This window comes from Agrobacterium sp. GW821-FHT02D03 (genome assembly GCF_059421725.1).
Window position 1 is genome coordinate 2,270,130 of the sequence record NZ_JBWKVN010000001.1, and the last position, 55,387, is coordinate 2,325,516.

Below are 55,387 nucleotides of genomic sequence, written 5' to 3' on the forward strand. Positions count from 1 at the left end.
AGACCTGCGACCGCAATACCGCCTGCCAGCTTTCCCCAGATGGATGCCATCCGCCTCTCCGCTATCGATAAAATATCATTGAAGGAAATAGCCCGCCGCTGAACCGGCGGGCTCTTCTTGGGTCGCTTACTTCTTCACACGATAGGCCTGATGGCAGGAACTGCAATCGGCGCCGAGAGTCTTGAGGGCAGCGCCCGTGCTCGCCTGATCGGTGGGCAGTTGTGCAAGAACGGCATCGGCATCTGCGCCGAGCTTTTCCGACTTCGCCTTGAAGTCCGCAAAGTTCTGCCAGATGGCAGGCGACGCAGCGCCACCCTCGGAGCCTGCCGGGAACTGGTCCGGGAATGCCTTGGCGTTGGTGCTGATCGTGGTGACAGCTGTCTTCACGGTCTCGGCGTCATAGGGCTTCTCGCCCTTGGCGATCGCGCCGAGTGCGCCCATGGCGCCACCGATCTGTTTCATCAAGCCTTCACGCTTTTCAACCTCGCCGGCCGCGGAAACCGCTCCGGCGCAAAGACAGCCTATGAGAATGGATGCGGCAATCGTCTTGAATTTCATGCTCTCTCTCCTTGTTCCGGTGGCACCGGAGGTGGTTATTCGCCGTTCCGCATCGACTTCACGACGCGCGGATGCGTGCCGGGCGGCACACCGAGTCGAACAGAAATGAAGATGCAGGCTTCACATGGCAAAAAGAAGTCACATTCAGGTGATTTTCCAGAGGAAAATCAGATACCTAAACTTGGCTTTTTCAGTTTCCTTTGCGCCCATGGCAAGCGGCGAGAAAGGCCGCCTTACTGCGCCGACAGATCTTCGACAATGACGGGAGCGGCCACGCGGTCCTGACGTCAAAACATCAGAACGCGGTTTGTCTCCCGGCCATAGCCACGCAGGACGATGCGGTCCGGATAAACATCGGCGATGGCAAAGGCGTTCTGGTCCGGCGTGTCCACCATGCCTTTGACGTTGACGAAGTGAGTATTGCCGATCACGCCGTAATTGCCATCGTGATTGTGCCCGCAGAACCACGCTCTGACGCTGTGATGAGCGGCCAGCAGTTTCAGCACCTCTGGCGCGTCCCACATATTATGCGCGTTCGCCGGATAGAGAGGATAGTGGCAGAAGAGGACGACCTGCTCCTGCATGGCATCGGCCTTGGCAAGCGTTGCCCCTAGCCAGGACAGTTGCTCATTGCTGAAAGAACCGTTCCAGTCCTGTGCGTTCAGGTCTCCGGCCTCGCGTAGCGCCTCTAGACGGGTCGTGGCAAGCTCGCGGCGCGGATCGCCAAACGGAGGCGCGAAGGTGCTGACATCATTGCCGTCCAGCACGATGAAACGGAATTCGCCGAGACTGAAGTCATACCACCTTGCCGGCATGCCGAGCCGGTCGTGGACCTTCGGCAAGTGCTCCGGCTCGACAGCGAAGTCGTGGTTTCCGGGTAGCAGAATGGAGCGATGCCTGAGGTGATCGTAACAGCCAAGGATACCGTCGAAGCTCTCCCAGCCGCGGTCGATCAGGTCGCCGAGGGTGACGACGAACGCCAGATTCTCCTGGTTGAAGGCGTCGATCGCAGCCGTCAACTTTTTCGTGCTCTCCGCGTAAAAGCGATTCATCTCCGGTCGGGCTGGGATGTCGGCATATTGCGGGTCAGCGACGATGCCGAAGGAAAAGAGCGGTGCGATGGATGTGGCTGTCATGATCGCTACCGCTTAGAAGCGCCGCATGACAGAGGTGTGACAACGCCTGCCAGGATCGGAAGAGGTAGCAAAGCAAAACACCCGGCGCAAAGGCCGGGTGCTGCTTATCCGATCGGTCGGAAAATTACTTGGAAGCGGCTTCGTAGCGCTCCAGAACGTAATCCCAGTTGATGAGATTATCGACGAATGCTTCGAGGTACTTCGGACGCAGGTTGCGATAGTCGATGTAGTAGGAGTGTTCCCATACGTCGACGCCGAGGATCGGCTCTGCGCCGTGGACCAGCGGGTTTTCACCGTTCGGGGTCTTGGAGATTTCAAGCTTGCCGTTCTTGACCGAAAGCCAGGCCCAACCCGAACCGAACTGCGTGGTGCCGGCTGCGATGAAGTCAGCCTTGAACTTGTCGTAACCGCCAAGATCGGAGGCAATCGCCTGCTCGAGCTTGCCGGGCAGCTTGTTGCCGCCGCCGTCCTTCTTCATCCACTTCCAGAAATGGACGTGGTTGTAGTGCTGGGCAGCGTTGTTGAAGAGGCCAGCATTGGTGCCGAAAGACTTCTTCACGACTTCTTCGAGCGACAGGTCGGAAAGACCGGCTTCTGCAGCCAGCTTGTTGCCGTTGTCCACATAGGCCTTGTGGTGCTTGTCGTGGTGAAACTCCAGCGTTTCGCGCGACATGTAAGGCGCAAGCGCGTCGTAGTCGTATGGGAGTTCGGGAAGTTCAAAGGCCATGGTTTTACTCCTTGTTGCAGCGGCTGGGCCGCTCCTCGAAACCTTGTGCGCGGACCATAGGATCAGCCGTCAATTCAGGCAACCTGTGAATTGTCAAAATGTTCCAGCAAAAGAGAAAATTCCTCTCACGCCTCTTCAAAAACATGATTGCGACCCAGTTTGCCGTACCGATTCCGAGCGATCCGTTCGGCTGATCCGATGAGAGACTATCGAAAGGACATGGCAGTGAAACGACAGGCTTTGGTTTTGATCATGGCATCCCTTATGGCGCTCCCCGCAGCCGCATCGTCCGATAGTGCCTGGGAAGCGTTCGTCGCCGACGTGCAGGCAAAATGCCTCGATGCGGGCGCAAGGTTGATGGATGACGCGAAGGCCGTCGTCGATCCGACAGGAAGCGAAAACTACGGCTTGGCGATCCTGACCGGAAAGGCGAAAGGAGCAGATGCAACCGTTAGTCACATCTGCGTTTACGACAAGAAGACCAAGGCCGTGGAGCTCGGCAGCGAATTGTCGGCCGGTTCCGTCAAGGTCGAGCTTCCTGGCTCCACCAAGCCCTGACCGTCTGTTCAAGACTTTTCGCTCGTCTAACAAACATGGTCATTCAAGAACCGCCGCGTACTTAAACTACGTGAGCAGTTGTGATTATTGGATAGATCGTCAGATTTAAACTCTGGGCGTTCTGTCCGCCTCGCCCAGCGGCCGCTGCATGAGAACGATGTCCAGCCAGCGGCCGTGCTTCCAGCCGACGGATTTCAGGGTCCCCACCATCTCAAACCCCGTGGCGCGGTGAACGCCGACAGAAGCGGCGTTGTCGGAATCGCCGACAACCGCCACCATCTGGCGAAAACCCCTTGCCGCCGCCTCTTCGATCAGTGCAAGCAGCAGGGTCTTGCCGATCCCCAAGCCCTTTCTGTTCGGATCGACATAGATGGAGTCTTCCACCGTTGCGCCATAGGCCGGGCGGGCACGGTGGGGTCCGGCGTACGCGTAGCCGACAACCGCGCCTTCGATTTCCGCGACGATATAGGGGAAGCCGCCGGCAAGGAGTGTTCTCCGGCGCTCCCGCATAGCATCAGCCGTCGGCGGCTCGATTTCGAAGCTGGCGCTGCCATAAAGGACGGCGTCACGGTAGATTTCAACGATCGCAGGGATATCCTCCTCTTCGCAGGGGCGGATGATCATGGCGGTTTTTGTGGCGGAGGTCATTGCGGAAAGTCCTGAAGGGGTATGCGGTCGCTGCAATCTGCACCAGAGACATATCAAAATAAAGATTATAGATCTTATGCAGAGCATAAGGGTTTCTTTGATATGGATTTCGACCTTCGACAGTTGAAGAGCTTCATCGATGTCGCGGATCTCGGTAGTTTCTCCGCGGCGGCGGAGAAGGTTGGGCTGACACAGCCCGCCATCAGCCTCCACATTCGGTTGCTTGAAAAGCAGCTTGGCGTTCGGCTCATCGAGCGCGTCGGGCGACGGGCGCAACCGACGTCGGCAGGACGCGATCTTCTGGTGCATGCACGGCGTATTGCCGACGAGGTGTCTCAGGCCATCGAGACAGTCGCGCCGCATCGGAGTGGCCAGAGCGGGCGTTTGCGCATCGGTACCGGTGCGACAGCCCTCATTTACTTTCTGCCGACGATATTGCGCGAAATCCGTCGGTTGATGCCCGGTATCGAAATTCGTGTGGAGACCGGCAACACGCCGGATATCGTCCGCCTCCTGGAAAACAACGAGATCGATGCCGCGATCGTCACGCTCCCCGTCACCGGGCGCAGCCTCGATCTGCGCGAACTTCACCGCGAAGAACTGGTCGCGGTCTTCGCACCGGACGTGTCTGCCATCCCAGAAAACATTGACGCCGATTATCTCTGCGGCCAGCCCTTGCTCCTCTACCAGGGTGGCAATACCCGGAAACTCGTTGACGGGTGGCTGAAAGACAGCAGCAGACGGGTCCAGCCCGTCATGGAACTTGGCAGCGTGGAGGCGCTGAAGACATTGGTGGGGTCAGGCCTCGGCGTCGCCATCGTACCTGCCATGGCCGTTCATGACGCGGCTTCGAAAGGACTGCAAACGCGCTCGCTCATGCCGAAACTGGAACGTGATCTCGTGCTGGCAATGAGGCGCGACAAGCACATGACGGCGCCGCTGCGCGCACTTGTCGCTGCCCTTAACCGCCAGTGAGAAGTGTGAGTGCGATTAGCCACATGACAAGCGCAATGACGCCTTCCAGGATGCGCCACGCCGCCGGATTGGCGAAGACGGGGCGCAACCAGCGCGCACCATAGCCGAGCGAGAAAAAGAAGACACATGACGCCGTGGTCGCACCTGCACCGAAGACCGCTTCCTTGCCCGGAAACTGCGTCGAGATCGTGCCGATCAAAACGACGGTGTCGAGATAGACATGCGGGTTCAGCCATGTCAGCGCCAGACAGGTAAGAAGTGTGGGAGCAAAGGGCGTGACCGTGCCGGATGCAGCGGCCAAGGCCTCTGAGGACCGAAGTGCCGACTGCAGGCTCTTTGCGCCATACCACACCAAAAACGCGGCACCCGCACAGCGCATGGCGGGTTCGATCGCCGGCATGACCATGGCGATCTGCCGGAAGGCAGTCACGCCGATGGTGATCAGGATCGCATCCGAAAGCGCGCAGGCCAGGCAGACAGCGAAGACATGATCGCCGCGAAGGCCCTGGCGCAACACGAACGCATTCTGCGCGCCGATGGCCATGATAAGCGTCAGCCCCATGGTGAAGCCTGTGAGATATACCGAAAAGTCCATACGATGCCCTTTAAGTCCTGGCACCGAATAAGTGGCGGCAATGGTTTAATCTAGTTAAAGATACTTACCTCGATTAAGTAGGGCTAACTCTATGGATTATGCTGGGCTTCGCGCAGTGGCAATGGTGGTTCAGACCGGCAGTTTTGAAAAGGCGGCACTGGCGCTGCACGTCACGCCATCGGCCATCTCCCAACGGGTCAAACAACTCGAGGAACGGCTGGGTGCCGTTCTCATCCTGCGTGGCAATCCCTGTACGGCGACGGAAAAAGGCGAATGGGTCTGCCGCCACATGGAACATGTGGGCATGTTGGAGTCAGAACTTTTCAGCCAGCTTCCCGCTCTCCTGTCTTCCGACGAGGTCAGCAGCCGCGTGACGCTGCACATCGCCACCAATGCCGACAGTCTCGGCACATGGTTCCTAAAGGCAGTTTCCACTTTCACACATCAGTCGGGCTTTCTCCTGAATGTGGCGGTGGACGATCAGGATCATACGGCGGAGTGGCTGCAGCGCGGACGTGTCCTTGCAGCGGTAACCAGCCTGGAGAAGCCGGTCCAGGGCTGCCGTGTCACGCCGCTCGGCTTTCTGCGCTACCACGCAACAGCAAGCCCGGCTTTTATCGACCGATACTTTCCCAAGGGCGTGACTGAAACCGAACTTGCACAAGCTCCTGCCCTTACCTTCAACCAGAAAGACCGGCTTCAGCAGCAATGGATCAGCCAGGTTTTCGGCGCGTCCATCGTCCACCCGACCCACTGGCTACCATCTACCCAAAGCTTTGTGGATGCCGCGCTGCTTGGCATGGGTTGGGGCATGAACCCGGCGCTTCTGGTGCGCAGTCATCTGGCGGAGGGGCGATTGGTGGAGCTTGTGGCGAGAACGCCGTTCGACGTCCCGCTGTTCTGGCAGGTCAACCGGCTGGCTGCGGATCGGCTGAGGTCGCTGACGGATGCGGTGGTAGAGGTTGCGCGTCGAGAGTTGGTGCAAATCAAGAGCGAATAGAACTCCCTGGGACACCGTAATCACCCGACATCCGCAAGGAGTTCCAGTGTCGTCTTTTTACTCAGCCGACGTCGCCGATTTTGCCCAGTCCATGTAAAGGTCTAGCGCCTTGCGCGCCACAGGGCCGGCCTGAAGTTCGCGGTCGTCGAGCTTAATGACTGGGGAAACTTTGGAGTAATTGCCGGAGCAGAAGATTTCGTCGGCGTTGCGGAAGTCTTCGACGGAGAGCGTTGCCTCACGCACATCGAAACCAGCCTGGCGCAGCAGCATCATGACGCGAGAGCGGGTGATGCCTGCCAGAAAGGTGCGGTTCGGCATCGGCGTATAGACGATGCCGTCCTTGACCATGAAGACGTTGGAGGATGCGGACTCGGCCACATTGCCGTTCATGTCGCGCATGAGCGCATTGTCGAAGCCGCGCGAGCGGGCTTCAATGATGGCACGACCGCTATTGGGATAAAGGCTACCAGCCTTGGCATCGGTCATGGCCGTCTCCGGCGATGGACGGCGCAGCGGCGAGACGGTCAGCGTCAGCGGGACGCCGGCATCCATCGGCGCCTCGAACAGGCAGAGCGCAAAACGGGTGGACTCGGCGTCAGGAGCGACGACGGAACCCCGCATGCCATGCTCGGCCCAGTACATCGGCTTGATGTAGATCGCCATATTGCCATCGAACTTCTTCACGCCTTCCAACGCCAGTTGCTCGATCTCCTCCGGCGTCATGGTCGGCTTCATGCCCATGTTGACGGCGGAACGGTTGACGCGCTGGCAATGCAAATCGAGATCGGGTGCCAGGCCATCGAACCAGCGGGCGCCATCGAAGACGGTCGAAGCGAGCCACATGGCGTGGGAGGTGGGGCCGATCAAGGGAGGATTGCCGGGAAGCCATTGACCATCGACATAGGTCCAGGTTGTAGAACGGGGTGCGGTATCGACGGACATGGCATTCTCCTTCTTGAATGCGTCGGAATGAATGCCCGCTCGGCCATGAGGTCAAGATGAAATTCCCCGCGACGATCAAAAGGAAGGAATATTGCCCGAGGATTGCCGTGAAAAGCGCATTTATTGCGTGCAGCCAAGAATATGGTCCCCGCGTTGATACGCCAATCGAGGTGATCTGGCAGTCGTGACGACGCTGTGGCATCTTCAATAAGACATAAGCGCGGGGAGGCCTGAAATGGCATGGTCGGCACAGCAATATCTGAAATTCGAGGACGAGCGGACGCGGCCGGCGCGTGACCTTCTGGCACAGGTTCCGCTGGAGCGGGTCATGAAGGGATTTGACCTTGGCTGCGGTCCCGGCAATTCCACCGAGCTTCTGACGGAGCGCTATGGCGTCAACGTCATTACCGGCGTCGATAGCGACGAGAATATGCTGGAAGAGGCAGCACTCAGGTTGCCGACCACCGAATTCGTGCAGGCCGATCTGTCATCCTGGCTACCGGATGCGCCAGCCGATCTGTTTTATGCCAACGCGGTGTTCCAATGGTTGCCGAACCACATCGACCTTCTCGACAGGCTGATGGACCATCTGACCCCCGGTGGCGTCCTTGCTATCCAGATGCCGGACAACCTCAATGAGCCGGGTCACCTGTTGATGGAGGAAACGAGCCGCTCCGGTCCATGGCGCCAGAACTTCGAAGGGCGACAACTGCGTCGCAAGCCGCTGCCCTCCCCCGCTGACTACATCGATCGCCTGTCGCCGAAAGCGCTCCGCGTCGATGTGTGGCACAGCATTTATAATCATCCCATGGCGGATGCCGGGGCGATTGTGGAGTGGGTGAAGGGCACCGGTCTTCGTCCTTATCTGGCAGTTGCTGGCGCTGAACACCAAGAGGCTTTTCTGGAGGATTACCGACAGCGTATCGACGCCGCCTATCCGCGACTTGCGGACGGACGGCGTCTTTTGCGATTCCCACGACTGTTCATCGTCGCAGTGCGCGGCTGATCGTGAACGGACAGGCATGGCTCGATGCCTGTCCGTTCAACACAGTGAGACGTCAGCCGTGAAAGGCGTAGACGCGCAGCCGGTAACCATCCGGATCTGCCGCAAGGAATGTGCGGCCGAAGTCCATGACGGTTGGCTCCTGCAAGATCGGTAGGCCCTTGTCGGTCCACGCGCGATGGCAGGCATCGACCTCACTGTCTGTCTCTTTGATGAAGGCGATCTCAGCGGCGTTGCCGTCGGAAGACAGTGGCGGCTGAACGGAGTGGCGGGACCAGAGACCAAGGCGCATGCCGCTTTGCAAATTGAACAGAGCGAAGGTGTCGGAGAGTTCGACAGGCTCTGCGCCGAGCAAATCGCTATAGAATGCAGCGCTATGGCGCGGGTCGTTGACAAAGAGAATGACGAAGTTCGGGTGGTTCATGTTGGTCTCCTTTTGTTGATGGGGAGACCTTAGCCAGGCGTAGTGTCAGTTTCTGTCAGCAGTCTCCTGGCGTGCCTTCATCATCTGCCGCCAACCTTTCAGCAGGACTTCGCGGCGTTTGGGATAGCGCGTGTCCAAAAGCGTGAAGCAAGAAATGCGATCGGCGCGAAAGCTGCGATAATCCTGTCTTAACTCACACCATGCCAGCAGCACACGAACCTGATCGAAAAACGCCAGCGCAAAGGGCCAGACAATCCGGCGAGTGTCGCGCCCGCGCTCGTCGGCATAGTCGATCTCGATTTTCGCCTGACTTCTGATGGCACTGCGAATATTGCTAAGATCGATATGCGGCATATCGATCACCTTTCCGGGTCCCACAAGAAGTGTGGAATTGTCCAGTTCCTCCGCCAGCGTCTTTGGCAGAACTGCGGCGATCTTCGCAAGCCCGGCGCGCGCGGCATCCGCCAACGCGCCATCCGCCCTGCCCGCCACCCAGCGGGAGCCCAGAACCAAAGCCTCGATTTCCGCTTCGGAAAACATCAGAGGCGGCAGAAGATAACCCGGTCGCAGCACGTAGCCGACCCCGGCTTCGCCTTCGATATTGGCGCCTTGCGCTTGGAGGGTCCCGATGTCGCGGTAGAGCGTACGCAGACTGACACCTGTCGCGGCAGCCAATTCTGCGCCACCGACCGGATTGCGATAGCTTCGTAACAATTGAAGCAAATCAAGCAGGCGTTGCGCGCGTGACATGCATTTCCCCAGGCAATAGGCCCGCCCTATGAGTTTTAATCATCTATTTATACGCGTTGTGTAAAACCTTAGCGATTAAAGCCACCTGTTATTATTCATTTTAAGCCATCTATTCTCGATATCAGGTCGCGACAAAGCTTCATAAGATTTTTCAGAGGCACCAATGCTTAATTTTTGGCGAGACAAAGGCGGCAATTTTGCCATTCTGACTGCACTGCTGGCCGTACCGCTGTTTGGAGCGGCAGGCCTGGCCTTAGACTTCAGCCAGGCGCTCGCCGTCAAGGAAGATCTGCAGCAGACGGCGGACGCCACCGCACTCGGCGCCGTCTCCAAAGATTCGCCCTATGTGGCGGAGGCGCGCAAGATGAGCGGAGATGGCCCCATCACCGTTCCTGGTCATTCCGGCGTGGATTTCGGCAAGAAGGGGGACGGCAAGAAGAACGACTTCGAGATCGAAAACGCCACCCTGCTTGTCAAGAAGACCGGGAATATCGTTGAGTCGTCCTTGGAATTGAAGGCCACGGTCAATACCACGCTCTCAGCGATTTTGGGTAAGGACTTCTTTTCCGTGAGCGTCAAATCCACGGGTCGATATCAAACAGAGAAATACATGAACTTCTATCTGTTGCTGGATAACACGCCCTCCATGGGCGTGGGTGCAACGCCTCAGGATGTCGCCACGATGGTGGCAAACACAGGCGATCAGTGTGCCTTCGCGTGTCACGATATTCAGAGTGGCAAAAATAGTTACTACGAGCTTGCGAAAAAACTGAAAGTGACCACGCGCATCAATGTGGTAGGGAAAGCGACGGCCTCCCTCATGGACACCGCAGCGGGCACCCAGACCGTCTCAGACCAATTTAGAATGGCAGTCTATACCTTTGGTGAAAAAGCCGAGGACACAAAACTTCTCGAAGTCGTGCCACTCACGTCCAATCTCTCCGACGTAAAAAATAGGTCGAGCAAGATCGACCTCATGTCCATTCCGTATCAAGGCTACAATAACGACCAGCAGACGGATATCGACCGCGCCTTGACGCAGATCGCCTTGAAAATGGGCCCGCAGGGGAACGGCAACAGCTCGGCCACGCCGGAAAAGGTCCTCTATTTCGTATCCGATGGTGTTGGCGACAGCTACAAGCCGACAAGCTGCACCAAAAAAACCACGAATGGCCGCTGTCAGGAGCCGATCGACACCCGGCTGTGTACCGCCTTGAAGAGCCAGGGCTACCGTATCGCCGTTCTTTACACGACTTATCTGCCACTTCCGACGAACGGTTGGTATAATGACTGGATCCGCCCCTTCCAGTCCGAAATCTCCGCCCGTATGCAAGACTGCGCTTCTCAAGGTCTGTTCTTCGAGGTGAGCCCGACGCAGGGCATCAGCGATGCCATGTCGGCACTGTTCAAGCGGGTGGTCTCCTCTCCTCGCCTGTCGAGCTGATCAACTCGGTTCGATTCTTTCGACGAGGAAATCGATAAAGGCGCGGATGCGAGCAGCCAGATGCTCGTGTCCGGCGTAAACGGCATGGACGAGTTCTGTGTCGCCGCCGTTATAATCCTCCAGGATTGGGACAAGCTGTCCGGCCTCGATATCAGGGCGGACATGAAATTCCCCAATCCGACCGATGCCGACGCCCAACAGGCAGAGTTGCCGTTTGATCGAGCCGCTCGATACCTGAATGTTGCCGGTGATGGCCTTGATATAGGCGCTATCGGAACCGGGATCGCGAAACGGCCATTCGTCGAGGCTTCGCCGGAAGTTGAAGCCGATGCAGTTGTGCTGATCGAGGTCTTCCGGAGTCTTCGGCGTCCCATGCTTCTTCAGGTAGTCAGGCGAGGCGACGATGACGCGCCGGCTGGAAAACAGGCGCCTCGCCATCAGTGAGGAATCCCGCATCGGTCCGACGCGGATTGCGATATCGGTACGCTCGCCAATGAGGTCGATCACGCCATCGGTCAGTGTCAGATCGAGCCGCACCTTTGGATGACGTTCGGCGAATTCCCCCAGCAGAGGCAGGATGCACCGCTCGCCAAAGCCGACCGAGGAGTTGACCCGAAGCAACCCCCTCGCCTCCTCCCGACCGCCGGCGACCAGTTCTTCCGTCTCATCGATCTCTTTGAGAATACGGCGCGCGCGACGGAGATAGATGTCGCCCTCGGGCGTGAGTTCCAGTCTTCGCGTCGAGCGCACCAACAGCCGCGTACCAAGCCTCTCCTCCACTCTCGAGACAAGCTTGCTAACAGCGGAGGGCGACAGCTTCAAGCGCCGTCCTGCGGCGGAAAAGCTTTTCAACTCGGCGGCCAGAACGAAGACTTCCATTTCGCCGGCTCGATTGTCCATGACCTTACCTATGACTTCAATTCAAAGATGATTATCGATTAATCGGCATTATCAAACAAGTGCCCGGTGCCGATATTCAGGCTCGAAACATCAACACCTTCGGGACGGCCACCAGAGTGGCCGGAAAGGCACGACCATGCCCCTTGCTCTCTTTGCCTTGACGATTGCGGCCTATGCAATCGGCACCACGGAATTCGTCATCGTGGGTCTTCTGCCCACCGTCGCGAACGATCTTCACATCACGCTGCCGCTTGCCGGCCTCATCGTGTCCGTCTACGCACTCGGCGTTACCTTCGGTGCGCCAATCCTTACCGCACTGACTGGCCGCATCGAGCGCAAGCCGCTTCTGCTCGGCCTTATGGGTCTCTTCATCCTCGGCAATGGCGCCGCAGCGCTCAGCCCCAGTTACGAGATGCTCCTGGTCGCGCGGGTTATTTCTGCCTTTGCCCACGGCGTGTTCTTCTCGGTCGGCGCAACCATTGCCGCGGGTCTGGTGGCAGAGGATCGCAGAGCTTCGGCCATTGCCATGATGTTCATGGGACTGACGGTTGCCATCGTCACCGGCGTTCCGCTCGGCACGCTCATCGGTCAGATTTTCGGCTGGCGCGCCACCTTCTTTGCCGTCGCCGCACTCGGCGTCGTCGCCTTCATCGGCATTGCAACACTGCTGCCAGCGACGCTTCAAAAGGCGCCAGCCGCCGGTCTCATGGAGCAGGTTCGTGTTCTCGGTTCCGGCCGCCTTCTGCTTGCCTTTGGCATGACCGCACTCGGTTATGGTGGCACCTTCGTGACCTTCACCTTTCTCGCCTCGATCCTGCAAGATCTGACCGGCTTTGCTGAAAGCACCGTCAGCCTTGTTCTGGTCCTCTATGGTCTGGCGATCGCCGCCGGCAACCTCGCCGGAGGACGGATTGCCGACCGTAATCCAGCAAAGGCTCTCGGTTGGCTTTTCGGGCTTCAGGCGCTCGTTCTGGTGATCTTCACCTTCACCGCTCCGTCCGCCCCGGCTGCTCTGGTAACGCTCGTTGCACTCGGCTTTCTATCCTTCGCCAATGTACCGGGCCTCCAGCTTTATGTGGTGCAGCTTGCAAAGCGCTTCAGGCCAAACGCGATCGATGTTGCCTCGGCGCTCAACATCGCCGCCTTCAATCTTGGCATCGCCGTCGGCGCCTGGATTGGCGGTCTGGTCGTCGCCTCGCCGCTTGGTCTTGGTGCAACGCCATGGGTCGGGGCGCTGCTGGTTTCGGGAGCACTGGTTCTGACGCTGGTCAGCAGCAGTCTCGACCGCCGTCAGGCAGATCTTGCCCAGACCGTGTGAACCAAATCACATCCTCAGCACTTAGGGTGAGGACCCTTCTGCCCCGCGGACTTGCGGGGCTATCATCCGCAATGGAGACAAACACGATGCAAACAGTCAACGCCAATGGCGCAAACATTCCTGCTCTCGGCTTCGGTACATTCCGCATGCCGGAAGAGGACGTCCACCGCATCCTGCCGCAGGCGCTGAAGCTGGGGTTCCGCCATGTGGACACGGCGCAGGTCTATAAGAACGAGGCGGCAGTCGGCGATGCTATCGCAAAGTCCGGCGTCTCGCGCGGCGACATCTTTCTCACCACCAAGGTGTGGGTCGATCAGTACAAGCATGATGACTTCATCCGCTCCGTGGATGAGAGCCTGACGAAGCTGAAGACGGACTATGTCGATCTGCTTCTTCTGCACTGGCCGAAAAGCGATGTGCCGCTGGCGGAGCGGATTGGCGCGCTGAACGAACTGCACAAGGCGGGCAAGGTGCGCAACATCGGCATCTCCAACTTCAACGTGGCGCTGATGGATGAATCGGTCCGCCTGTCCGACGCGCCGATCGCCAACAACCAAATCGAGTACCATCCCTATCTAGACCAGACGAAGGTGATCGAGGCTGCCCGCAAGCACGGCATTTCGATCACGGCCTACTATCTGATGGCAGATGGCAAAGTGCCGAAGGATGAGGTGCTTCGTGATATCGGCGCCAAGCACGGCAAGACCGCTGCCCAGGTAGCGCTTCGCTGGGCCGTGCAGCAGCCGGACGTGATCGCCTTGTCCAAAACGGCAACGGAGAGCCGTCTTCCCGAGAACTTCGATATCTTCGACTTCGACCTGTCCGACGAGGAGATGAAGGCGATCTTCGCCTTGGCAAAGACGGATGGGCGCATTGTCAATCCCGGCCATCTGGCGCCGGACTGGGACGATTAAAGCGCCGTGCGTCCTGTTGGGCGCACAAAGGACGCTTCACCTTTTTTGAATCGACGCATCAGCCCGAAAATCGAGTCCGATTTTCGGGCTGATGCTACAAGTCACTCAGCGCTGCACGAAGGCCAGTTTCAGGCCAAGTGCAACAAAGGCTGCGGCAAAACTTCGCCGCAGCCAGACAAGCACCGAAGGCCGCGAAACGATCTGGCGCCTGACAGACGCGGCAAAGCAGCCATAGACCGCGAAAATCACAAATGTCATCGCCATGAAAACGAGACCGAGGGCGGTCATCTCGCGGGTCGATGATGAGGAGTCTGCCGCAACGAACTGCGGCAGGAAGGCAAAGAAGAAGATCGACAGCTTCGGATTTAACAGGTTGATGAGGACAGCCTCGATCACGATGCGGCCAGGCGTTCTTGCTGGCTGCGTCTCGTCGACGCGCAGAGCGCCATGTTCTTTCAGTGTGTTCCAAGCCATGTACAGCAGATAGATCACGCCGGCATATTTGATGAGGGTGAATGCCGTCGCACTCGCATGCAGGATTGCAGCAAGCCCGGTGATCGCTGCCAGCAGATGCGGGACGATGCCAAGTGTGCAGCCGAAGGCGGCGACCAAGCTTGCGCGCGCGCCCTGCGTGAGACCAGCTGCCAGCGTGTAGACCACGCCTGTGCCAGGAGATGCCACCACGATGGCCGATGTGAGGAGAAATTCGAGTGTCATGAGGGCCTTCCTTGAAAGAAGGCGTCACTCTGCTGCGATTGGACGGATCGGTCTTGGACGAAATTGCACGTTTCGATCAGGAGAGCGCGTACCTATAGACGGCGGGCGTCGTGCCGAAGTGCCGTACAAACACGCGGTTTAAGTGGCTTTGATCGCAAAAGCCGGACGCGAAGGCCGCTTCGGCGGGGGAAACGCCCTTTGCCAATGCTTGCCGCGCCAGATGCAGGCGGCGCTGCATCAGATAGCTGTGCGGTGTCAGCCCTGTAACCGAGGAGAAAGCACGCAGAAAGCGGAAGCGGCTCATTCCCGCTTCTGCCGAAAGTTCGGCGAGACCGAAGGGCGTCTGTGGTGCCTCGTCCATCATCTGCCTGACGCGATACAGACCAGCGGTAGATGCCGCCTGATGACGCACAGCGCGGGGGCGCTCCAGCGTTTGCGACAACAGCAGAGGAAGGGCTTCCTCGCCGGGTAGAGCAGCCTGTTGCGATGTGATGGCTTGCAAGAGTGTACGAAAGCGATCGGCCAAGGGTCTCGGATCGACGGGATAGACGAACTCGAAATCGCGGCTATCGCGTTCGCGAATATCCGACAATGCGGCATACACGACTTCGGGATCGAGATAGAGCATCGTCCAGGCCCGCCCGCTTTCGCCAAGCGCTACGCCGTCATGCACCTCACCCGGATTGACGGTGATGACGCGCCCTGCCTCCGCTTCCACGATGCCACGTCCACTCGCCGATTTCTGCGCACCACGTTCGATAACACCAATGCCGAATTGATCATGCATGTGACGGGGAAAGCTGCGGTCGCTGTCAGCAATCACCGCAGCCACGCCCGGCATCGTCGTTTTCGGCATCGTGAACTGGTGTTTGCCCATGGACCCTGCGCCCCTATCAGGAGCGCAAGCCTATCACGGTCGATCCGGTTCAGGAATGCAGGCTGTTCACCATGCCGAAGACCTGATCGAAATTGCCGTTCTCGGCGGCAAATCGCAATGGCTTGCAGCGCTCCACGATCACTTCCGTTGCATCGGGTCTGTTGGTCAGGATATCCATGACTTCCGTGATGAAGGCATCCAGTGGCATGGCGCGCTCGTCCTTCGCCTGCTTTTCACCCTGAAGCGTTGTCTGCACATAGGGCGGCGCAATCTCGATCACCTCGACAGAGGTGTCCTTCAACTGCTCGCGCAGCGCCATCGAATAGGCGTGAATGGCGGACTTGGTAGCGCTGTAGGTCGGCGTTGCTACCATGGGCACGAAAGCAAGGCCGGATGACACGGTGAGGACGGCAGCATTTTCTTTTTTGAGAAAATGCGGAAGCAGGGCCGCGGTCAATCGGATCGGGGCAAGCAGATTGGTGGCAATCGTTTCCTCCGCGATCTCCAGATAATCTGGGGCTGCGGTGATGTCCTCGTTCTTCATGATGCCGGCGTTGTTGATGACGACATTGAGATCCGGATAATCGCGCGTCAGCGTTTCGGCAAAGGTCCGAATGTTCTCCGCCTTTGTCGCATCGAGCACGGCCGATACCATGCCGGGGTTGGCGCTGGTCACTTCGTCCAGCGCGGACTGGCGTCTACCGGAAATGATGACCTTGTTGCCAAGTGCATGGAAGGCTTCGGCAAGCGCGCGGCCGATACCGGAACCACCACCGGTGATGAGTACTGTGTTTCCTGTCATCTTCATCTGGTTATCCTCTCTTGTTGGATGAAACCAAGTTAGCTACGATACTCTCCAATCGAAAGTAGGCACCCGAAAGATTTATACTTACCCAAAGGAGAGTGTCGGAATGAAAAGGCATCTGGCAGATGCCGTCATCGAAGAGAAGCGCGTTCACCCGCCGCCGGAAGAGACCGATCCCGTCATTGAGGCGCTGGTTCAGGACATCATCGCCAAGGTGGCGGACAAGTGGACGATGTTGATCCTTGAGGCTCTGGAGGAGCACGGGACGATGCGCTTTACGCAAATCGGCAAGGTCGTCGGCGATATCAGTCAGAAGATGTTGACCAAGACGCTGAGGCAGATGGAGTGCGATGGGCTGGTGAAACGCACCGTGCACCCGGTCATCCCGCCACATGTGGATTACGGCCTGACGCATCTTGGCAAGACGCTGGGCAGCGCCTTTTGCGGCGTGTGGATATGGGCCGAGACGCATCACGCGGAAATAGAAAAGGCGCGGAAAGCCTTTGAAGAGCAATCCCCACGCCTCAAATAATGGGCCTGAAATAATGGAAGCGCTTCCCATGGGAGCGCTTCAAATTGTCTGGCCGATCAGGCGAACTGGCTGAGGCCCGGTACGGACGCGATCACCTTGTCCACAACCTCGTCGCCGGCATGCTGGCGCGCAATCGAAATGGTGGTCTTGGCAAGTGCCGAGATTTCACCCATGCCGAGGCCTTGGCTCATCAGCTGCTGGCCAAGACCCATGATGCCACCGCCACCGATGGCGCTCATCAGGCCGCCGAGCAAGCCACCGCCGCCCTGGCCTTCGCCATTGAAGCGAGCGACGAGATCCGGCCCGCCGGGGATCGATTCGATCATCTTGGCAACGGCCGCGTCATCGGCTTCGCGCTGGAGGAAACCCAGCATCATGCCGAGAGCCTTTTCCGCCTTATCCGGCGCAATGCCCACTCTATCTGCAACCTGGGTTACGATTTCGCTCATAAACTTCCTCCTGAATGCGAAATTACGTTCACGTCAACGTAAAACAATTGAAACACAGACTCAAGACCGCGCAGCCCCTTGAAACAAAGGTTTTTCGATCCGCTCTTTTCAACCTTATCAAACAGTTGTTGAGGGCCAAAACAGTTCCTATAAGTATAGTGCGGAAATTAAAAACAGGGCGCCGCTGCCCGGATCATTGGGAAGGATCGCCATATGCTGCAGGACGGAAAGCTCTATATCGGCACGAGCCGCAACCCGGACGACAGCCTCAACAAGGGCGAGTATCTCGACCTCCGCTTCGGCAACCGCCATGGGCTGATTACCGGCGCCACCGGCACGGGCAAGACCGTTTCCCTGCAGGTGCTGGCGGAAGGTTTCGCCAAAGCCGGCGTCCCGGTTTTCTGCGCCGATATCAAGGGCGATCTTTCCGGTATTGCCAAGCCCGGCGAAGCCAAGGACTGGGTGACGAAACGAGCTGAACAGATCGGCTTTTCCGACCTCTCCTTCGAGCAGTTTCCCGTCATCTTCTGGGATCTCTATGGCGAAAAGGGCCACCGTGTCCGCGCCACCATCGCCGAGATGGGCCCTCTCCTTCTTGCGCGGTTGATGGATGCCTCGGAAGCGCAGGAAGGCGTTCTCAACATCGCCTTCAAGATCGCCGACCAGGGCGGCTTGCCGCTGCTCGATCTGAAGGATTTGCAATCGCTGCTGAATTACATGGGCGAGCACGCAAGCGAACTTTCCAGCCAGTTCGGTCTGATTTCAAAGTCCTCCGTCGGCTCGTTGCAGCGCGGTCTGCTGGTACTCGAACAGCAAGGCGCAGAGCACTTCTTCGGTGAGCCGGCGCTGAAAATTGCAGACATCATGCGCACCACCAGCGACGGGCGCGGGGTGATTTCGGTTCTCGCCGCCGACAAATTGATGATGAACCCGCGCCTCTACGGCACCTTCCTGTTGTGGATGCTTTCCGAACTTTTTGAAGAACTGCCGGAAGTGGGCGATCCCGCCAAGCCGAAGCTCGTTTTCTTCTTCGACGAGGCGCATCTTCTCTTCAACGACGCGCCGCGCGTGCTGATCGAGCGCGTCGAACAGGTGGTCCGCCTCATCCGCTCCAAGGGCGTCGGAGTCTATTTCGTGACGCAGAACCCGCTCGATGTGCCGGAAACGGTTCTCGCACAGCTCGGCAACCGCGTACAGCATGCGCTTCGCGCTTACACGCCGCGTGAGCAGAAGGCCGTGAAGACAGCCGCCGACACATTCCGCCAAAATCCGGCCTTCAGCCCTGCTGAAGCGATCACCACACTCGGTACCGGCGAGGCGCTGGTCTCCACCCTACAGGATAAGGGTGCACCCTCCATCGTGGAACGCACGCTGGTGCGTCCGCCATCCGGTCGGGTCGGCCCCGTGACCGACGATGAGCGCCGTAGCCTCATGGCCTCCAGCCCGGTGGCCGGTCTTTACGACCAGGATATCGACCGCGAATCCGCTTTCGAAATTCTGAGCGAACGCGCCCGCAAAGCCGCCGAGGCGGAAGTTGCCAAGCGTGCGGCAGAAGAGCAGGCAAGCGAGCAGCCTGACAGTGCCGCGGGACGCTGGAAACTGCCGGGCTTTGGCGACGAGGAGCCGAAGCAGGCATCGACGACCGGCGGCGGCAGACGCACCAGCGGTTACCAGCGCGAAACCGTGATCGAAGCTGCGATGAAAAGTGCCGCTCGCTCCGTCGCGACCTCCGTCGGACGCGCCTTGGTTCGCGGCATTCTGGGAAGCCTGCGCCGCTGATTTTGCGCCTCCCTTCCACCGACATGTGAGGAAAACGCCGGGGCTCCGCTTGTCTAAGCTCGCCCCGGCCACCAGATAGGCCGAGGCCTCTATTGCTTCCAAGCGGGTCGCGGTCTTTCAGATTCGCGCCTTACACTTCAGTTTGTTTTTGTCGCATGTCCTTATCGCAAAACCGGTGCACGGTTTTGCCCGCGCCATGCTCCAGGGAGACGCATGATCACGTCCATCTCACTGCCGGCAGAAACCGAGCGCCTTGTTCTTCGCCGTTTCATACCTGCCGATTTCAGCGCCTATGCCGATTATCACAGCCGTTCTGAGGTCTATCGGTTTCTCTATGCAGACGCGCCAAGCGGCGATGCGTTGAGGACGCAATTCGACACCGTCCTCTCGGCCCCGTTCGGCAAGGACGGCGATGTTCTGCGGCTGGCGGTGACGCGCCGCGATGATGGCGCGCTCCTCGGTGAAGTTCTTCTGAAGATCGCCAGCACGGAGGCGTTGCAGGCGGAGGTCGGCTATATCTTCAACCCGGCTTATGCGGGCAAAGGTTACGCTACGGAAGCGGTGCGTGCCATGATCGACCTCGGCTTTACAGACCTCGGCTATCACCGGATTTTCGCGAGACTGGATGCACATAACCAAGGCTCGATCGGCATTGTCGAGCGGTTGAAGATGCGCAAAGAGGCCCACCTCATTCAGAATGACCGCTTCAACGGGTTGTGGGGCGATGAGTTCATCTACGCCATTCTCAAATCGGAATGGAATGGACTTGCGTCGAGATAATTGAAGCGATCCTCATTGCGGGTCAGACCTTCAGAAGTCTAGCAATTCGCGGATCGGCGGAAAAATCGCTCACGGAAAAGCCGATACGCTGGACCGGCTGCTCGCACAGCGCCTGTATGCCCATTTTCGACAGGCGAATGCGCCAGCTGGAGCGAGCCACCGGACGCTTCGACTTGAAGCCGAGTGGCGTCAACAGCGCGATGTTTTTGCCTTTTCCAGGATCGCGCACCGAGCGATAGAGGATTGCCTGAAGGTCCGCCTCACGCGCCGCATCTGCCAAAGCCTGGCATGGTGCGTAATCGTTGAGGTCGGTCCAGAGAGACGCATCGCGCGATAGCACAGGCTTGGTCAAATCGATTGCCGCATCCGTCTGAATGTCGGCGGCAAAGGCGGTATACTCCGCCGCATTGACTGGCATGGGCGTTGCAGGTGACTCCACGTAGAACAGCAAGCGGTAGAAAGCCATTTCGGCCAGCGCTGTCTCTATTCTCTTGGCGGCGTAAAAAACGCCTTTGGTAAAGCCTGCGCGACGAAAGCGAGAGCCGTAGGGATAGGCAGAATCATAGCGGAAGGGTGTTGCCAGCAGATAATCGAGGCCTGCGCATTCCGGCGGAAAGCGCCGCTTGCTGCTTTCCAGAATGTCTTCAAGCAGAGATTGCTCATCAACGGTATCGACGAGCTTCATGGTCGATACACGGTGCTGCGCCTCGACGAGGCGCCACCAGCGTCCTGATGACGGGCGGCTTTCAGAGCGGAGCGCGTCTGGCGTCCAGGTAGGAGAGGACATCGAGCAATCCGGTGATCGAGGTGAGTTTTTCGGCAGGCACGCCCGCGAGCGCGTCATTGTGGTTTTGAAGCCAGGCACGCGAGACTATGTCATCCCCGCCGACGATGGCATCGAGCGAGCGGAAAACACGGATCAGAAGCACGGCAAGTTCGAACGGCTTGCTGCCAGGCTCCAAACAAAAATCCTGCCTCTTCATCCTCGATACCGTGGGCGCGGAAATCCCGAGAATATCTGAAAGGCGTGCTGCGGTCAGGCCAAGTCGCTCCGACGCCGCGAGAGCGGCTTTCGTGATAACCCTTCCCTCTTGGGAGGCCGCCGTCGGCTTGAGCTGAATGTTCATCGCCAAATCCTTTCCTGAGAAAGAATATAACGGATCTCTTTCAGAAAACAAGAACGGCCGGTTGGGGGCAACCGGCCGCTCGAGTAGACGCCACCAGCTGAACGGTGGCAGTCAAAACCTTTATTCAACCGAAACTGGTACTTCCGTGGAGGTGCGCAGAGCGTGCGAATATGGGCAGACGATGTGCGCCTTCTTCACGAGATCTTCCGCGGTCGCCTTGTCGAGGCCTGGGATGTTGACCTTGAGCGACACGTCGATGCCGAAACCGCCACCATCTTCGCGTGGGCCGACGCCAACGCTCGCCGTCACGGCCGTATCATCGGGCAGCTTTACCTTTTCCTTGCCAGCGACAACGCGCAGAGCGCCGAGGAAGCAGGCAGAGTAACCGGTTGCGAAAAGCTGCTCTGGGTTCGTGCCGTGAGCACCGTTACCACCGAGTTCCTTTGGAACCGTCAAGGTTACGTCCAGAACACCGTCTTCGGTCTTGGAATTGCCTTCGCGTCCGCCACCGGTTGCGGTCGCCTTGGTTGTGTAAAGAATTGGCATGTCATGTACTCCCTTGGTTTGCGTTGGGTATCTTGTAGCGCGTTATTCAATTGCGCGCAATACAATTTTGCGCATTGAAAAATTTTCTTGTCTCTGCGATAAGGTTAATAAGATTGCTCGGCCTTTGCATGCAGCAGGAACCGAGTGACGGGATAAAATGTTCCCTAGAGCGCTTCCCTGCCGCGCGGAATTGCTTCGCCGGAACGGAATTTCGCAGAATGGAAAAACATGGGCAGTCGATCTCCAAGAGATGGACGCCAAGATGCTTCTATTCTGGTGAAACTCTTTCCGATGAAAGCTGTCCGAGCAGCAAGAGAGCGCTTCAACAGCGCATTTTGGAGCTCACACGAATGGACGACGGGACAATGGAAGGCCTTTTAAGGCTGGACGTGCAGATATGTTTCGCGCTTTACGGCGCAGCCCATGCGTTTACGCGGGCTTACAAGCCATTGCTGGAGCCGCTTGGCCTCACATACCCGCAATATCTGGTGATGATGGCGCTGTGGGAGGAAGACAACGCTACGGTGAAGGCACTTGGCGAAATGCTCGGCCTCGATTCAGGCACCCTCTCCCCTCTCCTGAAAAGGCTGGAGCAGGCAGGTCTCATCACCCGCAAGCGTGGCAAGCAGGACGAGCGGCAGGTCGTGATCAGCCTGACGCCGGAGGGCGCCGACATGAAGAAGAAGGCAGTGCACGTCATGCGCTCCATCGGCGAAGCGACAGGATGCAGCCTGGAAGAGCTCGGGCAAATTCGGGATCGGTTGAATTCTTTGAAGGACAATCTGGCGCGGGCGTAATGTCGATCACGCCGTCCCTCGTCGCAGCACCTTTTCGCCATTCAAGCTGGCGAAGACGGGAACAGGCCTGTGCTGTTGCAGGACATGTTTGCACCACCCTCAAAGCCAAAGCATGAGGGTGGTGGATGATCGAAACGAGCCGGCTTACTGCCAGACGACGACACGCGCCTTGTTCGGAACGCGATCATAAAGGTCGATGATGTCCTGGTTCATCAGGCGAACGCAGCCAGACGACACGGCCTTACCAATGGAGTTCCACTCCGGCGAGCCATGCAGACGATAGAGCGTGTCCTTGCCGTTCTGGAAGATGTAAAGCGCACGCGCACCGAGTGGGTTTTTCAGGCCAGGCTCCATGCCGCCATTCCTTGCGGAATATTTGACCAGTTCCGGCTGACGCGCGACCATCTCATCCGGCGGCGTCCACTTCGGCCATTTCTGACGCCACTGAATGACGCCCTCGCCCGACCAGGCAAAGCCTTCGCGACCGATGCCAACGCCATAACGCATCGCCGTGCCGCCTTGCTCCACCACATAGAGGAAGCGCGAGCGCGTATCGACGACGACCGTTCCCGGGCGCTCGCCTGTCGGGTCCACGACCCGCTGGCGGTAATAGCGGCGATCGATTTTCTGATACGGCACTGCCGGGATAACGAAACCGCCATCCTCAACCGTGCCATACATCACCGCCAGCTCAGCGTCCGAAATACCGGAGGAGAACATTTGGCGGAAATCATTGGCAACGCCACCGGCGAAACCGAGCGGCTGCGTGCTGTCATAGGGGCCGACACCGGATGATGCACAACCCGCCAACAGCGACGCGGAAGAAAGGCCCAGAAGGGAAAGGAAAGTCCGTCTTGAAAGATCTCTGTCGGTGCTCATCATAAGTCCGGTTTTCTCACATCGGAGGCGAAGAGGGAGGCACTGTACCGAAGCGTGCAGAGCCTGCCTTTCAATCTCGCCGTACGTCGTTTGTTCCACGATACATCAGCTATTGCTATAGTGGTTAAGACATACTGAAAACCAGTTGCAGCCTTGCAACATTCGCACCGGCGGGATGCTTTTACCGGTCGTCGTGTTCACATCACCACAATCGGTGCGCCCTGCGGCACGCGATCGTAAAGATCGATCACATCCTGATTGAGCATTCTGACGCAACCGGACGAGGTCGCCTTGCCGACCGATTGCCAGTCCGGCGTTCCATGCACACGGTAAAGCGTGTCCTTGCCGTCCTTGAAAATGTAAAGAGCCCGCGCACCGAGCGGGTTGTTCAAACCGGGGACCATGCCGCCGCGCGCCGCCGAGATCGACGCGAGCTCCGGTTGTCGCTGCACCATTTCATCGGGTGGCGTCCAGCGCGGCCACTTGGCCTTCCACTGGATGGCGCCCCGCCCTGACCAGGCATAGCCCGATCGTCCAAGCCCGACACCGTAGCGAACCGCCTTGCCGCCCGGCTGAACCAAGTACAGGAAATGCTGTCTCGTATCGACGACGATGGTGCCCGGCGCTTCCGCCGTCTGGTAGCTGACCTCCTGACGCAAAAACCGCGGATCGATGCGACTATAGGGAATGGCGGGCAGCGTATGGCCGTCATCCGACAGCACATCATACATGGCGCGATGAAGCGGATTGGAGACCGGCAGGCCGTATCCCATCGTCCTGTCGCGATAGGCAGGCGACAGCGCCGGCCCAGGGCGTGCCGTCGTTGGCGGGCCGTAAAGCTGCTGGAATTGGGATCGGAAAAGATCCGGCGGTCGGCTGTTGATCGAGCCTGGTGTCTGCGGCAGCGGCTCGCGCGGGATCGAGCCGACATTGTTGTAATTGAAGACGGGTGCTGTCTCCTTCACGAAGACATCGGCGTTCATGCGACTGGTGTCGGTGATGAACAGGCAACCGCTCACAAGCGGGGCTGTCATCAAAACGCAGGCAAATCGGCGGAGGGTCTTCAGGGCAAATACAATCATCGAACCGCTTCAAGATAGATCACTGGCGGCACAATGACTCGCGCGGCTGGCGCGAGGCTGGATAGATGGGTGATGACGGTGCCGTGCTACCCGCGCATAACTTCAGACGAAATTGTTGAAGAAGCGGATGCTCTCGTCCACCGCATGCGGCACGACGCCATTATGCGTGCCGGGCAGCAGCCTGTGGCTGATTTTGGTACCCACGGACGTTGCGCGTTCAACGAGAAGCTTATGATCAGCATCGAAAGGTCGCTCCTCAGTGCCGCGCAGCAACAGGGTCGGGCATTTGAGGCTATGCCCGAAACAGACCGAGGAGCGCATAATGAACTCCTGCTGATTGCTCTCGTCGAAACACAGTTCATCCGTATAGCGGTTGAAGTAGCGCCAGGAGTTGACACCCGCGGAGACCGGTACGGCTGCGCGGAATTTCCGCGTCATCGCCGCGAGCAAGGAGAGCGTGCCGCCATTGGAGTGACCGGCCAGGAAGAAGCGATCCTTGTCGATGCCAGGCAGGTTTTCGAGAAACTCGGCGGCGGATAGCGCATCTGAGGTCTCGTCATAGAAGCCGGAGTAATATCCCTTCTGGCCGTTTTCGCCGCGGAAGGATGGCAGCATCACCACAAAGCCTGCCTCCCAGTAAGGCTTCATCAATGCCCAGTGACCATCACCGGTCGCGTTGCCTCCATGGAGGAAAAGAACGGCAGGCTTGAGCTTCTTCTCCGGAACATATTCCGACAACCAGGCAACAAGCTCTATGGAGCCGTTCGGCCCACCCGGATATGTGACGCGCCGTGCACCGGGTGGTGTGCCGAGCGGCTCGGATTTTTCAGGCGCAGACATTTTGCGCAGCAGGTGCGTTTGAAATCTTTCGCGCGCCCTGGCGTAGTCCTCATTTTCCAGCGGCAGGACTGGCGGCAGATCCACTTCAGAATGCGCGCCTTTCGGCATCAGAGCCGCTGCACCCAGCCCGAATGTACCCGCCAGCAAGGCGCGGCGTGTGGGGGAAAAAGGAAAAATCTTATCCATGCGCTTGTCTGTCATGTGGGAATCCGATCAGCGTTGCACAGCACAATTTCAGCACCGGAATGTCCAATTGTCTACTTAATGTTTCTCTTTAATACCGTCATCTGCATTCAAGCCTCCCGTTCATCGACCATCGCCATCAGAGTGACCAACCGATCGGCTTCGGAGGGAAGTTTGTCTGCACGCAACCGTGCGATTCGTGGAAAGCGCATCGCCACGCCGGATTTATGGCGAGCCGAGCGATTGATGCCCTCAAACGCAACTTCCAGCACGAAACCGAAGGATGGCGTGGCGCGCACGGCGCGTACCGGACCAAAGCGTTCGACGGTGTTGTCGCGGACGAACTTGTCGAGAATCTCAAGCTCCGCATCGGTGAAGCCGAAATAGGCTTTGCCGACCGGCACGAGTTGTTCGCCATCTTCACCATCTGCCCAGACGCCGAAGGTGAAATCGGAATAGTAGCTTGAGCGCTTTCCGTGGCCGCGCTGCGCATACATCATCACCGCATCGATATTGAAGGGGTCACGCTTCCATTTGAACCACGGACCCTTGGCGCGTCCCGCCTGATAGACGCTGTCCTTTCGCTTGATCATCACGCCTTCGATCACCAGATCGGGTGGCGCTTTGCGCAGATCGTCAAGTTCCTGCCAGTTGGTGAAGGGTACCAATGGTGAGAGATCGAAGCGGTCGTGAGGGGCGGTTTCGATGAGATCGGTCAGGTGCTGGCGTCGGTCGAGATAGGTCTCGCCGCGAATGTCCTCCTCGCCTTTGAACAGCAGATCATAGGCGCGGATGAAGGCGGGATACTCCTCCATCATCCGGCCGGTCACCGTCTTGCGGTTCAGCCGCTGCTGAAGGTCTGAGAAGGTTCGCGTGGCGCTGTTGGAGCGCGCCGTTCCACCGATCAGAAGTTCGCCGTCGATCACGCCGTCAAAATTCGCAGCTTCGAGAATATCCGGGAAGGCGCCTGAAATGTCGTCGCCGGATCGCGAGTAGAGCTTGCGGGTGTCGCCAGCACGGGAGAGTTGGACGCGGATCCCATCCCATTTCCACTCCGCCGCGAAATCCTGCGGATCGAGATTGGCAAGATCATTGTCGCCGACCGGTGTGGACAGCATGACGGAATGAAAGATGGCAGGCGTTGCCAGAAGTGGCCTGTCGGTCTTTCCCTCAAGCCAGGCGAAGAGCGGTTCGTAAGGCGGTTCCAGACCATGCCAAAGCGTTTCGATCTCGGTAATGTCCTTGCCGGCGAAGTCCGCAAGCGCCTGCCGGGCAAGACGCGCAGAGACCCCGATGCGCAAACCGCCGGTGACGAGCTTCAGAAAGGCGAAGCGCGACGATGTATCCAGCCGATCCAGAAGCTCTCGCACTGCGCCGCGCACCTCGGTCTTGCCGAGCGCGTTGATCTTGCGCACGACTTCGCCGAGGCTCGGGTCGTTCGCCTGGGGAAGATCAGCGTTCTGGCTGGTATCCCAGACGAGCGAAATCGTTTCGGCCAGATCGCCGACATAGTCGTAGGAGTATCGGAACAGGACCTCGTCCATGCGCTCCAGAACCAGTTCGCGAAGCAAGGCCGGTTTTACGCTTTTCAGATCGAGGGTGCCTGCAATCGCTGCGAGCCCGTATCCGCGATCGGGATCGGGCGTATCACGGAAGTAATCCGTCAAAAGCGTCAGCTTGCCGTTTCTGGATGGCGTGAGGACAAGACGGTCGAGAAGGGTCGCAAAGGCTTTCATGCTCAATCCCCCTCATCTTCATAGCCGACGAGATGCAGCGGACGGGCCGGAATGCCCTGAAGTTCGCACCAGCGCACCAACGCCTCTTCACGCCCATGTGTGACCCACACTTCCGATGGCGCGACTTCCTTGATCGTTTCCAAGAGTTCGGGCCAGTCGCAGTGATCGGAAATTACCAGCGGCAATTCGACACCGCCCTGTTTGGCGCGCTGGCGCACCATCATCCAACCCGAGGCAAAGGCAATGAGCGGTTCGTTGAAACGACGCGCCCAACGTTCCTGGAACGCCGAGGGCGGGCCAACGACGATCGCGCCCTTGAACTGCGCCGGGTTGCTCTTCTCCAATGTGGCTGGGCGGATATCGCCTAGATCGATGCCTTGGGAGACGTAATAATCGCAGAGCTTTGCCAGAGCGCCGTGAATATAGACAGGGCCGGAATAGCCGTTGTCGCGCAGCAGTCGCAGCACGCGCTGCGCCTTGCCGAGCGAATAGGCGCCGACAAGATGCGTGCGCTCCGGGAACTGGCGAATAGACGTCAGAAGCTTGGCAATCTCGCGGGCTGGCGCCGGGTGATGAAAGACCGGAAGCGCGAAAGTGGCTTCGGTGATGAAGACGTCGCAGGGAACCGGCTCGAAGGGTGCGCAGGTGGGATCAACGCCACGCTTGTAGTCCCCCGACGCGACGATACGCAGACCGTCATATTCGATGGAGATCTGGGCGGAGCCGAGTACGTGTCCGGCCGGATGAAACCCGACGGTCACGCCATTGACTTGCGCGGTCTCTCCGAAGTCGATGGCCTGTTCGCTGACTGTAAAATCCTCGCCATACCGCAAGCGCATGATGTCAAGTGTCTGGCGCGTCGCCAGCACCTTCTCATGCCCTGCTCGCGCATGATCCGAGTGACCATGGGTGATCAACGCCTTCGGGACCGGCTTCACCGGGTCGATGTAAAAGTCACCCACCGGGCAATAAAGCCCCTTCGGTGTCGGGCTGAGCAGTTTTTCTGGTTTCATGGCGTCGGGATCGACCGAAATTTACGATGCTTCAAAACTTCTTGCGCAAGACAAAACGAACCGTACGGAATAAGGTTCATTCTGTGCGAAAGGGTTTGGCGGGGAAGCGGTTTTGCCGGCAAAAGGGGTATCGGCACAATGAAGGGGTTCTGGTCACGCATCATCTTTCGCGCCACGCTCGCAGCTTTCGGATCTCTGGCGGCGTCCCTGCTGATCGTTTCAGTCCTCGTTCCGCAGATGGGTGGCACCGTGGAAGGTGTCGGTCTCTTGATGGCAGTCATCTGCCCGATCGCCATTGCCGGACCAGCCAGCGGCGTTCAGTTCTATCAGCTGGAGCGTTTGAAACAGGCCCGCGCCGCCCTCACCCGCTCTCATCTGGAACTCGATAGTCTCCATCGCGATCTGGTTGCCGCCCATGCTGCCGCCATAGAGGCGTCCCTGCGCGATCCCATGACCGGGGCCTATAATCGTATCGGCTTCATGCAGCGCATGAGCGAGCTTGCTAGCACCGAAGGCAGCGTGCTCTTCATCGACGCGGATCACTTCAAGTCCATCAACGATCGTTTCGGCCACCGGACCGGGGATCAGGCTTTGCAGACGATTGCCAAGGCGCTGCGAAAAGGTCTGAGATCAGAAGATTTCCTTGGGCGCATCGGCGGCGAGGAATTCGTCATCTTCCTTGATGGCGTCACTTCGCCGGCGGAGATCGACCGTATGGCCACCGCGTTCCTGAAATCGGTGTCCTCGACGCCACTTCTGACGGAGTCGGGCGCGATCGTGGAGCTCAGCATCAGCATAGGGACAGCGAGTTTTTCCGCGCTTTGCGATGCGGACGTTCTCCTCAAGGAGGCGGACTTGCGCATGTATGAGGCAAAACGAGACGGCCGCAACCGGGCCGTCATCGGTCGTGACATATCGATACCGATGCCGCCAGATTTCAGTCTTGCGGCGCCTTCTGTTCCATGCTGATCGGCAGCCGGACATTCTTCAGCATCACCGCAGCGACCAGACCGATCACCGCCGTTGCAGCCGCGACGAGGAAAAGCGGGGTGAAGGCGGCGGCATAAAGATCGGCCACGGCGTGCTGCGAGGCGGCAGGCAATTGCGCCAGCATTTTGGGTGTCAGTTCCTGAATGTTGCTAACCCCTTGAATATCGGCACCGGTCCCCTTGAGACTTGAGGATATGACCGCACCGTAGATGGAGATGGCAAGTGCCGCACCGCCCATACGCGTCAGGGTAACGGCTCCGCTTGCCGCACCGATATCGGCTTTGGCCGCAGAATTCTGCACGCCGATAATGGGCGCCTGCTGGCCGAGGCCGACACCAAGTCCTTGCAGCAACAACAGAGCAGCGATGATCGCCAAGGGTGTACCAGCATGGACCTGCGAGAGCGACAGCATCGCAACCACGGCAATCGACAGGCTGATGATCGAAAACGGCTTGTAGCTTCCCGTCTTCGAAATCAGCCGGCCTGCCGTCAGAGATCCCATGACGATGCCACCGGTGACGGCGATGAAGAAGAGGCCGGCTTCAGAAGGCGAAAGCCCGGTCGTCGTCTGCAGGAAGAGCGCGTAATAATTGACCATGCCGATGCCGAGACCACCGCTGACGATCGAAATGATCATCAGCAACGGAAAGGTCGAATCCTTGAACAAGCGCAGCGGCACGATTGGCTCGGGTGCCCGCTTCTCCACCTGTACCCAGAGAGTGGCGCAGACAATGGCGAAGGCGATGATTGCAAGGCTCTGCCAGGCAATCAGCGAGCCGAAGAGTTCAGCACTGTCGGCCCAAAGCACAACGCTCGAAATCGCGGCGGCGAGAAGAACCGCACCGACGTAATCGATCTTCGGCTGACGGTCGGGTCGTCGATACGGAAGGAGAAAAGCGAGACCCAGCAGCACGACAATGCCGATGGGCAGGTTGATGAGAAAGATGGAGCGCCAGCCGAAGAGATCGCTCATCGTGCCGCCCAGGATCGGTCCGACACTGCCGGATGCCATGATCACGAGGCTCGAATAGCTCTGGTAGCGGGCGCGTTCACGCGGGGCAAACAGATCGGCATTGACGGAGAAGATCGACACCATGATGCCGCCGCCGCCAAGGCCCTGAAGAACGCGGGCTGCGATCAACGAATCCATCGACCAAGCCAGACCGCAGGCAAGCGAACCGATGGTAAAGAGGACGACGGCAAAGATCATCACATATTTGCGGCCAAAGAGGTCGCCGAGCTTGCCATAAACCGGCATGACGGCGCTGGTGGCCAGGAGATATGCGGAGCCGACCCAGCCGAAGCGTTCAAGCGCGCCGAACTCGCCCACAATGGTCGGCAAGGCGGTGGAGACGATCTGGTTATCCAGCGTCGCCATGAACATAGCCAGCATCAGGAATAGAAACACAATAAGTCTGCGACGGGGCTCCGTCACGAGTGGAGCCGCAGAGTTCACCGACATATCCATGGAAAGGCCTCGCGTTAGGCGTCAATTTATGTGCTTATGGCATATATATGTCAATGGCATCTTTCGAAGGATTATTGTATGTTGTATTCGGTTAGGAGCGAGGGCATCACATGAACAATCAGATCCTCAAGCGCGCCGATAGGAGCGTGTCCGTTCAAGACGACGTGCTGGCTATCAGCCACACGATGACACGCATGCGCATCATGATCGGCCGGCGTGTCATCGGTCGTACGGCGATTGCGAAGCTCGCACCAGGGCTTGATCTCTCGCATCTTGATGTTCTGGATGTGGTGCATCGGACACAAGGTGACGCGACAGTCGGGTCGATTGCCGAAGGCATGCGGCTTGATCCATCACGTGGAAGCCGTCTGGTCGCAGATATGGTTGGCAGGGGATTGCTGCAACGGGATGTGTCGCAGGAAGACGGCAGGCGCAGCATGATTGTTGTCACGGCACTGGGCCGCAGTATTCTCGAAGATATGCGCGACGCCAAGATCGCAATCATCCAAGATGTGGTCAGTGACTGGCCGCAGGAGGATGTGGCCGCTTTCGCCGCGCTTTTCGACCGCTTCATCGGACGCTTCGAGACGCGCCTTGCTCCGGATGCGCGCCCCTAGAGCGCTGGCCGTCCAAGGCCTGATACGTCTTTCGCGTTATGCGGCGTTTCCAACCTCTGGCCCGGCTTTCGCAGCGTCTCGACCAGCCCTCTTCGCCTCGTACATGGCGGTATCAGCGCGGGCCAAAAGGTTCTCCGGCGTCGTTCCATCGGTCGGATAGAACGCCGTTCCCATCGAGCAGGTCACAGTAATCGCGCCTGTTGAAATTGCGATCGGCTCCTGCACCGCTTGGCGAATGGCTTCAAGCCGCGTCATCACCCCGGCTTCATCTCGTTTGGGATTGCTGAAGATGATGGCGAACTCGTCACCACCAAGGCGCACCGCAATATCCGAAGCACGAACGTTTTTGGTGATACGTTCGGCGATGGCACGAAGAACATCGTCCCCTGCTGCGTGTCCGTGAAGATCGTTGATCTGCTTGAACTTATCGACATCGAGATAGGTGATTGCCACCAGACGACCCTCCCGCTTCGCCTCGTGAAGGGCTCGGCGGAACTGGCCCCAGAAGAGATTGCGGTTCGACAGACCAGTCAGCGGATCGTGGTGGGCCATGTAATGCACACATTCTTCGGCGCGGCGGCGGTCGATCGCGATCCCGGCAATATTGGTTGCCATGTCGATGATTTCTTTTTCCGTCTCAGTCGGCATGCGAACCGCTTTGGAGTAGAGCGCGAATGTTCCGAGCAGAACGTTATTGTTGCCTATGACAGGCGTGGACCAGCAGGAGCGAAGGCCATGGGGCTTGACCGCTTCGACATAATTGGCCCAGAGCGGATTTTCCAGCGTGTCGCTGACATAGACAGGCTCTCTGCGAAAAGCGGCCGTGCCACAGGAGCCGTTCGTCGGCCCGACGGGAACACCATCCACTTTCGACACATATTCTTTCGGTAGCGACGGTGCCGCGCCATTGTGCAGCAGGGCGGTCTTCTCGTCCAGCAACAGGACGGAACCGCAGACATGGTCCAGCAGGCTTTCGACCTCGCGCACCACGGCGGCGAGGATATCCTTGAGGGGCTTTCCCTTGACGATCATTTCCAGGAGAGCAGCATGGCTCTTGCGCATGGTTTCTTGACGCTTGGTCAGGGTGATCTCGCGTGAAACGCCGGCAAGCCCTACCGGCGTACCATCTTCATCGCGTAGAATGATGCGTGTGCCGGAGTACCAGCGTGTTGTTCCGTCGTCTGCGGCGATCGGCTCTTCGGCATCGTAGACATTGGTATTGTTGGAAAGGATGCGGCGATCCAGGCGATCGATACAATCAGCAACTTGCTTCGGCGCGAGGTCGAAGATCGTCAATGTGCGCCCGCCGAGGTAATCCCGCTCGTGGCCCAGTGAGGCAAGGGCGGCAGCGTTCATGTACTCGTACCGGCCTTCGCAATCCTTGATGAAAACCATTTCGGGTACATTATCGAGCAAGAAAGTCAGGCCGTGCCGGTGGATGTAAGACATCGGGATTTGGAGAGATGGCGCCGATGAGCTTGACGGTATTGGACCGTTTTCTTCACGCATCTTATAAAACTCCATTAAAATTCTTCAGTCTGGTGAATTTGCTTATGATCGACGGTCAGCACAAACGGGCTGGAGAGCAATGGGATTTAGCCTATAGAAGATATACTTATACTGAATTAACAAAATTCAGTCTCTACCGTCTGCCGTCAACGCGGCGCTCTCCTGGTAATACTGTCAATATTGCCTGCTTTTTATTAGAATACCTACATATATCAGAATCTCGCCGGCCGAACTACACCTCCTGTCGAAACGTGACATAAACGTTGGATTCGGCCAGAAATGGCTCTAACGTCCTATAAACACCAGAGGGTTTTGCAGTGCTGACAATTTATGGCGTCTATCGCTCCCGGGCCACGCGGACATTATGGCTTGCAGGAGAACTGGATATTGCGTTCGACCATGTGCCCGTCATCCAGGCGCGGCGGCTCGCCGACCCGATGGCAGCCGATGCGCCGCTCAACACGCTGACGCCCTCCTATCTGGCCATCAACCCGATGGGAACGATCCCCTGCATCGACGATGACGGCATGGTGCTTTACGAGTCGATGGCGATCAATCTTTATCTGGCGCGGAAATACGGCACGTCCGTCGCGCCAAAAGACTCGGCGGAAGATGCGCATATGCTGCAATGGTCCTTCTTCGCCGCGACGGAAATCGAGACGAATTCGCTGAAGATCTCCTCGACCTTTGCCGAGGGCCTGGCCGACAGCGAAACCGGCAAAGCCGTCATCGAGGTAGCAGCGCGCATGTTGCGCCGGCCCTTTCGCGTGCTGGAACAGCACTTGGCGGACAAAGACTATCTGGTCGGCGACCGCTTCACCGTTGCCGATCTGAACGCTGCGGAAGTGGTTCGCTACGCGCAGGCGCACGCGCCGCTTTTTGATGCGCATCCTGCCGTGAAGGCATGGCTGGAGCGTTGCCAGTCCCGCCCGGCCTTCAAGGCAATGTGGGATGCGAGAGCTGCCGAACCGGCTTAAGCGCTCAAGCATCGATCCGGAAATCGGAATTGGTTTCCGGAAAGTACGATGTGTTAAATCAAAGCGTTAGAGCCGACGTCGCACGGATGTCACCGACATGGATGCCGTTCCAATTCTTCATGGAGCGGTTCGCGATCGCGTCGAGAGCATGCGCTTCCACGCTGTCCTTATCGAAATATCGCGCCAGTAGAGCGGCAATCATCGCCTCGGCGGCACGGGTCGTGCCGTCCTCGCATTTGACCGCGATGGCCAATCCCTTCTCCGGCAGGATGCCGACGAAAACCCCTTCGGCGCCGGTCTTCGCAAAAATCTTACCCGGGGCGATTTCCATGAGCTTGGTGCAGGTGCGGCCCGTTCCCGCAACGTAAAAGGGCTCTGCCATGCAAGCCTCGATCAGGCGGCGCGAGGCCTGAGCGCGGATCGGCTCCAGCCCTTGCCCGGTCGCCATCTTGGCAAAACCGTGCGCCAGTGATTTCAGCGGTACGGCATAGGCCGGGATGGAGCATCCATCGATGCCGCAACTGTCCTCGGCGATGGCAGCGCCCGTGAGGCTTTCCATCGTCGCGCGGATTTCGCGCTGCAACGGGTGCTCGGCATTGACGTAACCTTTCGTCTCGATGCGATTATGGCTGCAGGCGCAGATGAAGCCGGAATGCTTGCCGGAACAGTTGTTGTGCAGCGAAGTCGGCTTCTCCATGCTGCGCGCCTGGCCTATCAGCGCCTTCTGGTCCAGCGACCAGTGCGCACCGCATTCCAGCGCGCTGAGATCATGGCCCGCTCTTGCGAGCATTGATGCCGCCAATTCGACATGCGCCTCTTCTCCCGAATGGGATGCGCAGGACAATGCGAGCTCTCGGTTGCCGAAACCGTAAGCATCCGCAGCACCGCTTTCCACCATGAACAAGGCCTGCATGGCCTTACATGCGGAACGCGGGAAGACCGCGCTCTCGGCATCGCCCGCCGAAAAGACAACCTTGCCATCGCCATTGACCACGACGGCCATGCCTCGATGGCGGCTTTCGACGAGGTTGCCGCGGGTGACCTCAACGGTAACGGGGTTGTGCATGATGCCGGCCTCAAAAAATTCGAAATGCGATCCCTATCTAACCCTATTTTTCGCATCATGCACGGGGCACTCCATTGAAATTTGCCAAGCGGTTTCTGGCCGTCGTTTTTCTCGTCTATCTCCTGCCTGCCCTCGCCTCTGCGGGTCTGTGGGTAATGAAGGACCATCCCACCGGCTACCGGAATGCGCGCTGGTCTTCCGCGGGCATTCTGCCGGAGGCGGCAGCGGACAAGCCTGCGGCGATCTATGTCTACTCGGCAATGACCGGCGGCTTCAAAGGCTCGATTGCCAGCCACGCCTGGATCGTGATGAAGCCGGAGGGTGCGGCGAGCTATGAGCGCTACGACAAGGTCGGCTGGGGCTCGCCCATCCGCCGCAACGCCTACGCGCCGGATGCCTACTGGTATTCGAACATGCCCCGCAAGGTTCTGGAAATGCACGGTGAAGAAGCCGAGAGGCTGATCCCGAAAATCCAGCAGGCGATCGCCGACTATCCTTACGCCAAGGCAGGGGGCTACCGGATTTACCCTGGCCCTAATTCCAATACCTTTATTGCCCATGTTCTGCGCAGCGTGCCGGAACTCGGCGTGGTGCTGCCACCCGACGCCGTCGGCCGCGACTACCTGCCGAACGGCGAGTTCGTCCATATTGCCGAGGATTGGAAGGATGTCAGCATTTCGCTCGGTGGACTGTTTGGACTGTCCGCCGGTTTACGCAGCGGCTTTGAAATCAATTTTCTCGGCCTCGTCGCTGGCATCGACGTCCAGAACCCCGGCATCAAAATCCCGGGGCTCGGTTACTTCGGCGTCAACTCGTTCGAACCGGCGCCGGAGCGCGCACCCGGCTCTGCCTGAGTATCGCTTTCGTGGTGCTCGGCTTCGCTCGCGCGCCTCGCCCTGATTCCCTGCGCGATGAAGACGCGCGACAGGCCGTGGTAGAGGGGCTCAGGAGAGATCATTCGCGAGGTCAGGTAGCCCAGCATCGACGCGGCCATGATCGCGATGACGCCATCATGATTGCCCGTCATTTCCAGAATAATCACGAAAGCCGTCATCGGGGCCTGAACGACACCGGCAAAATAACCTGCCATGCCAAGGATGGCGCCGAGCGCGATGCTGCTGCCAAGAAGAGAAGAGACGGTGCTGCCGAAGCCCGCACCTACGGAAAGCGATGGGGCGAATATGCCGCCGGGAATGCCCGACAGCATGGCAAGGAATGTCGTCATCAGCTTCTCGGCAAAGAACAACATCGGCGCGGGCTCACCTTCGACGGCCGCCCTCGCCTGCTCATAGCCGGTGCCAAAGGTCGCACCACCGCTGAGGACGCCGATGATGGCTGAGGCCAAGCCGCAGACGGCTGCAACAATCAGCATGCGCTTCAACGGAACCGTGTGCGCCCAACGGCGAATACGCTGCGAGGCGCGGAGCGCGCCCGCGCTGAAGATGGCGCCCAGAAAGCCGCCGCCGATACCGCAGATTAGAACGAGGCTCCAATCCTTCCCCGTTTGCATCATGACGGTGCTAGTGCCGAAATAGGTGTAGCTGCCGACTAGTCCGAGCGAAGCCAAACCCGAGAGGATGACGGCGGTCAGCACCAGACCGTTGGCGCGGGACTGATAGGACCGGCTCATCTCTTCAATCGCAAAGACGACGCCGGCAAGTGGTGTGTTGAAGGCCGCAGCGATCCCTGCTGCCGATCCGGCGAGGATCAGACCCCTCGCCTGCGCCATGCCGCCAACCCGTGCGGCCAGAAGCATAATGGAGGCGCCGACCTGTACCGTTGGTCCCTCGCGCCCAATGGATGCGCCGGACATGAGACCAACAACCGTCAGCACGATCTTGCCGACGGCAAGCTTGATCGACAACAGGCGAGACCGGTCTTCGTCATGATGGAAATGGCGCGCGGCGATGGCTTGAGGAATGCCACTTCCGCCGGAATTTGGAAACACCACCATTGCCAGCCAGGCGCAAAGAACGAAGCCAAGCGGCGTGATAATCAGCGGCAGAAGAAATGCCCACTCGCCTGACGTTGTGGTCGCGGAAAAAACGTGCTGCGCCCAATCTGCCGCCTTGGCAAAGGCGACGCTGATCAGCCCTACCGCAATGGCCCCGAGCCAGAAAACGGCTCTTGGCTTCCAGATCCGCCACGATCCCCACATGACGCGGGAACGGCGGACCATTTTCATGTTCTTGTAAGTGGCGGGCATGGTACGTTTCTGCATTTCAATGGCGAGGTTTCTTATCAGACCCGAAAGCCCCGATTGCAACCATGTCTTTGACAAATGACATGGAAAAGCATCTGAATATCCCAACTTGAGAACGCTGAAGAGTTTTCGCCCTATGAGCGCGAACCAGCATCGCGGCGAAATCAGCGATCGCTGACCGCCGCCCGCGGATTGACCCAGGGCTCCTGATTTGACCGCGGCAGTGGCTGTCGACCGAGAATATGATCGGCGGCCTTTTCTCCTGTCATGATCGACGGTGCATTGAGGTTGCCATAGGTCACATGCGGGAAGATCGAGCTATCCGCCACGCGCAGGCCATCGACCCCAATGACGCGGCATTGCGGATCGACGACCGCCAAAGGATCGTCCTTGGCGCCCATCCGGCAGGTGCCGCAGGGGTGGTAGGCGCTTTCCAGATGTTCACGCAGGAAGGCGTCGATCTCCGCATCGGACTGAACATTTTCGCCCGGCTGGATTTCCGGGCCGCGGAACTCGTCGAAGGCTTTCTGGCTGAAAATCTCGCGCGTGAGGCGCACGCAATGGCGGAATTTCTCCCAGTCTTCTGCATGGCTCATATAGTTGAAGCGGATCACCGGGTCGTCCTTCGGATCGGACGATCGAAGCTTAACGTCGCCGCGGGATTTCGACAGGTTGTAGCCGACATGCACCTGAAAGCCATGGCTCTTGGCGGCGGCCTTGCCGTCGTAGGAAATGGCGACGGGGAGGAAGTGGAACTGGATATCCGGCTGCTTCAATCCTGGTGCGGAGCGCAGGAAGGCGCAGGCCTCGAACTGGTTGGAGGCACCAAGCCCGCCCTTGGTCATCAGCCACTGCGCACCCGCCACGCCCTGCCAGAACCAGGGAAGCCATGAATAGAGCGATACAGGCTTGGTCGAGACCTGCTGGAAGTAGAATTCCATATGATCCTGCAGATTGGCGCCAACGCCGGGGCGGTCCACTTTCACCTCGATACCCATGTCCTGCAAATGCTGCGCCGGACCGATGCCGGAAAGCATCAGCAGTTTCGGCGAGTTGAAGGACGAGGCCGCGACGATCACTTCGCGGTTTGCGCTTATCGTCTCGACGGCACCCTTGCGTTCAATCTCGACTCCTGTCGCGCGGCCATTGGTGATCACGATTTTACGCGCAAAGCCGTGCACGAGCGTGACATTACCGCGCTTCAGAGCCGGCCTCAGATACGCGTTTGCTGCGGACCAGCGACGACCGTCATGGATCGTCTGCTCCATCAGGCCGAAGCCCTCCTGCTTCGAGCCATTATAGTCGTCTGTCAGTTCAAACCCGGCCTGTGCGCCAGCCTGAATGAAGGCATGGAAGAGAGGGTTCTTCACCGGACCACGCTGCACATGCAGAGGCCCGTCAGTGCCGCGCCAGCCTTGCTCACCGCCATGGCTATGTTCCATGCGCTTGAAGTAAGGCAGCACATCCGCATAGGCCCAGCCCTGCGCACCCCGCTCTTCCCAGCGGTTGAAGTCTTCCGCGTGACCACGGACATAGACAAGTCCGTTGATGGAGGATGAGCCGCCAATGACCTTACCGCGGGGTGCGGTAATGCGGCGATTGTTGAGGTTCGGCTCCGGCTCGGAAAGATACCCCCAATTGTAGCGCTTCATGCTCATAGGCCAGGCCAGTGCCGCTGGCATCTGGATGAATGGCCCGAAATCCGATCCGCCTGCCTCGATGACGATGACAGAATACTTGCCGTCTTCCGACAGGCGATAGGCCATGGCTGAGCCAGCGGACCCGGAACCGACAATGACGAAATCTGCCTGCTGCATGTGTTATCTCTCTTGGTTTTGATTAACCGCCCTCGAGGCCATAAGAGGACTGGCGGCAAGCCTGGTTTATTGGACACTCCCTGAGCCAAGGGAGCGCCCCATCAATAGGGCGCTTCGACTTTGCCTGTTGCAACGTAAATCGTCTTCAACTCACTGTAATGATTGAGGGCTGCGGCCGAATTTTCCCGACCGAAGCCGGATTGCTTGGAGCCGCCGAAGGGCATTTCGACCGGGCACAGATTATAGGTGTTGATCCAGAGCGTGCCGGCCTCCAGCTGGTCAACGACGCGATGCGCCCGCGACAGATCGGCGGTGAAGACACCGCCCGCGAGGCCGAATTCAGTCGCGTTGGCGCGGGCAATGACCTCGTCTTCATCGTCGAAATCCAGCACGCACATTACCGGCCCGAAGATCTCCTCGCGAGCAATCGTCATGTCGTCCTTCACATCGGCAAAGACGGTGGGCTGCACGTAATAGCCCTGGCCGGAGACATTGTTAGGAATGCCGCCGCCGCTCACGAGCGTTGCACCTTCGGCCTTGCCCTTCTCCATATAGGCCAGCACCTTTTCCTGCTGCGCCTTCGAGACGAGCGGGCCGATCTGGGTTGCCTCATCCATGGGATCGCCAATAATCATGGCGTCGGTGCGGCTTTTGAGATTGTCGAGGAAACGCTGCTTTGCACCCCGCTGAACGAAGACGCGCGTTCCGTTGGAGCAGACCTGCCCTGAGGAATAGAAATTGCCGAGCATGGCGCCGCCAACCGCACTCTCAATATCGGCGTCGTCGAAGACGATGAGAGGCGACTTGCCGCCAAGTTCCATCGTCACTTGCTTCAGGTGGCCCGCAGCCGCAGCCGCGACCTTGCGGCCCGTCGGAACAGAGCCGGTCAATGACACCTTGGCGATATCTGGATGGTTGACGAGAAGTGGGCCGGTATCGCGGTCCCCCTGAATGACGTTGAAGAGACCTTTCGGCAGTCCCGCTTCGATGAGAATTTCGGCGATCTTCAAGGCCCCCAGCGGGGTGTTTTCCGATGGCTTGAAGACCATGGCGTTACCGGCGATAAGCGCGGGGGCCGCTTTCCAGCAGGCGATCTGTTGGGGGTAGTTCCAGGCGCCGATACCGAAGCAGACACCCAACGGGACACGCTTGGTATAGGCAAAATCACCGCCGAGCGGAATGTAATCGCCGTTCAACGCAGATGGCGCGATGCCGCCAAAGAATTCGAAGCAATCAGCCCCGGAGGTCGGATCAGCAACGATGGTTTCCTGAATAGGCTTGCCGGTGTCGAGCGTTTCAAGTTCGGAAAGTTCGCGGTTGCGCTCGCGCATAATGTCTGCAGCACGGCGCAGGATACGCCCGCGTGCCGTCGGGCTCGTCGCCGCCCATTCTTTCTGCGCGCGCTTCGCCGAGGCGATTGCCCGCTCGACAATGGCAGGGGTCGCCGCATAAAGGCGCGCAATGACTTCACCGGTCGCCGGATAGATGCTTTCGATCAGCGTTCCCTTGTCGTCTTCAACATAGTCGCCATCGATGAAATGCGAGGCTTTCGGCTGGGCTTTCAACGTCATCATCAGTGTCCTCAAAGAATGCGGGTGGACGGCTTGTTGTCCAAAAAGCGTTTCAGCTGCACGTCGAAGTAATCTTCGACCAGAGCGCCCGCGGCGGAGATGCCAAGCGGTGCGGCATGCAGACTGTGGCGAATATAAAGCCCGTCGATCAGGGCTGCTGCCCCTTCCGCAATCCTCGCCGCGTCGTCGGGCGGGCAAAGACGACCGAGGCTATGCATGATGTTGGAGCGAAGGCGCTTGGTATAGACGACGAGAAGACGGCGGGTTTCTTCCGAGCGCTGCGCCTCGACATAAAAGGCCAGCCACGCCGCCACCGTTTCCTGGGTGAACTGGTCGCTTTGAAACGACACCCGCACGATGGCGCTGAGGCGCTCGCGCGGGCCAGAGGCCCGTGTCAACGCCGCGACCGCGTCCCGCCGCAAATCCCGCAACAGGCTGCGGATCGTCTCAAGCAGGAGTTGCTGCTTGCTGCCGAAGTAATGGTGCGCGAGGGCCGCCGAGACCCCCGCCTCTCGTGCGATGTCCGACATCGTCACATTCAGCGAACCATGATGGCCTATAGTGCGTAGAGCTGCATCGACTAGCGCTTTGCGCCGCAATGGCTCCATTCCGACTTTGGGCATACCGATCTCCTTTGGGTCTTTTTTATTATTGATTGACTGATCAATCAATAATAAATGCGACGGGTTTTCACCTGGTTTGCGCCATGTCAATGAGAGGATCGATCACGTGTTCGACACTCTTCTAGCTCTGAGTATTTTTAGCGGGAACCAAGAATAACTTCTCACGTTCTATCCAACCGCCGCCTTGCGATCCGCAGAATATGCACATGCTGCAAAGTGAGTTTACGACGGCAAATGCGGCTGACGGGAAAAATCCCGCAGCTTGGTAATAGGGAGGACCACCATGCCAGTGTTGACCGTATCGATCTCGCCGGAACAGGCCGCGAAGATGCACGAAGCCGTGGCCTGCGGTGCCTACGCCTCCAGCAGCGAGGTCGTGCGCGCCGCGCTGAAGCTCTGGGCAGAGACACAGCAAAGAGACAAGGGCGGCTTCGTCGAGCGCCGGAAGAGCGATAGCGAGGCCGTCAATGTGGCGGAGCTCTACGCCTTCCACAATACGCAGAGACGCTGAGCCACGTCCACTTTGACGCCACCTGACCGGACATGAAACTGTCACCAAAGTTTCATCTGCCGTAAAGTTTTCATTGAGGAGTTCTCTCCACACTCCCGCCTAAAAACGTAGGGTCGGGCAGGATTGCTGCAAACGATCCTGCAATGGTGGAGAAAACGCGTGGTGTCGATAAGTGCCGAGCCAAATATCATAAGACGGTTTTCCAGCGGCCAGATGATTTCCATGGCAAAGCTGGTGCTCGAATGCGCCTTCCAGCCGATCGTCGAAGCGACGACCGGCACGGTCTTCGGTTATGAATCCCTGATGCGCGGCTATGACCGCATCGGCTTTCCCAACCCTCTCGAACTTCTCGATCATGTCGAAGCGGACGGTCAGCTCATCGAACTGGAGAAGATGATTGCAAGCCGCGCACTCGCCAAGTTTTCCACGCTTCCGGATTTGGCCTCCGCCACGCTGTTTCTCAATCTCGATGTCAGGCTCATTCCCCATGGCGACATCATGGTTGACAAGCTGCTGGAACAACTGGCGCAGGCAAAGATCCCGCCCTCCTCCATCTGCTTCGAGCTGTCGGAACGCTTCGACAATACCAGCGTGCCGGAATTCAGCACCCTGATCAACCGCATGCGCAAAGAAGGCTTCAAGCTCGCCATCGACGATTTTGGAGTCGGCCACGGCGAGATGAAGCTGCTTTGCGACTTCGACGTCGATTATCTGAAAATCGACCGCTACTTCATCCAGGATGTCGAGCGTAATCCGCGCAAGCGGCACATGGTCAAGAACATCGTCAACATCGCTCATGTGCTCGGTGTGCGCGTCATTGCCGAAGGCATCGAGACGGAAGCGGAATTCCTCGCCTGCCGGGAGATGGGCGTCGATCTGGTCCAAGGCTGGTTTGTCTCTCGCCCCACCACCTTCGTCAAGGAATTGCAGACATCGTTTCCGCATCTCCAAATTCTCGGCGAAAACCGGCGCAACCGTCAGACGCTCGATGAGATCCTGATCCGTCGGCAGATCGAGCATCTGCCCACCGTCTATGAGAACGACAGCATCGACAGCGTCTTCGAACTCTTCCGCCGCAATCCGGAGCAGGCTTTCTTTCCCGTTCTCAACGCCAATGGCGAACCGCGCGGGGTGATCAACGAGTATCACCTGAAGGAATACATCTATCAGCCCTTCGGCCGCGATCTCTTGAAGAACAAGGTCTATGAGCGGACAATCTCGCATTTCGTCGATCGCGCCCCGATCGTCGGGCTGGATGCGGATGCGGATCGGCTGATGAATATCTTCGCCAATATGGGCGGCAGTGCCTGCGTGATCCTCACCGAAAACATGCGCTATGTCGGCGTCGTTTCGGCCGCATCGCTGATCAAGGTCATCAACGAAAAGCAATTGAAGCTGGCACAGGAGCAGAACCCCCTGACAGCACTTCCCGGCAACCGGGCGATCAGCGGCTTCATCGAGGAATCCTGCCGCGACAGCGATGAAGATCGCTTCTTCTGCTATTGCGACTTCGACAACTTCAAACCCTTTAACGACAAATACGGTTTCCATGTCGGCGACCATGCGATCAGCCTCTTCTCGGCGCTGATGAAACGATACTTCTTCTCCGGCGACTGCTTCCTCGGCCATATCGGCGGCGACGATTTTTTCATCGGCGTTCGCGACTGGACGAAGGACGAGGTGACGGAAATTCTGGAGCGGTTGCTCAGCGATTTCCACGACGATGTCATCTCGCTGTATTCGGAAGAAGATCGCCTCGCGGGACAGATCAAGGGCTTCGACCGCTTCGGCAATGAGCGGGAATTTGCGCTTCTGCGTTGCTCCATCGGCGTCCTTCAACTGCCAAAGGGCATGTTGATCGGCAATCCTGAGGGGATTGGCGCCGAAATCGCCAACATCAAGAAGGCGGCCAAGGAAAGCGATGCCGGTCTCGTCATCTGCAGCCATGGCGAAATGAAATAAGGGGAGCGGCATTACGCCTTCTTTCATAAGCCACACGGGTCACCTAAGTTTAGCGGACCGTAAGAAAGTTTTGAGGAGGCCACCCGTGTCACTGCCGTCCACCATGCGTTTTGTCGATCTGCCGAGCTTTGGCGGACCTGAGGTCATGACGTTTTCGAACGGGCCTTTGCCCTTACCCAAGGCCGGGGAACTTCTAGTCAAGGTTCAGGCAGCGGGCATCAACCGACCGGATGTGGCGCAGCGTCAGGGAAACTATCCCGCGCCTAAAGACGCAAGCCCGGTTCTCGGTCTTGAAGTTGCCGGTGAAGTCGTCGCGCTCGGTGAAGGCGTCAGCGATTTCCAAATCGGCGACCGGGTCTGCGCGCTTGCCAATGGCGGGGGCTATGCCGAATATTGCGTCGTGCCCGCTGGCCAGGCCCTGCCCTTCCCCAAGGGTTATGATGCGGTGAAGGCGGCAGCGGTGCCGGAAACCTTCTTCACCGTATGGGCCAACCTTTTCCAGATGGCGGGCCTGACCGAAGGCGAAAGTGTTCTGATCCATGGCGGCAGCAGCGGTATCGGCACAACGGCAATCCAGCTTGCAAAGGCCTTTGGTGCCGAGGTCTATACCACGGCAGGCTCGAAGGAGAAATGTGACGCCTGCGAGACGCTTGGCGCCAAACGAGCGATCAACTACAAACAAGAGGACTTCGCCGCCGTCATCAAGGACGCGACCGGCGGCAAGGGTGTGGATGTCATTCTCGACATGATCGGCGCATCCTACTTTGAAAAGAACATCGCCTCGCTTGCCAAGGATGGTTGCCTGTCAATGATCGCGTTCCTCGGCGGTACGATTGCCGAGAAGGTGGACTTACGCCCCATCATGGTCAAACGCCTCACCGTCACCGGCTCCACCATGCGGCCACGCACGGCTGACGAGAAGCGCGCCATTCGCGATGAGCTCGTCGAGCAGGTCTGGCCGCTGCTCGAAGCCGGCAAGGTCGCCCCTGTCATCCATGACGTGATCGACTTCGATCAGGTCTCGGAAGGCCATCAGCTGATGGAAAGCAGCAGCCATATCGGCAAGATCGTGATGCGTGTCAGCGAGTAATATCAGAGACTTGAGATTGGTGGCGGCGGGCTCGGCAGCCTTTCCGGCGCCGCACTGCCGTTTGCGGCCTACAGCATCGGCCCGAAAATTAGAGTCGATTCTCGGAAAGCAGGATGCGTAGATCAAAAAAGATAGAGCGTCCTTTGCGCGTCCAATAGGACGCACGGCGGTTCATCGCGGCTTGTTCGGCTGACGGTATCGATATAAACGCGCCCTCTTGCAATCGGCGCGAATCGGATTACCTTCATACTATGTTCAACGTAGAGAAAGGAAGGTGATCCAATGTCTAATGAGATTTCGGTCTTGGCAGCAGGCAATGGAAAGGATTTGATTTTGACGAGGCAGCCCTCGGCCTGATCCGCCTTCCCTTCGAAGCGTTGCAAAACGTTTCGGGTCTGAGACAATGACCAGACTCATGGAAGGGCCGCTCGAAGCGGCCCTTTTCCTTTTCCAACCTTTACGTTCTGAAAACCCGCCAACGGGTCGGACGAAAGCGCACGTCGTTGCCAACGGATACAGACGCATCCAGCGGCACCTCGATTTCGAGATGATAGGGCTCGTGCCCATTATTGGCGATATCGATTTCTGCAATGCGCGTGCCGGCCAGGCGGCGACAGGTGGTCACCTTCCCGTAAAGTGCGTCTCGCTCATTCGTCAGCACCACATCTTCCGGACGGAAGAACAGATCACCCTCCCCATCTCCGGTCTCAGCGAGGCCGATGCTCTCTCCCTGAAACACGACTTGGCCGTTCTGGATCTTGACCGGAAGGTTGGACGATTCGCCAATGAAGGAGAAGACGAAGGGGGAATTCGGCGTGTCATAGACATCATCCGCCGTGCCGACCTGTTCGATCTTGCCTTGGCTCATCACCACCACGCGGTCTGCCAGTTCCAGGGCCTCCTCCTGGTCGTGGGTGACGAAGACGGTCGTGTGGCCGGTGCGGTCGTGAAATTCGCGAAGCCAACGACGAAGCTCCTTGCGCACCTTGGCATCCAGCGCACCGAAAGGTTCGTCCAAAAGCAGAACCCGGGGTTCAATGGCAACGGCACGGGCGAGCGCAACACGCTGACGCTGGCCGCCGGACAACTGGTTGGGATAGCGCTTTTCCAGCCCAGACAGATGCACCATGTCCAAAAGGTCCGAGACGCGCTTGCGGATTTCCGACTTAGCCGGCCGTGTTGCAGAGGGCCGCACCTTCAGGCCGAAGGCGATGTTCTCCGCCACCGTCATGTGACGAAACAGCGCGTAATGCTGGAAAACGAAGCCGACATTGCGCTCCTGGACGGAACGGTGGGAGGCATCCTCATCGCCAAAGAAAATCTGGCCGGCGGTCGGCTGCTCAAGGCCCGCTATCAGACGCAGAAGCGTCGTCTTGCCAGAGCCGGACGGACCCAGCAGTGCAATCAACTCGCCGGAGCGGATGTTGAGCGACACGTCGTTCAATGCTGGAAAGCGATCAAACTGCTTGGTGATGCCGGAAACTTTCACTTCCATGAATATGCCCTTCAATGCTTGCCGGCAGCGTTGCCCGCGCCAAAGCGTATTTCGAGAATGGTTTTGAGTACAAGGGTGACGAGCGCCAGTCCCGCCAGCAGTGTGGCCACCGCAAAAGCGGCGCCCATATTGTACTCGTTGTAAAGAATTTCGATATGCAGCGGCATGGTGTTGGTTTCGCCGCGAATATGGCCAGATACCACAGAAACGGCACCGAATTCGCCCATGGCGCGGGCGTTACACAGAAGCACGCCGTAGAGCAGACCCCATTTGATGTTGGGCAAGGTGACATACCAGAAGGTCTGCCAGCCAGAGGCGCCAAGCGAAATCGCGGCCTCCTCGTCGCCGGTTCCCTGATCCTGCATGAGAGGAATCAGTTCGCGGGCAACAAAGGGGAACGTGACGAAAATGGTCGCAAGGACGATGCCCGGCACGGCGAAGAGGACCTCGATGCCATAGCTCTTCAGCCAGGGCCCGAGCACGCTGTGGGACGAAAACAGGATGACGTAGACGAGACCGGAAATCACCGGCGAGATCGAAAATGGCAGATCGATCAAGGTGATGAGGAAGGCCTTGCCCTTGAACTCGAACTTGGCGATGGCCCAGGCAGCGGCCACGCCGAAGATCAGATTGAGTGGCACGGAGATGGCCGCGACCAGAAGCGTCAGGCGGATGGAGGCAAGCGCATCCGGCTCTACGATCGCCTCCCAGAAGGATTCCATACCTTTGCGGAACGCTTCGACGAAGACGGCCACCAGAGGCAACACGAGAAAGAGCGCCAAGAACAGGAAGACGACAAGAAAAAGGGCGAGCTTTGCCGGCAGCCCCTCGCTTGCCGGATCGCGGAACGGCCTCGCGGGAAGGGTTTGAGCTTTATCAGGCATAACCATACCTCTTACGGCTCCAGGCCTGAATGAGATTGATGACGAAGAGCATCGCAAAGGAGATGATCAGCATGATTGTGGCGATGCCCGTCGCGCCCGCATAGTTGAATTCCTCAAGCCGGATGACGATCAGGAGCGGAGCGATTTCCGACACATAGGGGATGTTGCCCGCAATGAAGATGACAGAGCCATATTCCCCAACACCGCGGGCAAAGGCGAGCGCGAAACCCGTGAGGATGGCGGGAACGAGGCCCGGCAGCAGAATGCGGGTGATCGTCTGGAACCGGTTGGCACCGAGCGTCGCTGCAACCTCCTCAACCTGCCGGTCGATTTCTTCCATGACGGGCTGCACCGTGCGCACGACAAAGGGCAGGCCGATGAAGATCAGGGCGATGACGATGCCGATCGGCGTGAAGGCGATCTTGATGCCGAGCGGTTCAAACAGCGAGCCAATCCAGCCGCGATTGGAGTAGAGCGTGGTCAGCGAAATGCCGGCAACCGCGGTCGGCAGCGCGAAGGGCAGATCCACGATCGCATCGACAAAGCGGCGACCCGGAAAGCGATAGCGGACAAGGACCCAAGCGATGATGACGCCGAAAAAGGCGTTGACGAGCGCTGCGATGAAGGCCGTGCCGAAACTGACCCGAAGAGCATTCAAGGTTCTGCGATCGGTGGCGATCGCGACGAACTCGGCAAATCCGAGATGGGCGGTGGACCAGATAAGGCCACCGAGGGGAATGAGAATAATAAGAAAGAGATAGGTAATCGTGTAACCGAGCGTCAGGCCGAAACCTGGCAAGACGCTAGACTGACGCCACTTCCATCCGCTTTGCGATGGGGTATTGCTCATCGATGCTCCGGGTAAACGAATGGCTTGAACCAGCCATCATACGCGCTTTCGACCGGCGGTGAAGCCAGTCGATCCATTCTGCTCCACGCCGGGCGGCACTTGGCCACCCGGACGTTCGCACATCATCCACTTACTGGGCGGGCTTGTAAATCTGGTCGAAGATGCCGCCATCGCCGAAATGTTCCGGCTGCGCCTTGGCCCATCCGCCAAAGATCGGATCGTCGATCGTGACGAGCTTGATATCCGGCAGTTGCTTCAAGAGATCCTTGGAGACGACAGATGGATTGCTTGGGCGATAGAAGTGCTTGGCCGCAATATTCTGACCCTCGTCGGAGTAGAGATATTGCAGATAGGCCTCTGCCACCTTGCGCGTACCCTTGGCATCGACATTGGCGTCAACCACGGCCACCGGCGGTTCCGCCAGGATCGAGATCGGCGGGACGACGATATCGAAGGCATTTTCGCCAAATTCCTGGCCCGCAAGATAGGCCTCGTTTTCCCAAGCGAGCAGAACGTCACCGATCTGACGCTGTGCGAAGGTGACGGTCGAACCGCGAGCACCGGTATCGAGCACCGGAGCGCGCTTGTAGAGATCGCCGACATAGGCCTTGATCTTTTCCTGGTCGCCCTTGAATTCTTCATTCGCCCAGGCCCAGGCCGCGAGATAGTTCCAGCGTGCGCCACCCGACGTCTTGGGGTTTGGCGTGACGATCTGCACATCGCCCTTCACCAGATCACCCCAATTGTGGATGCCTTTCGGGTTGCCCTTGCGGACGAGGAAGACGATGGTGGACGTATAGGGCGAGGAATTATGCGGCAGGCGGGTGCGCCAATCGGGATTGATCTTGCCGCTGTTTTTGACGATGGCGTCGATATCACTCTGGAGCGCCAGCGTGACGACATCGGCCTCGAGTCCGTCGATGACCGAGCGGGCCTGCTTGCCCGAGCCGCCATGCGACTGCTGGATGCTGACATCCTCACCCGTACCGGCCTTCCACTTCTTGGCGAAGGCCTCGTTGAAATCCTTATAAAGCTCGCGCGTCGGATCGTAGGACACGTTCAAGAGCTTTGTGTCGGCCAGTGCCGGTCCGACTGCACCCAATGTGACTGACAGGCTGAGCGCAATGGCGCTGAGGCTGGAAAGAAATTTCGACATCACTACCCTCCTGGATGCGTACGGCTTCACAGTAGCGTTTAAGAACTTACGGTCAATCAGCTGCGATTTATTCGCAAAAGTGTTTCCCTGTGGCACGCTACGGCAATAAGAAAAACGCCGCGATGCGAAAGATCGACGCAACAACTCATGCGCGGAAATCCCTCAACGCGCAAAACCAGTTCCCAATCCTGCCCTCTTTGACGACTTCTTGCACGCAAAAATTATGTTACCGGAATGGTATTGCGCGAAAATGGGCTGGTCGCCGACGACCTCGACCGAAAGAATGAGAACCGCAGGCAGCAATATTCTACAAAAATTACAGAAAATGTCTTGATCCTCTTGCAATTCGAGATGGTTGAGGTTTTATTGCCAGGATTGGTTTGGGAGCTATCTTGCCCTCTTGGGAGTCTTTTGCGCGTAACGTCGTCGCAGGAGAGATATTTGCTCGCGAGCGACCGACAGAAGCACGCGCGTTTCTGTAAAAGATGACGCCTTTCGAAGATTATCGAGACAGTAAAGTTTCGGAATCGAGAAATGACGATCAACACGCCTCCGCAGACCCTTTCCCTACAGGATGTGAGCTCGCTCGATGCGACCTTGAAGGATCTTTCCCTTGTGGAGAGACTGGCCTTCGTCGCGGGTCTTGGATCGCGTTCAGTCTTTACGACCAGCCTCGGCATCGAAGATCAGGTGATTACCGCAGCGATCGGCACGCATCGTCTGCCGATCGACGTGGCGACGCTTGAGACCGGGCGTCTCTTCGCCGAAACCGTACGCCTGATCGACGAGACCGAAGATCGGTATGGGATCACCATTACCCGTTTCTACCCCGAACAGGACGACATCGACGCCTATGCCGAGAAATATGGGCTGAACGGCTTCTATGAAAGCGTGGAAGCGCGTCACGCCTGCTGCCATGTGCGCAAGCTCATTCCGCTTGCCAAAGCGCTTGAAGGCGCCGGTTTCTGGATAACCGGCCTGCGCCGGGGGCAATCAGGCAATCGAGCCTCAACGCCGTTTGCCGAATATGATGCCGAGCGCAACCTCATCAAGATCAACCCGCTCGTAGACTGGGACATCGATGCGATCAAGGCCCATGTCGCGGCGGAGAATATTCCCGTCAATCCTCTCCATGCGCGCGGGTACCCGTCTATCGGCTGTGAGCCCTGTACCCGCGCCATCAAGCCCGGCGAACCAGAGCGTGCCGGTCGTTGGTGGTGGGAAAATGACGAGAAGCGCGAATGCGGCCTGCATGTGGCCGAAGCCGCGCAAAGCTCGATCAGTCCCGCCCCACAAAACTAACAGTTCAATTCAGTACATTGCCGGAGTTTAAAATGTCCAATGCAGTTCCGGAAACGGAAGGCACCAGCGTCAGCACACCCAAGCAGCCGCTCGATCCCCATCTGAAAGCCCTCGAAAACGAAGCCATCCATATTTTTCGCGAAGTTGCCGCAGAGTTTGAGCGCCCCGTGATGCTCTACTCCATCGGCAAGGATTCCTCCGTGCTGCTGCATTTGGCGCGCAAGGCGTTCTTCCCGGGCCGCATCCCCTTCCCGCTTCTGCACGTCAATACCGGCTGGAAGTTCAAGGAAATGATCGAATTCCGCGACAATATCGTCAAGGAATACGATCTGGATCTGATCTCGCACACCAACCCGCGTGGTGCTGTAGAGAATGTGACGCCATTTACCCATGGGTCTGCGCTTTACACCGACATCATGAAGACGGAAGCACTGCGTCAGGCGCTCGACGCCGGCAAGTTCGATGCCGCTTTCGGCGGCGCGCGCCGCGACGAGGAAGCCAGCCGCGCCAAGGAGCGCATCTATTCCTTCCGCACGCCCGACCACAAATGGGACCCGCGCAACCAGCGTCCGGAACTCTGGAACATCTATAATGGCATGGTGCGCCAGGGCGAGAGCGTGCGCGCCTTCCCGCTCTCCAACTGGACGGAAGTCGATATCTGGCGCTACATCCAGGCGGAAAACATCCCGCTCGTTCCGCTCTACTACGCCAAGGAGCGCCCCTATATCGAGCGCGACGGCATGATGATCCTGGCCGAAGACGAACGGCTGGAACTGCAGCCCGGCGAAGAAGTGAAATATGATTCGATCCGCTTCCGCACACTCGGCTGCTTCCCGCTGACGGGTGCGATCCATTCCGAGGCCACGACGCTGGACGAGGTCATCGCCGAGCTTGAGATCGCCACCGTCTCCGAACGACAGGGCCGCGCCATCGACCGCGACCAGTCGGGTTCCATGGAAAAGAAAAAGCGCGAGGGCTACTTCTGATGACACAGACCTCCACGGCGCAATCCGCCACCATTCTGCCCTTCGTCGAGCCGGCGAAGGCCGTCAAGGATACAAGACCGCTTCGCCTCATCACCTGCGGCAGCGTGGACGACGGAAAGTCGACGCTGATCGGCCGTCTGCTCTGGGACACCAAAGCGGTGAAGGAAGACCAGGCCGCGACGCTGAGACGCGACAGCGGTAAGCAGAACGACCTCGGCCTTCCCGACTTCGCGCTGCTTCTCGACGGTCTCCAGGCCGAGCGCGAACAGGGCATCACCATCGACGTCGCCTACCGCTATTTTGCTACCGACAAGCGTGCCTTTATCGTCGCGGATACGCCCGGTCACGAGCAATATACCCGCAACATGGCAACCGGCGCTTCCACCGCAGATCTCGCGGTGCTTCTGGTGGATGCCCGCACCGGCATTCTCGAACAGACACGCCGTCATGCCACGATCGCGGCGCTGATGGGCATTCGCCAGTTCGTGCTCGCCGTCAACAAGATCGACCTAACCAATTACGACAAGGCCGGTTTTGAGCTGATCGCGCACGACTTCAAGGAATTCGCGCTGTCGCTCGGCATCAAGCAGATCGTCGCCATTCCGATGTCGGCGCTGAAGGGCGAGAATGTCGTGCTCTCCGGCAAGGTCTCCATGCCTTGGTATGATGGCCCGACGCTCGTCGAGACGCTGGAGCTTGCAACGGTTCGCTCCACCCAGACCGGCGGCTTCCGCCTGCCCGTCCAGGGCGTCTCTCGCCCAGGCGAAAGCTTCCGTGGCTACCAAGGCACCGTTGCCGGCGGCGCCGTGAAGCCCGGTGACTCTGTCGTCATCCTGCCGTCGGGCATGGTGGCCAACGTCAAGCAAATCGTCACCTTCGATCTGGTGCGCAATGCCGCCGTTGCCGGTGACGCGATCACGCTGGTTCTCGATCGTCAGGTCGACGTCTCGCGCGGCGACATGATCGTGTCCATCGACGCCCAACCCCAGACGGGTTTCGCTTTCGACGCGCAGATCGTCGCACTGCAGCCTGGTGGCATCGAGCCGAACAAGCGCTACTGGCTCAAGAGCGGCAGCCGCCGCCAGCGCGTCAGCGTTCAGCCGGTCACCCAATTGGACCTGAAGAACGGCCACTGGCAGGCTCATGCCGAAACACTGCCGATGAACGCCATCGGCAAGGTGCGCCTGAGCTTCGACGAAACGGCGATCTTCGACCCTTACGAGCAGAACCGCTCTACGGGCTCCTTCATCCTGATCGATCCGGACACCAACAACACGGTGGCGGGCGGCATGATTGTCGGCAAGCGCAGCGACACGGGCAAGATTTCCGACGGCGAACGCGTCATCCTCTCGCTGCCCGCCGACCTGGCGGAAGCGCTGCTCGCTGGTGAATTGCTGGCGTCCCGGCGTGATGAGATCGAAATTCGAAGGACGAATGCGAAATCCGCGTCCAGACTTCTGGACGAGCTGGAATAAACGAAAAGGCGCCGGACTGTACCGGCGCCTTTTTCGATTCCTTGATCGTCTCTGTGGTGCTTAGAATACAAACATCCAAAGCAGAACGACGACAAAAAACGGGACGCCCAGCGCCCACAACAGCAATCCTTTTAGCATTTGTATTTCTCCTTATATACGGAGACAAACTCTGGTTGGACGCAGAAAGTTCCTTGCAAACATGGCAGCGAAAACGGTGGAGGAGCCGTAAGGCCCATCACAAGGTTCGTAAAAGCTTTGTCCGTTAAAATCGAATGAGTAGAAATTCATTCGAAAGCTCGTCCTTCATGCAATCTTCCGCAGCCTTGATTTTCATGACCGGGCGTAACTGCGCTCTCTATGCGCCGCGTGCGATCGAGAGCGTTGCGAAACAGACATTGAAAGACGTTCACATCCTCTTTGTCGATGATGCTTCGGACGATGGCACCGGTGAGGCGGCCCGCGCGTCACTGAATAGCCACTTCCCCGATCGTCACACCCTGATCATCAACGAGACACGCTTTGGAAAAGCACGCAATGCCGCCGAGCATCTGCGTCCAATGGCTGGCAATGCAACCTTTATTGGCGTGGTGGATGCCGACGATCAGTTGATAGAGCCACGCGTTCTGGATGGCATGAAGGCTTTCTATGATGCGGGCAAGGATGTCGTCTGGACGAATTTCGCCTTGGACGACGGCCGAGTCGGAGGAAATGGTCCGCTAGACCCGAGCCGCCCGCCGCGCGTTCAGGGTTGGAAAACTAGCCACTTTTTCAGCTTCCGTGCCGAGCTTCTCGGCAATGTACCGGATGACTATTTCAAGGATGGTGAGGGGGCCTGGCTGCAAGCGGCCTGCGATATAGCGATTGCGTTGCCAATCCTCGACCAGACGCGTCGCTATCAGTTCCTTGCCACGAATGCCTATCTTTATACGGCGACGAATCCATTGTCGCATCACAATCTAGACCCGAACTCGCAAGGGTTGAACTCGACTATACAACAAAAGTCAGCGCACGAGGTGTTCCACAAGACTCCGCTTCCCTTGACGCGGCCAGCGCCGCAACCCGATCAGGCAAGCGCGCCTTCCCTCAGTACAAAGCCCAAATTCACGCAAAACAAGAGTGAGCTAGCGTCCATGACTGCGAAATCTTCTCCCCAGACTTGGAGCGATATAACCGGTAACCTCGTCGTGGCTGACATGCCTGCGATCATCAATGTCACAGCCTTTTGCGGGCCGCTACGGCTAACGCCCGAACAGGTCTGGTCGCTTCGTGGCGTCTTAGCTACGCGGGCGGACAACGCCGATATTCTTCATGTCGGCAGTACCCGCTCCGCTCTGACGCTTGCCTGTTTCGTTCGCGATACCGGTCGCCAGCTGACGTGCCTTTGCTCCACAGACGAAGAGGCGCAAGAGTTAGATTTGCGTCTCAAGCTTTGCGGCTTTGGCGGCTATGTGTCGATTGCCGTTGCGCAGCCGGTCACGGTCGAGTTTGGTGACACGAAAGGCATCTTCCCGGACGCCCGCGTGCTCGAAGCCGAGCCGAAGTTCGACATGGTCGTTGTCGATTTCTCCAAATCGGTTCCGGTTGAAAGCGCCGCGGTATCGCTTGCCGCCCTTGCCCCCTACCTTTCCCCGCGCGGCTTTGCTCTCTGCCTGATGGCGGGAGACGCTGCTGCTGAAGCCCATATTGCGGCACAATGGAAAGCCGTTGGCAGCGGATTGCAGTTCTGCGTCAACGCCATCGGCGGTTCTGGCCTGCTCGTTGTTGCAGGGCAATGAGCGCGACTGCCACCTCTTTTTGAGTGAGAGACAATTGTGACCCAGAGCCTTACCAGTGCCTTCCGCTTCGATAGCCAGAACGATATTGACGAAGACGCGAATATGTCCCTGCAGGAGACTCTCCTGAATGGGGTATTGCGTGAACATTACAATCCTGATGCACAGATGTCGCCGGTTCAGATCGAGGCGGTCTCCGCCGCCATCCGATCCCGTGGACCCAATTGCAATATGCTGGTCTTCGGTCTTGGCAATGACAGCCCCTTGTGGGCCAATCTCAACCGTGATGGCTACACACTTTTTCTGGAAAACATCCCCGACTGGATCGATAAGGTCAGAAGCAAACATCCAGATCTAAATATCGATCACATGGATTATCCAACGACCGTAGCCGGCTCCTTGAGCGACCCTGCTCTCGTCGTGCGCCAAGCCGTGGTGCCGGACAATATCAAATCCCGCCGCTGGGATGTGATTCTGGTGGACGCGCCCATGGGATGGCGCCCAAGCGATCCCGGTAGAGCGCTCCCGATCGTCTGGACGGCACTTTTGTCTCACGACGATACACATGTCTTCGTCGATGACTACGAGCGCGACCTCGAGAAGCGCTATGCCGACTTTCTTTTTGCCGGCAGGGCGAAAAACCGCAGCGTCGTTCTCCCACGCCCCGCAACGGCGAAGCTAAACGCCAGCGATATGCTTTGGCTCTTCGGCATTTCACAAAGCCTTAGCGAAAAGCGCTGAGAAAGGCTTTAAGTCGTCCCTTGTCCCGATGCCTGCCTCGCTTCCTAGCAAAGGTCGCCGGAGATTGCAGGGGGGCCGGTGTGCGTTAACAGGCATGATTTGTAGAAGACTTGAGATACCGTTCGGCGGGCACTTGTCACCCAAGTCTCAGGTACAAACTGCTACGTATGTCTTCGGTCAGGACACACTTCAAGCTGGTCGGAGTGAGAGGATTCGAACCTCCGACCCCGTCGTCCCGAACGACGTGCGCTACCAGACTGCGCTACACTCCGTGACCAGCGGCGTTTC

The 55,387-nt window shown here is 58.4% G+C and carries 56 protein-coding genes and 1 tRNA gene (1 of these 57 running past the window's edge); 23 read left to right on the plus strand and 34 right to left on the minus strand.

The window, feature by feature from the left end:
• The 4 genes from AC07U5_RS10840 to AC07U5_RS10855 form a co-directional block, all read right to left on the minus strand.
• On the minus strand, positions 1–50 hold the 5' portion of the coding sequence (locus AC07U5_RS10840) for a c-type cytochrome (protein WP_494722990.1). Its footprint begins 868 nt before the window's first position; only the first 50 of its 918 coding nucleotides appear in the window; it begins with the start codon at positions 48–50; its stop codon lies off the left edge, out of view.
• A 76-nt stretch (positions 51–126) separates the two neighbouring features.
• On the minus strand, positions 127–558 hold the full coding sequence (locus AC07U5_RS10845) for a c-type cytochrome (protein ID WP_062438183.1): 432 nt from the start codon (positions 556–558) through the stop codon (positions 127–129).
• Positions 559–845: 287 nt separating this feature from the next.
• On the minus strand, positions 846–1,694 hold the full coding sequence (locus AC07U5_RS10850) for a metallophosphoesterase (RefSeq protein WP_494722991.1): 849 nt from the start codon (positions 1,692–1,694) through the stop codon (positions 846–848).
• Positions 1,695–1,818: 124 nt separating this feature from the next.
• Positions 1,819–2,421, minus strand: coding sequence for a superoxide dismutase (locus AC07U5_RS10855; RefSeq protein ID WP_062425801.1), 603 nt, complete (start codon positions 2,419–2,421; stop codon positions 1,819–1,821).
• Positions 2,422–2,640: 219 nt separating this feature from the next.
• Between AC07U5_RS10855 and AC07U5_RS10860 the strand changes: the two genes are divergently transcribed.
• Positions 2,641–2,979 (plus strand): hypothetical protein, encoded by a 339-nt coding sequence (locus AC07U5_RS10860; protein ID WP_494722992.1) that lies wholly within the window; start codon positions 2,641–2,643, stop codon positions 2,977–2,979.
• 105 nt (positions 2,980–3,084) lie between these two features.
• Here the strand turns inward: AC07U5_RS10860 and AC07U5_RS10865 are convergent, their stop codons facing one another.
• Positions 3,085–3,627, minus strand: coding sequence for a GNAT family N-acetyltransferase (locus AC07U5_RS10865; protein ID WP_494722993.1), 543 nt, complete (start codon positions 3,625–3,627; stop codon positions 3,085–3,087).
• Positions 3,628–3,729: 102 nt separating this feature from the next.
• Between AC07U5_RS10865 and AC07U5_RS10870 the strand changes: the two genes are divergently transcribed.
• On the plus strand, positions 3,730–4,602 hold the full coding sequence (locus tag AC07U5_RS10870) for a LysR family transcriptional regulator (RefSeq protein ID WP_494722994.1): 873 nt from the start codon (positions 3,730–3,732) through the stop codon (positions 4,600–4,602).
• On the opposite strand, the gene AC07U5_RS10875 is transcribed toward AC07U5_RS10870, so the two are convergent.
• The gene (locus tag AC07U5_RS10875) at positions 4,589–5,197 is read right to left on the minus strand and encodes a LysE/ArgO family amino acid transporter (protein ID WP_494722995.1); all 609 of its coding nucleotides are present in this window, start codon (positions 5,195–5,197) and stop codon (positions 4,589–4,591) included. The two genes, AC07U5_RS10870 and AC07U5_RS10875, sit on opposite strands and share 14 nt — an antisense overlap.
• Positions 5,198–5,288: 91 nt before the next feature.
• On the opposite strand from AC07U5_RS10875, the gene AC07U5_RS10880 reads away from it, so the two are divergent.
• On the plus strand, positions 5,289–6,197 hold the full coding sequence (locus AC07U5_RS10880; protein WP_494722996.1) for a LysR family transcriptional regulator ArgP: 909 nt from the start codon (positions 5,289–5,291) through the stop codon (positions 6,195–6,197).
• Positions 6,198–6,254: 57 nt separating this feature from the next.
• On the opposite strand, the gene AC07U5_RS10885 is transcribed toward AC07U5_RS10880, so the two are convergent.
• Positions 6,255–7,139: a branched-chain amino acid aminotransferase gene (locus AC07U5_RS10885; RefSeq protein ID WP_494722997.1), complete on the minus strand. Its 885-nt coding sequence runs from the start codon at positions 7,137–7,139 to the stop codon at positions 6,255–6,257.
• Between the two features lie 235 nt (positions 7,140–7,374).
• Between AC07U5_RS10885 and tam the strand changes: the two genes are divergently transcribed.
• Positions 7,375–8,145, plus strand: coding sequence for a trans-aconitate 2-methyltransferase (tam, locus tag AC07U5_RS10890; protein WP_113272115.1), 771 nt, complete (start codon positions 7,375–7,377; stop codon positions 8,143–8,145).
• Positions 8,146–8,197: 52 nt separating this feature from the next.
• On the opposite strand, the gene AC07U5_RS10895 is transcribed toward tam, so the two are convergent.
• Complete coding sequence (locus AC07U5_RS10895) at positions 8,198–8,566, minus strand: VOC family protein (protein ID WP_494722998.1); 369 nt, start codon at positions 8,564–8,566, stop codon at positions 8,198–8,200.
• 45 nt (positions 8,567–8,611) lie between these two features.
• A complete protein-coding gene (locus AC07U5_RS10900) occupies positions 8,612–9,316 on the minus strand; it encodes a helix-turn-helix transcriptional regulator (RefSeq protein WP_494722999.1) in 705 nt (234 codons plus the stop codon).
• 163 nt (positions 9,317–9,479) lie between these two features.
• On the opposite strand from AC07U5_RS10900, the gene AC07U5_RS10905 reads away from it, so the two are divergent.
• Positions 9,480–10,760 (plus strand): TadE/TadG family type IV pilus assembly protein, encoded by a 1,281-nt coding sequence (locus AC07U5_RS10905; RefSeq protein WP_494723000.1) that lies wholly within the window; start codon positions 9,480–9,482, stop codon positions 10,758–10,760.
• On the opposite strand, the gene AC07U5_RS10910 is transcribed toward AC07U5_RS10905, so the two are convergent.
• Positions 10,761–11,660 (minus strand): LysR family transcriptional regulator, encoded by a 900-nt coding sequence (locus tag AC07U5_RS10910; RefSeq protein WP_494723001.1) that lies wholly within the window; start codon positions 11,658–11,660, stop codon positions 10,761–10,763.
• Positions 11,661–11,796: 136 nt separating this feature from the next.
• On the opposite strand from AC07U5_RS10910, the gene AC07U5_RS10915 reads away from it, so the two are divergent.
• On the plus strand, positions 11,797–12,978 hold the full coding sequence (locus tag AC07U5_RS10915) for an MFS transporter (protein ID WP_494723002.1): 1,182 nt from the start codon (positions 11,797–11,799) through the stop codon (positions 12,976–12,978).
• Between the two features lie 86 nt (positions 12,979–13,064).
• Positions 13,065–13,892, plus strand: coding sequence for an aldo/keto reductase (locus tag AC07U5_RS10920; RefSeq protein WP_494723003.1), 828 nt, complete (start codon positions 13,065–13,067; stop codon positions 13,890–13,892).
• Between the two features lie 105 nt (positions 13,893–13,997).
• On the opposite strand, the gene AC07U5_RS10925 is transcribed toward AC07U5_RS10920, so the two are convergent.
• From AC07U5_RS10925 to AC07U5_RS10935, 3 genes are all read right to left on the minus strand, one after another.
• Positions 13,998–14,609, minus strand: a complete 612-nt coding sequence (locus AC07U5_RS10925; RefSeq protein ID WP_494723004.1) for a LysE family translocator — start codon at positions 14,607–14,609, stop codon at positions 13,998–14,000.
• Between the two features lie 76 nt (positions 14,610–14,685).
• Complete coding sequence (locus tag AC07U5_RS10930; RefSeq protein ID WP_494723005.1) at positions 14,686–15,486, minus strand: helix-turn-helix transcriptional regulator; 801 nt, start codon at positions 15,484–15,486, stop codon at positions 14,686–14,688.
• 49 nt (positions 15,487–15,535) lie between these two features.
• Entirely contained in the window at positions 15,536–16,294 is a 759-nt protein-coding gene (locus tag AC07U5_RS10935; RefSeq protein ID WP_062425816.1) for an SDR family oxidoreductase, read from the minus strand.
• 103 nt (positions 16,295–16,397) lie between these two features.
• On the opposite strand from AC07U5_RS10935, the gene AC07U5_RS10940 reads away from it, so the two are divergent.
• Positions 16,398–16,823: a winged helix-turn-helix transcriptional regulator gene (locus tag AC07U5_RS10940; RefSeq protein ID WP_494723006.1), complete on the plus strand. Its 426-nt coding sequence runs from the start codon at positions 16,398–16,400 to the stop codon at positions 16,821–16,823.
• 56 nt (positions 16,824–16,879) lie between these two features.
• Here the strand turns inward: AC07U5_RS10940 and AC07U5_RS10945 are convergent, their stop codons facing one another.
• Complete coding sequence (locus AC07U5_RS10945; protein WP_062425818.1) at positions 16,880–17,272, minus strand: DUF937 domain-containing protein; 393 nt, start codon at positions 17,270–17,272, stop codon at positions 16,880–16,882.
• Positions 17,273–17,485: 213 nt separating this feature from the next.
• Here AC07U5_RS10945 and AC07U5_RS10950 point away from each other — a divergent pair, with 213 nt between their 5' ends.
• The gene (locus tag AC07U5_RS10950; RefSeq protein ID WP_494723007.1) at positions 17,486–19,051 is read left to right on the plus strand and encodes a helicase HerA-like C-terminal domain-containing protein; all 1,566 of its coding nucleotides are present in this window, start codon (positions 17,486–17,488) and stop codon (positions 19,049–19,051) included.
• A gap of 213 nt (positions 19,052–19,264) precedes the next feature.
• On the plus strand, positions 19,265–19,831 hold the full coding sequence (locus AC07U5_RS10955) for a GNAT family N-acetyltransferase (protein ID WP_494723008.1): 567 nt from the start codon (positions 19,265–19,267) through the stop codon (positions 19,829–19,831).
• Positions 19,832–19,853: 22 nt separating this feature from the next.
• On the opposite strand, the gene AC07U5_RS10960 is transcribed toward AC07U5_RS10955, so the two are convergent.
• The 3 genes from AC07U5_RS10960 to AC07U5_RS10970 form a co-directional block, all read right to left on the minus strand.
• Entirely contained in the window at positions 19,854–20,618 is a 765-nt protein-coding gene (locus AC07U5_RS10960) for an RES family NAD+ phosphorylase (protein WP_494723009.1), read from the minus strand.
• Positions 20,578–20,958, minus strand: coding sequence for an MbcA/ParS/Xre antitoxin family protein (locus AC07U5_RS10965; RefSeq protein WP_113176293.1), 381 nt, complete (start codon positions 20,956–20,958; stop codon positions 20,578–20,580). Before AC07U5_RS10965 ends, AC07U5_RS10960 begins: the two co-directional genes overlap by 41 nt.
• Positions 20,959–21,078: 120 nt before the next feature.
• A complete protein-coding gene (locus AC07U5_RS10970; RefSeq protein WP_062425823.1) occupies positions 21,079–21,504 on the minus strand; it encodes an organic hydroperoxide resistance protein in 426 nt (141 codons plus the stop codon).
• 350 nt (positions 21,505–21,854) lie between these two features.
• On the opposite strand from AC07U5_RS10970, the gene AC07U5_RS10975 reads away from it, so the two are divergent.
• Complete coding sequence (locus AC07U5_RS10975) at positions 21,855–22,301, plus strand: MarR family winged helix-turn-helix transcriptional regulator (RefSeq protein WP_062425824.1); 447 nt, start codon at positions 21,855–21,857, stop codon at positions 22,299–22,301.
• Between the two features lie 144 nt (positions 22,302–22,445).
• On the opposite strand, the gene AC07U5_RS10980 is transcribed toward AC07U5_RS10975, so the two are convergent.
• From AC07U5_RS10980 to AC07U5_RS11000, 5 genes are all read right to left on the minus strand, one after another.
• Complete coding sequence (locus AC07U5_RS10980) at positions 22,446–23,183, minus strand: L,D-transpeptidase (RefSeq protein ID WP_082447247.1); 738 nt, start codon at positions 23,181–23,183, stop codon at positions 22,446–22,448.
• A gap of 194 nt (positions 23,184–23,377) precedes the next feature.
• On the minus strand, positions 23,378–24,262 hold the full coding sequence (locus AC07U5_RS10985) for a L,D-transpeptidase (RefSeq protein ID WP_062425825.1): 885 nt from the start codon (positions 24,260–24,262) through the stop codon (positions 23,378–23,380).
• Positions 24,263–24,364: 102 nt separating this feature from the next.
• On the minus strand, positions 24,365–25,303 hold the full coding sequence (locus tag AC07U5_RS10990) for an alpha/beta hydrolase family protein (protein ID WP_130977776.1): 939 nt from the start codon (positions 25,301–25,303) through the stop codon (positions 24,365–24,367).
• 92 nt (positions 25,304–25,395) lie between these two features.
• Positions 25,396–27,021: a cisplatin damage response ATP-dependent DNA ligase gene (locus AC07U5_RS10995; protein ID WP_494723010.1), complete on the minus strand. Its 1,626-nt coding sequence runs from the start codon at positions 27,019–27,021 to the stop codon at positions 25,396–25,398.
• A 2-nt stretch (positions 27,022–27,023) separates the two neighbouring features.
• Entirely contained in the window at positions 27,024–28,034 is a 1,011-nt protein-coding gene (locus AC07U5_RS11000; protein ID WP_062599502.1) for a ligase-associated DNA damage response exonuclease, read from the minus strand.
• A 138-nt stretch (positions 28,035–28,172) separates the two neighbouring features.
• Between AC07U5_RS11000 and AC07U5_RS11005 the strand changes: the two genes are divergently transcribed.
• Positions 28,173–29,003: a GGDEF domain-containing protein gene (locus AC07U5_RS11005; RefSeq protein ID WP_494723011.1), complete on the plus strand. Its 831-nt coding sequence runs from the start codon at positions 28,173–28,175 to the stop codon at positions 29,001–29,003.
• Here AC07U5_RS11005 and AC07U5_RS11010 read toward each other — a convergent pair.
• A complete protein-coding gene (locus AC07U5_RS11010) occupies positions 28,972–30,492 on the minus strand; it encodes an MDR family MFS transporter (protein ID WP_494723012.1) in 1,521 nt (506 codons plus the stop codon). The two genes, AC07U5_RS11005 and AC07U5_RS11010, sit on opposite strands and share 32 nt — an antisense overlap.
• 110 nt (positions 30,493–30,602) lie before the next feature.
• Here AC07U5_RS11010 and AC07U5_RS11015 point away from each other — a divergent pair, with 110 nt between their 5' ends.
• Complete coding sequence (locus AC07U5_RS11015) at positions 30,603–31,109, plus strand: MarR family winged helix-turn-helix transcriptional regulator (protein ID WP_112952216.1); 507 nt, start codon at positions 30,603–30,605, stop codon at positions 31,107–31,109.
• Positions 31,110–31,145: 36 nt separating this feature from the next.
• Here AC07U5_RS11015 and AC07U5_RS11020 read toward each other — a convergent pair whose 3' ends face one another.
• Entirely contained in the window at positions 31,146–32,633 is a 1,488-nt protein-coding gene (locus AC07U5_RS11020) for a diguanylate cyclase domain-containing protein (protein WP_112952215.1), read from the minus strand.
• Between the two features lie 302 nt (positions 32,634–32,935).
• Here AC07U5_RS11020 and AC07U5_RS11025 point away from each other — a divergent pair, with 302 nt between their 5' ends.
• Positions 32,936–33,595, plus strand: coding sequence for a glutathione S-transferase family protein (locus AC07U5_RS11025; protein ID WP_443265191.1), 660 nt, complete (start codon positions 32,936–32,938; stop codon positions 33,593–33,595).
• 58 nt (positions 33,596–33,653) lie between these two features.
• On the opposite strand, the gene AC07U5_RS11030 is transcribed toward AC07U5_RS11025, so the two are convergent.
• Positions 33,654–34,661, minus strand: coding sequence for an asparaginase (locus AC07U5_RS11030; RefSeq protein ID WP_443265190.1), 1,008 nt, complete (start codon positions 34,659–34,661; stop codon positions 33,654–33,656).
• Positions 34,662–34,735: 74 nt separating this feature from the next.
• Here AC07U5_RS11030 and AC07U5_RS11035 point away from each other — a divergent pair, with 74 nt between their 5' ends.
• On the plus strand, positions 34,736–35,515 hold the full coding sequence (locus AC07U5_RS11035) for a DUF3750 domain-containing protein (protein WP_162741806.1): 780 nt from the start codon (positions 34,736–34,738) through the stop codon (positions 35,513–35,515).
• On the opposite strand, the gene AC07U5_RS11040 is transcribed toward AC07U5_RS11035, so the two are convergent.
• The 4 genes from AC07U5_RS11040 to betI form a co-directional block, all read right to left on the minus strand.
• Positions 35,458–36,867 (minus strand): chloride channel protein, encoded by a 1,410-nt coding sequence (locus tag AC07U5_RS11040; protein ID WP_443265189.1) that lies wholly within the window; start codon positions 36,865–36,867, stop codon positions 35,458–35,460. The genes AC07U5_RS11035 and AC07U5_RS11040 overlap by 58 nt on opposite strands.
• Positions 36,868–37,028: 161 nt before the next feature.
• A complete protein-coding gene (gene betA / locus AC07U5_RS11045; RefSeq protein ID WP_443265188.1) occupies positions 37,029–38,681 on the minus strand; it encodes a choline dehydrogenase in 1,653 nt (550 codons plus the stop codon).
• Positions 38,682–38,782: 101 nt separating this feature from the next.
• On the minus strand, positions 38,783–40,246 hold the full coding sequence (gene betB / locus AC07U5_RS11050; protein ID WP_443265586.1) for a betaine-aldehyde dehydrogenase: 1,464 nt from the start codon (positions 40,244–40,246) through the stop codon (positions 38,783–38,785).
• Between the two features lie 17 nt (positions 40,247–40,263).
• Positions 40,264–40,875 carry a transcriptional regulator BetI gene (betI, locus tag AC07U5_RS11055; protein ID WP_062439018.1) on the minus strand — a complete coding sequence of 204 codons (612 nt, stop codon included), beginning with the start codon at positions 40,873–40,875 and terminating at the stop codon, positions 40,264–40,266.
• A 283-nt stretch (positions 40,876–41,158) separates the two neighbouring features.
• On the opposite strand from betI, the gene AC07U5_RS11060 reads away from it, so the two are divergent.
• The 3 genes from AC07U5_RS11060 (at position 41,159) to AC07U5_RS11070 (ending at position 44,438) form a co-directional block, all read left to right on the plus strand.
• Positions 41,159–41,386, plus strand: coding sequence for a ribbon-helix-helix domain-containing protein (locus AC07U5_RS11060; protein WP_062425840.1), 228 nt, complete (start codon positions 41,159–41,161; stop codon positions 41,384–41,386).
• Positions 41,387–41,599: 213 nt separating this feature from the next.
• On the plus strand, positions 41,600–43,348 hold the full coding sequence (locus tag AC07U5_RS11065) for a bifunctional diguanylate cyclase/phosphodiesterase (protein WP_494723291.1): 1,749 nt from the start codon (positions 41,600–41,602) through the stop codon (positions 43,346–43,348).
• A 103-nt stretch (positions 43,349–43,451) separates the two neighbouring features.
• Positions 43,452–44,438, plus strand: a complete 987-nt coding sequence (locus AC07U5_RS11070; protein ID WP_494723292.1) for an NAD(P)H-quinone oxidoreductase — start codon at positions 43,452–43,454, stop codon at positions 44,436–44,438.
• Between the two features lie 457 nt (positions 44,439–44,895).
• On the opposite strand, the gene AC07U5_RS11075 is transcribed toward AC07U5_RS11070, so the two are convergent.
• The 4 genes from AC07U5_RS11075 to AC07U5_RS11090 all read right to left on the minus strand — a co-directional run bounded on the left by AC07U5_RS11075 (position 44,896) and on the right by AC07U5_RS11090 (position 48,823).
• Positions 44,896–45,933, minus strand: coding sequence for a sulfate/molybdate ABC transporter ATP-binding protein (locus AC07U5_RS11075; protein ID WP_111847605.1), 1,038 nt, complete (start codon positions 45,931–45,933; stop codon positions 44,896–44,898).
• An 11-nt stretch (positions 45,934–45,944) separates the two neighbouring features.
• The gene (gene cysW, locus AC07U5_RS11080; protein ID WP_062438303.1) at positions 45,945–46,817 is read right to left on the minus strand and encodes a sulfate ABC transporter permease subunit CysW; all 873 of its coding nucleotides are present in this window, start codon (positions 46,815–46,817) and stop codon (positions 45,945–45,947) included.
• Positions 46,810–47,667 (minus strand): sulfate ABC transporter permease subunit CysT, encoded by an 858-nt coding sequence (gene cysT, locus AC07U5_RS11085; RefSeq protein WP_062438305.1) that lies wholly within the window; start codon positions 47,665–47,667, stop codon positions 46,810–46,812. The genes cysW and cysT overlap by 8 nt, the downstream gene beginning before the upstream one ends.
• A gap of 130 nt (positions 47,668–47,797) precedes the next feature.
• Entirely contained in the window at positions 47,798–48,823 is a 1,026-nt protein-coding gene (locus AC07U5_RS11090) for a sulfate ABC transporter substrate-binding protein (protein WP_494723013.1), read from the minus strand.
• 534 nt (positions 48,824–49,357) lie between these two features.
• On the opposite strand from AC07U5_RS11090, the gene AC07U5_RS11095 reads away from it, so the two are divergent.
• The 5 genes from AC07U5_RS11095 (at position 49,358) to AC07U5_RS11115 (ending at position 55,099) form a co-directional block, all read left to right on the plus strand.
• Complete coding sequence (locus tag AC07U5_RS11095) at positions 49,358–50,125, plus strand: phosphoadenylyl-sulfate reductase (protein WP_494723014.1); 768 nt, start codon at positions 49,358–49,360, stop codon at positions 50,123–50,125.
• Between the two features lie 32 nt (positions 50,126–50,157).
• Positions 50,158–51,111, plus strand: coding sequence for a sulfate adenylyltransferase subunit CysD (gene cysD, locus AC07U5_RS11100; protein ID WP_111847601.1), 954 nt, complete (start codon positions 50,158–50,160; stop codon positions 51,109–51,111).
• Entirely contained in the window at positions 51,111–52,586 is a 1,476-nt protein-coding gene (gene cysN / locus AC07U5_RS11105) for a sulfate adenylyltransferase subunit CysN (protein ID WP_494723015.1), read from the plus strand. The genes cysD and cysN overlap by 1 nt, the downstream gene beginning before the upstream one ends.
• Before the next feature lie 272 nt (positions 52,587–52,858).
• Positions 52,859–54,361: a glycosyltransferase family 2 protein gene (locus AC07U5_RS11110; RefSeq protein WP_494723016.1), complete on the plus strand. Its 1,503-nt coding sequence runs from the start codon at positions 52,859–52,861 to the stop codon at positions 54,359–54,361.
• Positions 54,362–54,397: 36 nt separating this feature from the next.
• The gene (locus AC07U5_RS11115) at positions 54,398–55,099 is read left to right on the plus strand and encodes a hypothetical protein (protein WP_494723017.1); all 702 of its coding nucleotides are present in this window, start codon (positions 54,398–54,400) and stop codon (positions 55,097–55,099) included.
• A 195-nt stretch (positions 55,100–55,294) separates the two neighbouring features.
• Here AC07U5_RS11115 and AC07U5_RS11120 read toward each other — a convergent pair.
• A tRNA-Pro gene (locus tag AC07U5_RS11120) sits at positions 55,295–55,371 on the minus strand.
• Positions 55,372–55,387: the final 16 nt, after the last annotated feature.

Excerpts from the sequence above, each read along its gene's own strand:
- AC07U5_RS10845 (WP_062438183.1), bottom strand. The coding sequence starts at position 558 with ATGAAATTCAAGACGATTGCCGCATCCATTCTCATAGGCTGTCTTTGC.
- AC07U5_RS10850 (WP_494722991.1), bottom strand. The coding sequence starts at position 1,694 with ATGACAGCCACATCCATCGCACCGCTCTTTTCCTTCGGCATCGTCGCT.
- AC07U5_RS10855 (WP_062425801.1), bottom strand. The coding sequence starts at position 2,421 with ATGGCCTTTGAACTTCCCGAACTCCCATACGACTACGACGCGCTTGCG.
- AC07U5_RS10860 (WP_494722992.1), top strand. The coding sequence starts at position 2,641 with ATGGCAGTGAAACGACAGGCTTTGGTTTTGATCATGGCATCCCTTATG.
- AC07U5_RS10865 (WP_494722993.1), bottom strand. The coding sequence starts at position 3,627 with ATGACCTCCGCCACAAAAACCGCCATGATCATCCGCCCCTGCGAAGAG.
- AC07U5_RS10870 (WP_494722994.1), top strand. The coding sequence starts at position 3,730 with ATGGATTTCGACCTTCGACAGTTGAAGAGCTTCATCGATGTCGCGGAT.
- AC07U5_RS10875 (WP_494722995.1), bottom strand. The coding sequence starts at position 5,197 with ATGGACTTTTCGGTATATCTCACAGGCTTCACCATGGGGCTGACGCTT.
- AC07U5_RS10880 (WP_494722996.1), top strand. The coding sequence starts at position 5,289 with ATGGATTATGCTGGGCTTCGCGCAGTGGCAATGGTGGTTCAGACCGGC.
- AC07U5_RS10885 (WP_494722997.1), bottom strand. The coding sequence starts at position 7,139 with ATGTCCGTCGATACCGCACCCCGTTCTACAACCTGGACCTATGTCGAT.
- tam (WP_113272115.1), top strand. The coding sequence starts at position 7,375 with ATGGCATGGTCGGCACAGCAATATCTGAAATTCGAGGACGAGCGGACG.
- AC07U5_RS10895 (WP_494722998.1), bottom strand. The coding sequence starts at position 8,566 with ATGAACCACCCGAACTTCGTCATTCTCTTTGTCAACGACCCGCGCCAT.
- AC07U5_RS10900 (WP_494722999.1), bottom strand. The coding sequence starts at position 9,316 with ATGTCACGCGCGCAACGCCTGCTTGATTTGCTTCAATTGTTACGAAGC.
- AC07U5_RS10905 (WP_494723000.1), top strand. The coding sequence starts at position 9,480 with ATGCTTAATTTTTGGCGAGACAAAGGCGGCAATTTTGCCATTCTGACT.
- AC07U5_RS10910 (WP_494723001.1), bottom strand. The coding sequence starts at position 11,660 with ATGGACAATCGAGCCGGCGAAATGGAAGTCTTCGTTCTGGCCGCCGAG.
- AC07U5_RS10915 (WP_494723002.1), top strand. The coding sequence starts at position 11,797 with ATGCCCCTTGCTCTCTTTGCCTTGACGATTGCGGCCTATGCAATCGGC.
- AC07U5_RS10920 (WP_494723003.1), top strand. The coding sequence starts at position 13,065 with ATGCAAACAGTCAACGCCAATGGCGCAAACATTCCTGCTCTCGGCTTC.
- AC07U5_RS10925 (WP_494723004.1), bottom strand. The coding sequence starts at position 14,609 with ATGACACTCGAATTTCTCCTCACATCGGCCATCGTGGTGGCATCTCCT.
- AC07U5_RS10930 (WP_494723005.1), bottom strand. The coding sequence starts at position 15,486 with ATGGGCAAACACCAGTTCACGATGCCGAAAACGACGATGCCGGGCGTG.
- AC07U5_RS10935 (WP_062425816.1), bottom strand. The coding sequence starts at position 16,294 with ATGAAGATGACAGGAAACACAGTACTCATCACCGGTGGTGGTTCCGGT.
- AC07U5_RS10940 (WP_494723006.1), top strand. The coding sequence starts at position 16,398 with ATGAAAAGGCATCTGGCAGATGCCGTCATCGAAGAGAAGCGCGTTCAC.
- AC07U5_RS10945 (WP_062425818.1), bottom strand. The coding sequence starts at position 17,272 with ATGAGCGAAATCGTAACCCAGGTTGCAGATAGAGTGGGCATTGCGCCG.
- AC07U5_RS10950 (WP_494723007.1), top strand. The coding sequence starts at position 17,486 with ATGCTGCAGGACGGAAAGCTCTATATCGGCACGAGCCGCAACCCGGAC.
- AC07U5_RS10955 (WP_494723008.1), top strand. The coding sequence starts at position 19,265 with ATGATCACGTCCATCTCACTGCCGGCAGAAACCGAGCGCCTTGTTCTT.
- AC07U5_RS10960 (WP_494723009.1), bottom strand. The coding sequence starts at position 20,618 with ATGTCCTCTCCTACCTGGACGCCAGACGCGCTCCGCTCTGAAAGCCGC.
- AC07U5_RS10965 (WP_113176293.1), bottom strand. The coding sequence starts at position 20,958 with ATGAACATTCAGCTCAAGCCGACGGCGGCCTCCCAAGAGGGAAGGGTT.
- AC07U5_RS10970 (WP_062425823.1), bottom strand. The coding sequence starts at position 21,504 with ATGCCAATTCTTTACACAACCAAGGCGACCGCAACCGGTGGCGGACGC.
- AC07U5_RS10975 (WP_062425824.1), top strand. The coding sequence starts at position 21,855 with ATGGACGACGGGACAATGGAAGGCCTTTTAAGGCTGGACGTGCAGATA.
- AC07U5_RS10980 (WP_082447247.1), bottom strand. The coding sequence starts at position 23,183 with ATGATGAGCACCGACAGAGATCTTTCAAGACGGACTTTCCTTTCCCTT.
- AC07U5_RS10985 (WP_062425825.1), bottom strand. The coding sequence starts at position 24,262 with ATGATTGTATTTGCCCTGAAGACCCTCCGCCGATTTGCCTGCGTTTTG.
- AC07U5_RS10990 (WP_130977776.1), bottom strand. The coding sequence starts at position 25,303 with ATGACAGACAAGCGCATGGATAAGATTTTTCCTTTTTCCCCCACACGC.
- AC07U5_RS10995 (WP_494723010.1), bottom strand. The coding sequence starts at position 27,021 with ATGAAAGCCTTTGCGACCCTTCTCGACCGTCTTGTCCTCACGCCATCC.
- AC07U5_RS11000 (WP_062599502.1), bottom strand. The coding sequence starts at position 28,034 with ATGAAACCAGAAAAACTGCTCAGCCCGACACCGAAGGGGCTTTATTGC.
- AC07U5_RS11005 (WP_494723011.1), top strand. The coding sequence starts at position 28,173 with ATGAAGGGGTTCTGGTCACGCATCATCTTTCGCGCCACGCTCGCAGCT.
- AC07U5_RS11010 (WP_494723012.1), bottom strand. The coding sequence starts at position 30,492 with ATGGATATGTCGGTGAACTCTGCGGCTCCACTCGTGACGGAGCCCCGT.
- AC07U5_RS11015 (WP_112952216.1), top strand. The coding sequence starts at position 30,603 with ATGAACAATCAGATCCTCAAGCGCGCCGATAGGAGCGTGTCCGTTCAA.
- AC07U5_RS11020 (WP_112952215.1), bottom strand. The coding sequence starts at position 32,633 with ATGGAGTTTTATAAGATGCGTGAAGAAAACGGTCCAATACCGTCAAGC.
- AC07U5_RS11030 (WP_443265190.1), bottom strand. The coding sequence starts at position 34,661 with ATGCACAACCCCGTTACCGTTGAGGTCACCCGCGGCAACCTCGTCGAA.
- AC07U5_RS11040 (WP_443265189.1), bottom strand. The coding sequence starts at position 36,867 with ATGCCCGCCACTTACAAGAACATGAAAATGGTCCGCCGTTCCCGCGTC.
- betA (WP_443265188.1), bottom strand. The coding sequence starts at position 38,681 with ATGCAGCAGGCAGATTTCGTCATTGTCGGTTCCGGGTCCGCTGGCTCA.
- betI (WP_062439018.1), bottom strand. The coding sequence starts at position 40,875 with ATGCCCAAAGTCGGAATGGAGCCATTGCGGCGCAAAGCGCTAGTCGAT.
- AC07U5_RS11060 (WP_062425840.1), top strand. The coding sequence starts at position 41,159 with ATGCCAGTGTTGACCGTATCGATCTCGCCGGAACAGGCCGCGAAGATG.
- AC07U5_RS11065 (WP_494723291.1), top strand. The coding sequence starts at position 41,600 with ATGATTTCCATGGCAAAGCTGGTGCTCGAATGCGCCTTCCAGCCGATC.
- AC07U5_RS11070 (WP_494723292.1), top strand. The coding sequence starts at position 43,452 with ATGCGTTTTGTCGATCTGCCGAGCTTTGGCGGACCTGAGGTCATGACG.
- AC07U5_RS11075 (WP_111847605.1), bottom strand. The coding sequence starts at position 45,933 with ATGGAAGTGAAAGTTTCCGGCATCACCAAGCAGTTTGATCGCTTTCCA.
- cysW (WP_062438303.1), bottom strand. The coding sequence starts at position 46,817 with ATGCCTGATAAAGCTCAAACCCTTCCCGCGAGGCCGTTCCGCGATCCG.
- cysT (WP_062438305.1), bottom strand. The coding sequence starts at position 47,667 with ATGAGCAATACCCCATCGCAAAGCGGATGGAAGTGGCGTCAGTCTAGC.
- AC07U5_RS11090 (WP_494723013.1), bottom strand. The coding sequence starts at position 48,823 with ATGTCGAAATTTCTTTCCAGCCTCAGCGCCATTGCGCTCAGCCTGTCA.
- AC07U5_RS11095 (WP_494723014.1), top strand. The coding sequence starts at position 49,358 with ATGACGATCAACACGCCTCCGCAGACCCTTTCCCTACAGGATGTGAGC.
- cysD (WP_111847601.1), top strand. The coding sequence starts at position 50,158 with ATGTCCAATGCAGTTCCGGAAACGGAAGGCACCAGCGTCAGCACACCC.
- cysN (WP_494723015.1), top strand. The coding sequence starts at position 51,111 with ATGACACAGACCTCCACGGCGCAATCCGCCACCATTCTGCCCTTCGTC.
- AC07U5_RS11110 (WP_494723016.1), top strand. The coding sequence starts at position 52,859 with ATGAGTAGAAATTCATTCGAAAGCTCGTCCTTCATGCAATCTTCCGCA.